The sequence below is a fragment of the Acidobacteriota bacterium genome, from assembly GCA_016196035.1.
Classification (GTDB): Bacteria; Acidobacteriota; Blastocatellia; order RBC074; family RBC074; genus JACPYM01.
On record JACPYM010000091.1, the window covers coordinates 117,843 to 175,002 of the forward strand.

57 protein-coding genes and 1 pseudogene (2 of these 58 only partly in view) are annotated in these 57,160 nt (G+C 58.3%); 32 read left to right on the forward strand and 26 right to left on the reverse strand.

All coding sequences use genetic code 11. The features are described from left to right. The 7 genes from HY011_26815 to HY011_26845 form a co-directional block, all read left to right on the forward strand. Positions 1 to 695, forward strand: partial view of a GMC family oxidoreductase gene (locus tag HY011_26815; protein ID MBI3426556.1) — the 3' end only. 964 nt of this gene lie to the left of the window's left edge; only the last 695 of its 1,659 coding nucleotides appear in the window; its start codon lies beyond the left edge, outside the window; the stop codon is at positions 693 to 695. 8 nt (positions 696 to 703) lie between these two features. Further along, a complete protein-coding gene (locus HY011_26820; GenBank protein MBI3426557.1) occupies positions 704 to 1,459 on the forward strand; it encodes an amino acid ABC transporter ATP-binding protein in 756 nt (251 codons plus the stop codon). A gap of 89 nt (positions 1,460 to 1,548) precedes the next feature. Further along, on the forward strand, positions 1,549 to 3,183 hold the full coding sequence (locus HY011_26825; GenBank protein ID MBI3426558.1) for an ABC transporter substrate-binding protein/permease: 1,635 nt from the start codon (positions 1,549 to 1,551) through the stop codon (positions 3,181 to 3,183). A gap of 95 nt (positions 3,184 to 3,278) precedes the next feature. Continuing rightward, on the forward strand, positions 3,279 to 4,064 hold the full coding sequence (locus HY011_26830; protein ID MBI3426559.1) for an NIPSNAP family protein: 786 nt from the start codon (positions 3,279 to 3,281) through the stop codon (positions 4,062 to 4,064). 72 nt (positions 4,065 to 4,136) lie between these two features. Then, positions 4,137 to 4,397, forward strand: a complete 261-nt coding sequence (locus HY011_26835) for a type II toxin-antitoxin system ParD family antitoxin (protein MBI3426560.1) — start codon at positions 4,137 to 4,139, stop codon at positions 4,395 to 4,397. 30 nt (positions 4,398 to 4,427) lie between these two features. Further along, on the forward strand, positions 4,428 to 4,712 hold the full coding sequence (locus tag HY011_26840) for a type II toxin-antitoxin system RelE/ParE family toxin (protein MBI3426561.1): 285 nt from the start codon (positions 4,428 to 4,430) through the stop codon (positions 4,710 to 4,712). A 32-nt stretch (positions 4,713 to 4,744) separates the two neighbouring features. Continuing rightward, positions 4,745 to 5,899: a hypothetical protein gene (locus tag HY011_26845; GenBank protein MBI3426562.1), complete on the forward strand. Its 1,155-nt coding sequence runs from the start codon at positions 4,745 to 4,747 to the stop codon at positions 5,897 to 5,899. A 17-nt stretch (positions 5,900 to 5,916) separates the two neighbouring features. On the opposite strand, the gene HY011_26850 is transcribed toward HY011_26845, so the two are convergent. Further along, positions 5,917 to 7,800 carry a tetratricopeptide repeat protein gene (locus tag HY011_26850; GenBank protein MBI3426563.1) on the reverse strand — a complete coding sequence of 628 codons (1,884 nt, stop codon included), beginning with the start codon at positions 7,798 to 7,800 and terminating at the stop codon, positions 5,917 to 5,919. Positions 7,801 to 7,980: 180 nt separating this feature from the next. On the opposite strand from HY011_26850, the gene HY011_26855 reads away from it, so the two are divergent. The 12 genes from HY011_26855 to HY011_26910 all read left to right on the forward strand — a co-directional run bounded on the left by HY011_26855 (position 7,981) and on the right by HY011_26910 (position 20,804). After that, a complete protein-coding gene (locus tag HY011_26855) occupies positions 7,981 to 9,363 on the forward strand; it encodes an FHA domain-containing protein (protein MBI3426564.1) in 1,383 nt (460 codons plus the stop codon). Next, the gene (locus HY011_26860) at positions 9,320 to 9,952 is read left to right on the forward strand and encodes an SIS domain-containing protein (GenBank protein MBI3426565.1); all 633 of its coding nucleotides are present in this window, start codon (positions 9,320 to 9,322) and stop codon (positions 9,950 to 9,952) included. Before HY011_26855 ends, HY011_26860 begins: the two co-directional genes overlap by 44 nt. A 23-nt stretch (positions 9,953 to 9,975) precedes the next feature. Continuing rightward, the gene (locus HY011_26865) at positions 9,976 to 11,448 is read left to right on the forward strand and encodes a TonB family protein (GenBank protein MBI3426566.1); all 1,473 of its coding nucleotides are present in this window, start codon (positions 9,976 to 9,978) and stop codon (positions 11,446 to 11,448) included. Beyond that, positions 11,367 to 11,942: a TonB family protein gene (locus tag HY011_26870; GenBank protein MBI3426567.1), complete on the forward strand. Its 576-nt coding sequence runs from the start codon at positions 11,367 to 11,369 to the stop codon at positions 11,940 to 11,942. The genes HY011_26865 and HY011_26870 overlap by 82 nt, the downstream gene beginning before the upstream one ends. 13 nt (positions 11,943 to 11,955) lie before the next feature. Further along, complete coding sequence (locus tag HY011_26875; protein MBI3426568.1) at positions 11,956 to 12,921, forward strand: hypothetical protein; 966 nt, start codon at positions 11,956 to 11,958, stop codon at positions 12,919 to 12,921. Between the two features lie 92 nt (positions 12,922 to 13,013). Beyond that, a complete protein-coding gene (locus tag HY011_26880) occupies positions 13,014 to 13,805 on the forward strand; it encodes an inositol monophosphatase (GenBank protein MBI3426569.1) in 792 nt (263 codons plus the stop codon). An 18-nt stretch (positions 13,806 to 13,823) separates the two neighbouring features. Then, a complete protein-coding gene (locus HY011_26885) occupies positions 13,824 to 15,146 on the forward strand; it encodes an amino acid permease (protein MBI3426570.1) in 1,323 nt (440 codons plus the stop codon). Between the two features lie 79 nt (positions 15,147 to 15,225). Further along, complete coding sequence (locus tag HY011_26890) at positions 15,226 to 16,299, forward strand: aminotransferase class I/II-fold pyridoxal phosphate-dependent enzyme (GenBank protein MBI3426571.1); 1,074 nt, start codon at positions 15,226 to 15,228, stop codon at positions 16,297 to 16,299. Positions 16,300 to 16,422: 123 nt separating this feature from the next. Then, complete coding sequence (locus tag HY011_26895; protein ID MBI3426572.1) at positions 16,423 to 17,319, forward strand: NAD(+)/NADH kinase; 897 nt, start codon at positions 16,423 to 16,425, stop codon at positions 17,317 to 17,319. Positions 17,320 to 17,424: 105 nt separating this feature from the next. Beyond that, positions 17,425 to 18,153 (forward strand): rhomboid family intramembrane serine protease, encoded by a 729-nt coding sequence (locus tag HY011_26900; protein MBI3426573.1) that lies wholly within the window; start codon positions 17,425 to 17,427, stop codon positions 18,151 to 18,153. 136 nt (positions 18,154 to 18,289) lie between these two features. Continuing rightward, complete coding sequence (locus tag HY011_26905; GenBank protein ID MBI3426574.1) at positions 18,290 to 20,047, forward strand: bifunctional 3'-5' exonuclease/DNA polymerase; 1,758 nt, start codon at positions 18,290 to 18,292, stop codon at positions 20,045 to 20,047. Between the two features lie 190 nt (positions 20,048 to 20,237). Continuing rightward, positions 20,238 to 20,804, forward strand: a complete 567-nt coding sequence (locus HY011_26910; protein ID MBI3426575.1) for a sigma-70 family RNA polymerase sigma factor — start codon at positions 20,238 to 20,240, stop codon at positions 20,802 to 20,804. Positions 20,805 to 20,846: 42 nt separating this feature from the next. On the opposite strand, the gene HY011_26915 is transcribed toward HY011_26910, so the two are convergent. The 3 genes from HY011_26915 to HY011_26925 form a co-directional block, all read right to left on the reverse strand. Beyond that, the gene (locus tag HY011_26915; protein MBI3426576.1) at positions 20,847 to 21,266 is read right to left on the reverse strand and encodes a PaaI family thioesterase; all 420 of its coding nucleotides are present in this window, start codon (positions 21,264 to 21,266) and stop codon (positions 20,847 to 20,849) included. Between the two features lie 114 nt (positions 21,267 to 21,380). Next, positions 21,381 to 22,685 (reverse strand): MFS transporter, encoded by a 1,305-nt coding sequence (locus HY011_26920; GenBank protein MBI3426577.1) that lies wholly within the window; start codon positions 22,683 to 22,685, stop codon positions 21,381 to 21,383. Between the two features lie 109 nt (positions 22,686 to 22,794). Next, complete coding sequence (locus tag HY011_26925) at positions 22,795 to 23,184, reverse strand: Dabb family protein (GenBank protein MBI3426578.1); 390 nt, start codon at positions 23,182 to 23,184, stop codon at positions 22,795 to 22,797. 164 nt (positions 23,185 to 23,348) lie between these two features. Here HY011_26925 and HY011_26930 point away from each other — a divergent pair, with 164 nt between their 5' ends. Next, the gene (locus tag HY011_26930; protein ID MBI3426579.1) at positions 23,349 to 24,455 is read left to right on the forward strand and encodes a deoxyhypusine synthase; all 1,107 of its coding nucleotides are present in this window, start codon (positions 23,349 to 23,351) and stop codon (positions 24,453 to 24,455) included. A gap of 390 nt (positions 24,456 to 24,845) precedes the next feature. On the opposite strand, the gene HY011_26935 is transcribed toward HY011_26930, so the two are convergent. Then, positions 24,846 to 25,622, reverse strand: coding sequence for an SDR family oxidoreductase (locus HY011_26935; protein ID MBI3426580.1), 777 nt, complete (start codon positions 25,620 to 25,622; stop codon positions 24,846 to 24,848). A gap of 6 nt (positions 25,623 to 25,628) precedes the next feature. On the opposite strand from HY011_26935, the gene HY011_26940 reads away from it, so the two are divergent. Further along, entirely contained in the window at positions 25,629 to 25,916 is a 288-nt protein-coding gene (locus tag HY011_26940; protein ID MBI3426581.1) for a PD40 domain-containing protein, read from the forward strand. 14 nt (positions 25,917 to 25,930) lie between these two features. Then, on the forward strand, positions 25,931 to 26,476 hold the full coding sequence (locus HY011_26945) for a DinB family protein (GenBank protein ID MBI3426582.1): 546 nt from the start codon (positions 25,931 to 25,933) through the stop codon (positions 26,474 to 26,476). 28 nt (positions 26,477 to 26,504) lie between these two features. On the opposite strand, the gene HY011_26950 is transcribed toward HY011_26945, so the two are convergent. The 5 genes from HY011_26950 to HY011_26970 all read right to left on the reverse strand — a co-directional run bounded on the left by HY011_26950 (position 26,505) and on the right by HY011_26970 (position 32,609). Beyond that, positions 26,505 to 27,764 (reverse strand): PQQ-binding-like beta-propeller repeat protein, encoded by a 1,260-nt coding sequence (locus tag HY011_26950; GenBank protein MBI3426583.1) that lies wholly within the window; start codon positions 27,762 to 27,764, stop codon positions 26,505 to 26,507. Next, positions 27,761 to 28,876, reverse strand: coding sequence for a hypothetical protein (locus HY011_26955; GenBank protein ID MBI3426584.1), 1,116 nt, complete (start codon positions 28,874 to 28,876; stop codon positions 27,761 to 27,763). The genes HY011_26950 and HY011_26955 overlap by 4 nt, the downstream gene beginning before the upstream one ends. Positions 28,877 to 28,941: 65 nt before the next feature. Next, positions 28,942 to 29,562 (reverse strand): cytochrome P460 family protein, encoded by a 621-nt coding sequence (locus tag HY011_26960; GenBank protein ID MBI3426585.1) that lies wholly within the window; start codon positions 29,560 to 29,562, stop codon positions 28,942 to 28,944. 19 nt (positions 29,563 to 29,581) lie between these two features. Continuing rightward, on the reverse strand, positions 29,582 to 32,194 hold the full coding sequence (locus HY011_26965; protein MBI3426586.1) for an ABC transporter permease: 2,613 nt from the start codon (positions 32,192 to 32,194) through the stop codon (positions 29,582 to 29,584). Positions 32,195 to 32,276: 82 nt separating this feature from the next. Continuing rightward, positions 32,277 to 32,609 (reverse strand): PadR family transcriptional regulator, encoded by a 333-nt coding sequence (locus HY011_26970; GenBank protein ID MBI3426587.1) that lies wholly within the window; start codon positions 32,607 to 32,609, stop codon positions 32,277 to 32,279. Between the two features lie 479 nt (positions 32,610 to 33,088). Here HY011_26970 and HY011_26975 point away from each other — a divergent pair, with 479 nt between their 5' ends. The 3 genes from HY011_26975 (at position 33,089) to HY011_26985 (ending at position 36,331) form a co-directional block, all read left to right on the forward strand. After that, complete coding sequence (locus HY011_26975) at positions 33,089 to 34,789, forward strand: HDIG domain-containing protein (protein ID MBI3426588.1); 1,701 nt, start codon at positions 33,089 to 33,091, stop codon at positions 34,787 to 34,789. Continuing rightward, positions 34,786 to 35,652, forward strand: coding sequence for an ROK family protein (locus HY011_26980; protein ID MBI3426589.1), 867 nt, complete (start codon positions 34,786 to 34,788; stop codon positions 35,650 to 35,652). The genes HY011_26975 and HY011_26980 overlap by 4 nt, the downstream gene beginning before the upstream one ends. Positions 35,653 to 35,797: 145 nt before the next feature. After that, entirely contained in the window at positions 35,798 to 36,331 is a 534-nt protein-coding gene (locus tag HY011_26985; GenBank protein MBI3426590.1) for an AAA family ATPase, read from the forward strand. A 371-nt stretch (positions 36,332 to 36,702) separates the two neighbouring features. On the opposite strand, the gene HY011_26990 is transcribed toward HY011_26985, so the two are convergent. From HY011_26990 to larB, 4 genes are all read right to left on the reverse strand, one after another. Further along, positions 36,703 to 37,257, reverse strand: a complete 555-nt coding sequence (locus tag HY011_26990) for a hypothetical protein (GenBank protein ID MBI3426591.1) — start codon at positions 37,255 to 37,257, stop codon at positions 36,703 to 36,705. Positions 37,258 to 37,562: 305 nt separating this feature from the next. After that, complete coding sequence (locus HY011_26995; GenBank protein MBI3426592.1) at positions 37,563 to 38,618, reverse strand: agmatine deiminase family protein; 1,056 nt, start codon at positions 38,616 to 38,618, stop codon at positions 37,563 to 37,565. Between the two features lie 93 nt (positions 38,619 to 38,711). Further along, complete coding sequence (locus HY011_27000) at positions 38,712 to 39,620, reverse strand: carbon-nitrogen hydrolase (protein MBI3426593.1); 909 nt, start codon at positions 39,618 to 39,620, stop codon at positions 38,712 to 38,714. A gap of 145 nt (positions 39,621 to 39,765) precedes the next feature. Then, a complete protein-coding gene (gene larB, locus HY011_27005) occupies positions 39,766 to 40,512 on the reverse strand; it encodes a nickel pincer cofactor biosynthesis protein LarB (protein ID MBI3426594.1) in 747 nt (248 codons plus the stop codon). A gap of 135 nt (positions 40,513 to 40,647) precedes the next feature. On the opposite strand from larB, the gene HY011_27010 reads away from it, so the two are divergent. The 5 genes from HY011_27010 to HY011_27030 all read left to right on the forward strand — a co-directional run bounded on the left by HY011_27010 (position 40,648) and on the right by HY011_27030 (position 44,614). Beyond that, positions 40,648 to 41,304, forward strand: a complete 657-nt coding sequence (locus HY011_27010; GenBank protein ID MBI3426595.1) for a UbiX family flavin prenyltransferase — start codon at positions 40,648 to 40,650, stop codon at positions 41,302 to 41,304. A 2-nt stretch (positions 41,305 to 41,306) separates the two neighbouring features. Then, on the forward strand, positions 41,307 to 42,170 hold the full coding sequence (locus HY011_27015) for a UbiA family prenyltransferase (GenBank protein MBI3426596.1): 864 nt from the start codon (positions 41,307 to 41,309) through the stop codon (positions 42,168 to 42,170). A gap of 169 nt (positions 42,171 to 42,339) precedes the next feature. Beyond that, on the forward strand, positions 42,340 to 42,996 hold the full coding sequence (locus HY011_27020) for a TlpA family protein disulfide reductase (GenBank protein MBI3426597.1): 657 nt from the start codon (positions 42,340 to 42,342) through the stop codon (positions 42,994 to 42,996). A 131-nt stretch (positions 42,997 to 43,127) separates the two neighbouring features. After that, positions 43,128 to 44,243: an aminofutalosine synthase MqnE gene (mqnE, locus tag HY011_27025; protein MBI3426598.1), complete on the forward strand. Its 1,116-nt coding sequence runs from the start codon at positions 43,128 to 43,130 to the stop codon at positions 44,241 to 44,243. A gap of 71 nt (positions 44,244 to 44,314) precedes the next feature. Continuing rightward, entirely contained in the window at positions 44,315 to 44,614 is a 300-nt protein-coding gene (locus tag HY011_27030; protein ID MBI3426599.1) for a hypothetical protein, read from the forward strand. A gap of 93 nt (positions 44,615 to 44,707) precedes the next feature. On the opposite strand, the gene HY011_27035 is transcribed toward HY011_27030, so the two are convergent. Next, the gene (locus tag HY011_27035; GenBank protein MBI3426600.1) at positions 44,708 to 45,103 is read right to left on the reverse strand and encodes a hemerythrin family protein; all 396 of its coding nucleotides are present in this window, start codon (positions 45,101 to 45,103) and stop codon (positions 44,708 to 44,710) included. Between the two features lie 484 nt (positions 45,104 to 45,587). On the opposite strand from HY011_27035, the gene HY011_27040 reads away from it, so the two are divergent. Beyond that, a complete protein-coding gene (locus HY011_27040) occupies positions 45,588 to 46,946 on the forward strand; it encodes a tetratricopeptide repeat protein (protein ID MBI3426601.1) in 1,359 nt (452 codons plus the stop codon). A gap of 27 nt (positions 46,947 to 46,973) precedes the next feature. Then, the gene (gene nrfB, locus HY011_27045; GenBank protein ID MBI3426602.1) at positions 46,974 to 48,791 is read left to right on the forward strand and encodes a phage adsorption protein NrfB; all 1,818 of its coding nucleotides are present in this window, start codon (positions 46,974 to 46,976) and stop codon (positions 48,789 to 48,791) included. Between the two features lie 189 nt (positions 48,792 to 48,980). Here the strand turns inward: nrfB and HY011_27050 are convergent, their stop codons facing one another. The 11 genes and pseudogenes from HY011_27050 to HY011_27100 all read right to left on the reverse strand — a co-directional run. Next, positions 48,981 to 50,006, reverse strand: coding sequence for a hypothetical protein (locus HY011_27050; protein MBI3426603.1), 1,026 nt, complete (start codon positions 50,004 to 50,006; stop codon positions 48,981 to 48,983). Positions 50,007 to 50,222: 216 nt separating this feature from the next. Continuing rightward, positions 50,223 to 50,798 carry a hypothetical protein gene (locus tag HY011_27055; GenBank protein MBI3426604.1) on the reverse strand — a complete coding sequence of 192 codons (576 nt, stop codon included), beginning with the start codon at positions 50,796 to 50,798 and terminating at the stop codon, positions 50,223 to 50,225. Next, positions 50,684 to 51,196, reverse strand: coding sequence for an IPT/TIG domain-containing protein (locus HY011_27060; protein MBI3426605.1), 513 nt, complete (start codon positions 51,194 to 51,196; stop codon positions 50,684 to 50,686). The genes HY011_27055 and HY011_27060 overlap by 115 nt, the downstream gene beginning before the upstream one ends. Next, positions 51,105 to 51,548 (reverse strand): BACON domain-containing protein, encoded by a 444-nt coding sequence (locus tag HY011_27065; protein MBI3426606.1) that lies wholly within the window; start codon positions 51,546 to 51,548, stop codon positions 51,105 to 51,107. Before HY011_27065 ends, HY011_27060 begins: the two co-directional genes overlap by 92 nt. 507 nt (positions 51,549 to 52,055) lie before the next feature. Continuing rightward, positions 52,056 to 52,274: pseudogene (locus tag HY011_27070) on the reverse strand (galactose oxidase). A 123-nt stretch (positions 52,275 to 52,397) separates the two neighbouring features. Continuing rightward, positions 52,398 to 53,300, reverse strand: coding sequence for a hypothetical protein (locus HY011_27075; GenBank protein ID MBI3426607.1), 903 nt, complete (start codon positions 53,298 to 53,300; stop codon positions 52,398 to 52,400). A gap of 38 nt (positions 53,301 to 53,338) precedes the next feature. Continuing rightward, positions 53,339 to 53,758 carry a type II toxin-antitoxin system VapC family toxin gene (locus tag HY011_27080; protein MBI3426608.1) on the reverse strand — a complete coding sequence of 140 codons (420 nt, stop codon included), beginning with the start codon at positions 53,756 to 53,758 and terminating at the stop codon, positions 53,339 to 53,341. Beyond that, positions 53,755 to 54,078: a type II toxin-antitoxin system HicB family antitoxin gene (locus tag HY011_27085; protein ID MBI3426609.1), complete on the reverse strand. Its 324-nt coding sequence runs from the start codon at positions 54,076 to 54,078 to the stop codon at positions 53,755 to 53,757. The genes HY011_27080 and HY011_27085 overlap by 4 nt, the downstream gene beginning before the upstream one ends. Positions 54,079 to 54,198: 120 nt before the next feature. Further along, the gene (locus HY011_27090; protein MBI3426610.1) at positions 54,199 to 55,422 is read right to left on the reverse strand and encodes an efflux RND transporter periplasmic adaptor subunit; all 1,224 of its coding nucleotides are present in this window, start codon (positions 55,420 to 55,422) and stop codon (positions 54,199 to 54,201) included. 191 nt (positions 55,423 to 55,613) lie between these two features. Further along, positions 55,614 to 56,555: a hypothetical protein gene (locus tag HY011_27095; GenBank protein ID MBI3426611.1), complete on the reverse strand. Its 942-nt coding sequence runs from the start codon at positions 56,553 to 56,555 to the stop codon at positions 55,614 to 55,616. A gap of 46 nt (positions 56,556 to 56,601) precedes the next feature. Next, positions 56,602 to 57,160: the 3' portion of a VOC family protein gene (locus tag HY011_27100; GenBank protein MBI3426612.1), read on the reverse strand. It continues 350 nt past the right edge of the window; the window shows 559 of its 909 coding nt (coding positions 351-909); the start codon falls outside the window, past its right edge — the gene reads right to left on this strand; it ends in the stop codon at positions 56,602 to 56,604.

A 57,160-nucleotide genomic window follows, 5' to 3' on the forward strand; every position in this document is an offset into this window, starting at 1 on the left:
GTGTCAAATCGGGCGGGCTGGGCGGCCTCGTGCCCGTGCTGAAAAATCGCGAGCGTGTCAATGAAGACGGCGCGGGCGGCACGCACATCACGATTCCGCGCTTCAATTACAACCGCAAACAGGATTTTCACGGCGGCTACTTCATCTTGACCGGCAGCGGCTTTGACCGGCGTCCGGCGCGCGCGGGCGTGCCAGGCTTCGGGTCAGCGTTGAAAGGGCAAATCCGCGAGGAATACGGCAGCTTGATCACGCTGCGCGGCTATGGCGAACGGCTGCCCGCTTACGACAACTATTTTGAGCTTGATCCCGACAACGTTGACGCTTACGGCATCCCGCAAGTGCGCTTCCACGCGGGCGAAAAGGAAAACGACCGCCGGATGATGGAAGACATGTTCGGCTGGATGGAACAAATCATGCGCGCCGCCGGGGCCGAGGTTTTGCCGTATCGCAAGTACCTGGAACCGCTGGGCGACGCGACGCACGAGTGCGGCACGGCGCGCATGGGTAATGATCCCAAGACCAGCGTGCTGAATCAGTACTGCCAGTCGCACGAAGTCAAAAACCTGTTCGTCACCGATGGCAGTTGTTTCGTCTCGCTGCCCGGCACGCACGGCATCACGACCTGGATTATGGCGCTGGCGTGGCGGGCGTCAGATTATTTGGCGGAACAGATGAAACGCGGCGAACTCGGATAAGGGGGAAAATGAGCGCACTAATTTCCGTAGACAATTTGCGCAAAAGCTTCGGCGACCACGCAGCGCTGGGCGGGGTGAGTTTCTCCGTCGAGACTTCTGAATTGACCGCGATCATCGGCCCGTCGGGTTGCGGCAAATCTACGTTGTTGCGCTGCCTGAACGGGCTGGAACTCTTTGACAGCGGCAGCGTCAGCATCGGCCAGCATCAACTGGCCTGGCAGGCGGGCCAGCCGCCGCGCGATTTGCACGCGCAGTTGCGCCATTTGCGCGAAGAGGTCGGGATGGTTTTTCAAAGCTTCAACCTCTTCCCGCATCTGACCGTCTTGGAAAACGCCACGCTCGCGCCGGTCGTGGTCAAAAAGGTCGCGCGCGACAAAGCCGAAAAGACTGCGCGTGAGTTGCTAGCCAAAGTCGGCCTGAGCGACCGCGTGGATTACTACCCGGCGCAACTTTCCGGCGGCCAGCAGCAACGCGCCGCCATCGCCCGTGCGTTGGCGATGGAACCGAAGGTCATGCTGTATGACGAGCCGACCTCAGCGCTCGATCCCAGCCTGGTGGACGAAGTGTTGAACATTATGCGCAAGCTCGATGACGAGGGGATGACGCAGATTGTAGTGACTCACGAGATGCGTTTTGCGCGCGATGTGGCCGACAAGATTCTCTTTCTGCATGCGGGCGAGTTGGTGGAATCCGGCGCGCCTGAAACGATCTTTACCGCGCCGCGTGATGAACGCACGCGCACCTTCCTGCAACGGTTTTTGTGATGAAAAGTGTGGGGATGATTTTGCGGCTTTGCCGCCTGATGTGCGGAGGGGCTGTGCCCATCCGGCAGGCGTACATTTTCACTGGGGCTATGCCCCAGGCGATTAGGGGCATAGCCCCAGCCTTTTTTTCAAGCCGTTCGCGGAAGGTCCGAGACCTTCCGCACATCGGGCGGCAAAGCCGCGAAACAATCCTGGTTCGGCTGGCGCTAAGTTTGCTCTGTCTTTTGCTCGCACCAATGATTTACGCACAGCAACCGCTGCGCTGGGGCGGCGATGCCGAAGGTGGCGCGCCTTATCTGCTGCCCAATCCGAAAAATCCGCGTGAGATCATTGGCTTTGAGATTGATCTGATGAACGCGCTAGCCGCACAACTCAACCGCCGTTCCGTCTTCGTGCAAAACCAGTGGGATGGGTTGATTCCGGGCTTGCAACGCGGCAACTACGAACTGGTCGTCAATGGACTGGAAATCACCGACGACCGCAAACAGCAAGTCAATTTCTCGCTGCCCTATTACGTCTGCGGCGAACAACTCAGCGTGCGCGTTGAAGAAACCGGCATTCATTCGCTGGTAGATTTGAAAGGCAAAGTCGTCGGCACGCTCAAGGCCTCGCTGGCGCAACGCATTCTCGAACAGGCGGCCGGGATTGAGGTGCGCAGCTACGAAAACCAGAACAACCCTTATGACGATCTGGCGATTGGGCGCTTGCAAGCGGTGCTGATGGATGCGCCGATTGCGGTCTATTACAGCAAGCCGAATCCGAAGCTGAAAATCGTCGGCGAAAGCATTGGCCGGATGGAATACGGCATCGCGCTGCGCAAACACGATGCGGCGCTGTTGCAACAGGTCAACGATGCATTGCTGGCGTTGATTGCAACGGGCGAGTTGCGGCGCATTTATGACAAGTGGGGCATCTGGAACAAAGAGACGGGCGAGCAGTTTGAAAAACTCGTACCCGGCAGCCAAGCCCAAGCCGCGCCGAGCGCGACGCCGGGCGCGGCGATGAAAGACTTCACCGAGAACATCACCAAGCAGGTGACGTGGCGCGAACGGTTGCAACGCTGGCGCATTTATCTGCCGCCGCTGTTGTTGCAGGGCGCGCCGATGACACTGCTAATTTCGTTGCTCTCGATGGCGTTGGCGGTCGCGCTGGGCTTGGCCGTCGCGTTGTTGAATCTTTATGCGCCGCTGCCCTTGCAATGGCTGGCGCGCGCCTACGTCGAAGTGATGCGCGGGACGCCGCTACTGATTCAGTTGTATCTGATCTTTTACGGCCTACCGAATATAGGCATACGCTTTTCGCCGCTGGTCGCGGCAGTGCTGGGCTTGGGCCTGAATTACGCGGCATACGAAGCCGAGAACTATCGCGCGGGGATTCAGGCGATTCCGCGTGGGCAGATGGAAGCGGCGTTGTCGCTGGGCCTAACGCGCTGGCAGGCATTGCGGCATGTGATCGTGCCGCAGGCGCTGCGCTTGGTGATTCCACCTGTGACCAACGATTTCATCGCGCTGTTCAAAGATTCGTCCATCGTCTCGGTCATCACGATGGTCGAGTTGACGAAGGTTTATGGACAATTGGCGGCGACTTACTACGATTATATCGGCGTGGGTTTGCTGACGGCGGCAATTTACTTTTTGATGGGGCTGCCGTTTGTGCGATTGGCGCGTTGGGCTGAAGCGAAGCTGGCGACGGATAAGCGCGCCGGAACAGTACCGCGCGCGTGAGCAAGCGGCTTTGGGCAATTTACTACGAATAGACGCAATGTGACGGCTTCGCTTGCTCACGCGCGCGGTACTGTCTCAATGCAAGGAGTTATCAGATGAATCGGCGAGACATTCTAAAAACAGGCGTGGCTGCGAGCGTTTTGGGCGCGGCCGATTTGAGGGCAACCACGATGGCGGAAAGCAATCACTACTACGAACTGCGCACCTATCAATTGCGCAACGATCAGCAACCGGCACGGCTCAACGAATTTTTCCAGCAGCAGTTCGTGCCGATGGCGAAGCGGCAGGGCATCGGGCCGTATGGTTTTTTCAACGTGATCTCCGGGCAATACTCGCCCAGCCTGATCGTCGTGATTGACTACAAATCGCTGGCCGAAGTGCAGGCGGCGCAGGAGCGCGTCGCTGGCGACAAAGAATTTGTCAAAGCGTGGCAGGCATTCGATGCGGCAGGCGAACCGCCTTACGTGCGCTATGAAAAAGAATTGCTGAAGGCCTTCGACAAGCATCCGCAGATGGAATTGCCGGTAACTGACGAGAAGCGGGCGGCGCGCGTGTTTGAGTTGCGCACTTATGAATCGAAGAACGCCTTCAGCCTGCGCAACAAGGTCGAGATGTTCAATCAGGAAGAGATCAACATCTTTCGCGCGTGCGGTTTTGCGCCGGTGTTTTTTGGCGAGGCGGTGTTTGCCGACCGGATGCCGAAGCTGACGTACATGGTGGGCTTCGACAATATGGCCGCGCGCGAAAAAGCTTGGGATACCTTTCGCGCGAACGCCGATTGGGCGCGCATTCGCACCAAACCGGGTTGGACGGATGCCGAGGCGGTGACCAATAGCCACGCGTCGTTTATTCGCCCGACCAACTATTCGCAGGTTCGCTGAAGCAGGGTTGAGCAAGTTTTGCCGCTGATGTTAAGGTTGTTGGCCAAGGCATGAAAAGGAGCTTGATCGCTTATGACAACACTAAATATCTCGCTACCAGACAACCTGAAAATTTTCATTGACAGCCGTTTGGCCGAAGGCGGTTACGACACCGTCAGCGACTATTTCCATGAGTTGGTAGAGCAAGACCAAGCGCGCAAAGAACAGAAACGGCTCGAAGCCGTCTTGGTGGAGCGGTTGCAAGGCGAGGATTGGGAAGAACTCTCGCCCGCCGACTGGGTCAATCTTCGGCAAGAGTTAAAAGAGCGGCTAGCTGTTGCAGAAAGGGGCTAGCTGCTGACCATCCTGCGCCGCCGCATCTTCGTGAATGAACTGCTCGACATCGCCGAACGGCTTGGCCGCAAAGACCCGCAGGCCGGGCAGGACTTCATTGACGCCTGCGAGGACACCTTTACTCAGCTCGCCGCGATGCCCCGGCTGGGCAGCCCACGCGAGTTTGACCACCCCCATCTGCGCAATGTGCGCATGTGGCGGGTCAAAGGCTACGAAAAATATCTGGTCTTCTATCAAGCCACGCGCACTTCGCTCAAGCTGCTGCACATCGTGCACGGGGCGCGTGATTACAAAACCCTGTTTGAACATGAATGATTCCACGCCGCTCGCTACCCTCAAGCAACGTAATGGAAAACGAAACCGACAACCTGAACCACGCCGCACAACTCCTGGGCGTGGATGCCGGCTGGCTGCAACCCTTCGACGTGACCGACCCGTTCAATGACGATTTGCGGCTGGCGGGCGCGTTGTGCCGCAAGCCGGATCAGCGGTATGGTGCGCTGGTCTTGCTGGAAATTGGCGGCGCTAGCGTGCCGCAAGTGATCCACGCGACGCCGAAGCTGCATTATCCGTTTGATCGCGCGGGCAAGTTCCGCTTTCCGCCGATTCGCCGGATTCACCTTTACGAAAAGCTGGACGGGACGAATGTGCTGGCGTACCGCTATCGGGATGGCGACGGCGCGGCGCGGTTGACCTACAAGCTGCGGCTGTCGCCAGTGTTGCGCAACAGCAAGTGGGGCGATTTTTTGGATTTGTGGCAAGAGCTGTTGCAGCGCCATCCGGCCATCGCGCGGTTGGCCGAAGTGAACGATTGCCAGATGAGCTTTGAGCTATACGGCGCGCGCAATGCGCACTTGATCGCCTACGAAATCGAGTTGGCCGTGGCGGCGCTGTTTGGCGTGCGGCAAATTGGCAATGACGCTGGCAGCGTCGTGCCGCCGCATCAATTGGAATTGCTGGGCGTGCCGGGCGCGGCGTTGCTGGGCGAAATGATCGCGGGCGAAGACCCGGTCGAAAAGTACAACCGCATCCGCGAGGAAATGGAGCGTGGCAACCACGCGACCGATGACGACAAGCTGACCGGCACCGAGGGCCTGGTCTGGTATGTCGAAGAGCCAAGCGGCGCGCTGACCCTGTTCAAATGCAAGCCCGAATCGGTCGAGGCGATTCATTGGGCGCTGGGCATCAACAAACAAGCCGTGCTGGCAACCTGCTGGAATCTGTTGGAGACGCAAGACGAGTTGAGCTACGACGCGCTGTTGCCGCTGTTGCTGGAAGAGTACGGCGCCGAGGAGATCGAAAACTTCCGCCCGCATGTGGAAGATTGCTTGCGGCAGGTGCGCGAGACGCTGGCCTATCGTGAACGCGTGCTGGCGGCCTATCGCGCGTTGGGGCTATCGGTGACGGAACACAAGGCCGAAGTGATGCGCGCGTTGTCGGCGCAATTTCCGCGCGGCGAGATGAAGAAGGTGTACAGCATCGTGGCGCGTTACGGCGCTTGATGGAAAACACAGACCGTTCAATTCCCTTCCTTCACGAACTCCACCGCAATCGGCTCTCCATCAAACCCAAACCGCGCATCGGTTGAAAAGCGATAGGTCACGCTCACGCGTGGCGCGGGTTTGAGCGGCCCGCAGGTCAGCGTCTGGCCGACCTCTTGCGAATAGGTGACGAACTGCACGCGCTCCGGCGTGGTCGTGTGTAATTCAAAGGTGCGCCGCTCGCCTTTGACCGTCAACGTCATGCCTTTGTCCGTGCAATCCACGCGGGTCAGCACGCCATCGGCTTTCTCGCCTTCAAAGCGGCGGCGCGGCGCGGGCTTCACTTCGACGGTCTTGCTGGCAGGCAGCGAAACGCCTTCCTGTTGCGCGGGGTAGCGGGCGCGCATCTCGGCCATGCGATTGACGGCGTCGAGCATGGATTGCGCCTGCGCGCGCAACTGCGGTTCGGCGGCGCTTTTGGCAAGCGGTTCCAGCACGCGGCGCGCCTCGTCGTATTTTTCCTGCCGCAGATAAACCTGCCCTAGCAGCGAGCCGAGTTCATCGCGCCCCGGCGTCAATTGCTGCGCACGTTTGAGCAACGTGACGGCTTCGTTCAGTTCTTCGTTGGTGATCAGATTGACGAAGGCGAGCAGGCGGTAGGCGTCGGCAAACGCTGGCGCGAGCGCGATGGTTTTGCGCAACTGTTCGCGCATCAGCTTGCCGGTGGCTTCGGGCACATCCTGAATCACGCGGGCGCTGCCTGACAGTTCATCCAGCAAGACCTGCGCGTAGTAATACGGCACTAGATAGTTTTGCGTGTTCAATGCGACGGCGCGTTGCAAATGCTGTTTGGCTTCGGCGAACTTTTGCCCGCGCACTTTCGCCAGGCCCAGCGCGGCGTGCGCGACGGCCAGCTTGGGATCGAGTTCGATGGCCTTGGCCAGATAGGTTTCGCACTCGGTGCGATTTGAATGCAGCAGCAAGTCGCCGAGGTAATACTGCACTTCGGCCTCGCTGAGCGGCGCGCTTTGCAGTGCGGCGTCAAATTCGACTTTGGCCTGCGCAGTGTATTGCTGAATCGGGTAACTGTTGCGGCTGATGTATTCGCGCAGTTCTTTTTCCAGCACGGCGTAATCGGTTTGAAAGGCCGTCTGGAAAGACTCGCCAATGGCCTTGCCGTCTGCGAGCATGCCCAGATATTGAATGAATTGCGGCTGGCGTTTGCCGCTATTGCCGAGCAGCAGGTAATGCACCAGCGCCCATGACTCGGCATAAAACACGCCTTTTTTGTCGCGTTCGTTGTATTCGGGCGCACCGTGATCCACGGCGAACAGGCGCGCCAGCGGCAGGAAGCGGTTTTCGCGCAGCAGAAAAACATGCGGCGCCAGCGGTTTGCCCAGCGTGACTTTCTTATCGCCATCGCTGATTTCAAAGGTGCTGTAATACTCGGCCAGCCCTTCGTTAAACCAGGCGGGCGGGCGGAAGGCGTTGTCGTTGAGCAGCGCATGCACATATTCGTGAAAGATGACGCGGTAAGGATCGCCGCTGTTCAGTTCCGTCGTCAGCGTGATGTAGTTGACGTCCTGGCCGGATTGAAAGTAACCCGCAACCTCACTGACGCCGCCCTGATAGACCGGCATAAACGGCTGATAGGCCGCGCGATTCTTGAAAATGACGACGCGCATCGGCACCGGCGAATTGACGTTGGCCTTGGGGAACAGTTTGGAGAAAACCTCGCGGAACTGTTCGAGCCGCGTGCCGACGCGGCGGATGTCTTTTTCGTTGGCGTTGCCGAGCAGCAGGAAGTTTTTGGACTGCACGCTCACCCACGGTTCTTTGGGAGCGGCGCTGGCAGACGGTTTGAACCATAGGAGCAGGCTGAACAAAATAACGGCGATGGCGAGCAGTGCGAAACGTTTCATTGCGAGACCTCCGATGTTGAAGTCAGTGATGCGACTTTGCCGAGCGGGTTGACCGCGAAAATATAGAAGCGCAAACGCAAAGGGTCAATTCGGGTGCGCACGCCGCTGCCTTTGGCCTATAATGCCAGCCGTCGCCCGCCTCATCCCCTATGCACTGCGAGGCTCACCGAGGTTCACCAGATGGCAAGCGAAGCAGCAGTAACCCGCACAATCCGGCTCCGCGATTATCGCTATTCGGGCGAAGTGCTTTCGCTCATGCTGACCTTCGTCGTGCTGCTGGCGCTTTACACCGCGCTGACGTTCTTCTTTCCGACGACATGGTCGGCCACAGTCAAGGCGCTGACAGTCACAGTGGCCGGTCTGGCGGTGTATGTCACGACGGTCAAGCTGCAACAAAAGGCAGCCTTTGGCACGCTGGTGCGCGTCAGTTCGCGGCAATTCTCCGAACTCTATGACATCGCCACCGTCGCGGCAGAGCGGTTGTCCGCGCCCTATGTACCGGTCTATGTCAAGCGTTCGTCCGAGATGAACATTTACACGCTGGGCCTGTGGCAGCAACCGTTGATCGTGCTGACCTCTTCGTTGGTGGATCAAATGCCGCCCGATGCCCTGCAATTTTTTATCGGGCGCGAGATCGGCCACGTGCAGGGCGGCCACACCTGGCTGCGCACATTGCTCAAACCGCTGGGTGCCGACATCCCCGTCATCGGCAAACTTTTCAACAGCGTCATCTTTGGCGATTGGATGAACCGCACCGAATTTACCGCCGACCGCGCGGGCTTTATCGCCTGCCGTTCGTTGACGACTTCGATCACGACGATGCTGAAATTCGGCGTCGGCATTCGCCTCTATGAAAAGCTGGACATCCGCGAATTCCTCGAACAGATCAACGAAGTCCGCAACGTCAGCGGCCATCTGACCGAGATCATGGCCGAACAGCCCTATCTGACCCAACGCATCCGCTCGCTGGTCAAGTTCGCCTTGTCCGAACGCGTGCGCCATCTGGTGCCCGAAAAGCAGGCGCACACCGGCATCCTGAAAGATTTGCCAACCGCCTTTATCAACACGGCCCGGTTGAAAGAAGTCCAGGATGCCGCCGCCGAGAATGCCCAGCAACTGGTTGAGTTTGACACCAAAGACATCCCCTTGTCTGAACGTTCAACCATCACCGATTTCGACACACTCGACACACAAGATAATCCTGACGATAACGGCCTGGATGCGCGCTTGCTGCTAATTCCGCAAGGCAGCGACACGCCGCATCTGTTGCGCCGCCGCCTGACGCGCATCGGGCGCAACAACGACAACGACATCGTGATTCAGAGCGACCGCGTCAGCCGTTACCATACTGAAATCCTGCGGCAAGACCGCGCCTTCGTCATCGTGGACAAAAACAGCCGCAACGGCGTCTGGATCAACGGCAACAAAATCACGGCGAATGTGCCAACGCCAATTCAATCGGGCGACGCCCTCCGCATCGGACGCCACGAATTCACTTTCAAGATCAAAGAACCTGCGCATGAGCATTCCGAACGCACAACCAGCCTCACACAAGCCATCTGAACCCAACGTTGACGAAGCTCGCCTCGCCCGCATCACCGCGCTGGCCGAAGCGAGCCTGACGGCCAACCGCGATTTCTTCGCCCAGCACAGCGCCGCCGTCGCACGCGCCGCCGCAATGATCTGCGCCGCCATGCGCGCAGGCGGCAAACTGCTGATCTTCGGCAACGGCGGTTCGGCAGCCGACGCGCAACACATCGCAGCAGAACTCGCATTCAGAATGGGCCGCGAACGTGCCGCCCTGCCTGCACTAGCACTAACCACCGACAGTTCCTTGCTCACGGCCATCAGCAACGACCGGGCGTTTGATTACGTGTTTGCGCGGCAATTGCAGGCGCTGGGCCGCTCTGGTGATGTAGCCCTGGCGATCACGACCAGCGGCAATTCGCCCAACATCGTCGAAGCTTTGAAAGAAGCCCGCGCACTTGGTATTACCACGATTGGCTTGCTCGGGAACACAGGGGGGCAAGCAGCGTCATTAGTAGACTTGGCGCTGATCGTGCCGCACCACGAGACACCACGCATTCAAGAAGTACACATTACGATCAGCCACATTATTTGTGATTTAATCGAGGATGAATTGTGCCCTTAATAAAACAAACCAAGGAGCCTCAGATGAAGAACCTATGCCTATGCCTGATAGTGACTGGTTTATGTCATTTCAATTCAGTCGCCACCTTTGCCCAACAACCAGCACCGCCGCCACCTAAACCCAATTCAACTTTGAAGCCTGTCTGGCAAGAACTGGTAGTGCCAGCGGGCAACTTCAAAATCGAATTCCCTGACAAACCGGTCGAGCAAACGCAAACCGTCAAGACCGCAACCGGTAATTACCCGCTGCATATTTTCCTATGTGAAAGTGGCGGAACGGCGTACCTGGCAAGTTACGTTGACTTCTCCATCTTGATTGACTCACCCGCTTCCATTAAAACCGCGCTCGACAATGGGCGTGATTCAATGCTGGCACGAAAAGATGCAAGCCTGATCAGCGAAAAAGAAATCACTTATGGCTTATATCCAGGACGTGAGATCAAAGCCAAGCTGGGTAATTTCACTGCGCAAACATACCTCTATCTGGTCAAGCAACGCCTTTACAATCTCTCCGCTTTTACACCAGTCGAATTGGCCGACAGCAAGGAGCTTGGCAACGCGGTGCAACGCTTTCTAGGCTCGTTCAGGTTGCTGGAAGTCCCCAAGCTCCCCGAAAACGTCGCCTCCATTTCTGCCGCGCTGGATAACATACAAGCACCACCGCCAGATTTCTTTGCACGTCCGGCAGTGTGGCAGGAATTAGCCAGTCCGGAATTCGGTTTCAAAATCACCATTCCGAGTGCCCCATTCAGACAAACGGTGGCGCTTGGCCCTAATCCGACAGATATTAAAGTCAACCTCTGGCTCGCTAAAGGCGATGACTTGTTTTGCACAGTGGTTCATCAGGGGCTGGTGAATCCGCCTAAGGATGAGCGCGCGGCTGAATTGATGCTGAATAGCGTTGTCAGCGGGATGATCGAGACTGACCAAATTCAAATTGTCAGCCAAACTCCGCGCTCGCTGGACGGACATCCTGGTCGTGAACTCAAACTGCAAATGGGTAACACCGGGACAGGTAGAGGCAGAGCCTACATTGTCGGGAAAAATGTCTATGCCTTTCTGGCAATTTCGCTTGGTGAAAAGCCCAACGACCAAGCAGTGGCGCGTGTGCTCGACTCTTTCAAGCTCTCACAAAAAAACATGGAGCCAGCGGAACCGCCGCCGCCGCCGCCGATGCCGAAATTGCGTGAGGAACTTATCCCGCAGGATGCCGTCAAAGTCTCCAACGGGATATTGCAAGGCGCACTGGCAACCAAAAAAGTGCAGCCGGAATATCCGCCGATTGCCAAAGCCGCCCGTGCCGATGGGCCTGTCGCCATTCAAGTCGCCTTATCCGAAACCGGCGAATTACTCGACGCGGTTGTGCTGGACGGACACCCCTTGTTGCGCGAAGCGGCGCTGGCGGCGGCGCGGCAATGGCAATTCAACGCGCATCAGGTGAATGGGAAGGCGGTGAAGGCGGTGGGCATTCTGGTGTTCAACTTTACGCTGCAATAGTGATGGCGAAGAAAACCTTACTACGAATCAAACGAATGCTGAGCCTGGCGATGATCGGCTTCGCTATCACTGGTGCGGCTTGTTCTGATTCGCAACCCATCCTCGAACTCTCACCTAATGAAAACCCAGCAGGATTGAAAGATAAAGCAACTCCTCCACCAACCAATATCCCAGAGATTTCTTCCCTTCCACCAAGCGCTCGGCCAATCACAGTTTCAGATGGCGTAATTCTTGGTATGGCAATCCGGAAAGTACAACCTGTTTATCCATTGGAAGCGCAGGCAAAAGGCATCACCGGCGAGATCAAAATCCGTGTGAACATTGATCAGGATGGAAACGTGGGAGAAGCCATTGCCCTCAATGGGCACCCGCTTTTACAAACAGCCGCACTGGCGGCAGTCAACCAATGGCGTTGGCGCCCCACTATGATTGATACCGACAGGCCAATTTACGTTCAAGGAATTTTGACCTTTCACTTTCCACCACACTCATAACTCGCTAACGACAATGTCTATCTACTCAATACAACCTACTGACTTTTCCAGCATCACCAACTACCCACTCGCCTCACGCCCCAGCAAAGTCACTGTGCGCGATTTCGCCCGCCCTTTGAACGACGAAGAAGCAAAGGGCGCAGCGGCTCTGCTCGACTCCCTACCCCACATCCTTGCCGCCGACACGCTGCGCGCCCTCGCCCAACACATCATCCAAGCCAAAGCAAAAAAGCGCGCTTGCATTTGGGGCCTCGGCGGCCACGTCATCAAAACCGGTCTCGCGCCGATCCTGATTGACCTGATGCGGCGCGGGTTTATCACCGGGCTGGCGATGAACGGCTCCGGCGTGATCCACGATTTCGAGATTGCGGTGGCCGGTTGGACTTCCGAGGACGTAGACAGCGCGCTCGGCGACGGCCAGTTCGGCATGGCCGAAGAGACGGGGCGAATGCTGAACGAAGCCGTCAAACGCGGCGTCGCCGATGGCCTCGGCTTTGGCGAGAGCGTGGGGCGGATGTTGAACGAAGTGCAGCCGCCCTACGCCGAATACTCGTTGCTGCACGCGGCCTATCAACTGCGCGTGCCCGTCACAGTGCACGTGACGCTGGGCACGGACATCATCCACTTGCATCCGCACGCTGATGGCGCGGCGCTGGGCGCGGCGTCGTATCAGGACTTCAAACTCTTCGCCGCGCTCGTCAAAGACCTCGATGGCGGCGGCGTTTACCTCAATGTCGGCTCGGCGGTCACGCTGCCCGAAGTCTTTCTGAAAGCTGTCACGATCGTGCGCAACCTGGGCCATTCATTGCAGGATTTCACCACGGCCAATCTGGACTTCATCCAGCATTACCGTCCGCTGACCAACGTCGTGCGAAGGCCCGTGGCGAATGGCGCGGGGCGCGGCTACAGCCTGACCGGCCATCACGAATTGACGATCCCACTGTTGGCGGCGACAATCCTTTCGCAAAGTAGTCAGTAGTCAGTAGTCAGTAGTCAGCAGATTTTGCTGAGAACTGACTACTGACTACCGACTACCGACTACCGACTACTGACTACCGACTACTCTTCCCTATGATCGAACTAGCAATCCAAGCGGCCCGCGAAGCCGGAGCCATTCTGCAAGACTACGCCGAGCGCGGCTTTGAGATTACGCACAAGGGCCGCATCAATCTCGTCACCGAAGCCGACCTCGCTAGCGAGCGGCATATCAAACAGCTCATCGCCGCGCACTTCCCGACGCATCGCATCATCGCGGAGGAAAGTTGGGAGGGCGAACACGACGTAACCGACGACAATTATTCGTGGCTGATTGATCCGCTGGATGGCACGACGAATTTCTCGCACGGCTTTCCTTGCTACGCGGTTTCCATTGGCGTCGAACGCAAAGGCGAATCGGTCGTGGGCGTCATTTACGATCCGTCACGCGATGAGATGTTTGCCGCCGAACGGGGCGCGGGCGCGACGCTGAATGGCAAGCCGATCCGTGTCTCTGACATTACCCAACTTGAAAAGGCGCTGACCGTATCCGGCTTCCCCTACGACGTGCGCGAACGCATGCACGAATACCTGCCTGCCTGGCGCGAATTCCTGAATCATTCGCAAGCCGTGCGCCGTTTGGGCGCGGCAGCAATTGACATGGCTTGCGTCGCTTGCGGGCGCATGGACGGATTCTGGGAGCACGGGCTGCGCGCCTGGGACGTGGCGGCGGGCTGGGTGATTATCGAAGAAGCAGGCGGGTGCGTGACTAAACTGGATGGCTCGCCCTTCGACAACTATTCGTCCAGCCTGCTGTGCACGAACGGTTTGGTTCATGACGAAATGCTGGCCGTGTTGCGCAGCGTGCGCGAAGAAACCAACCCCTAATCCGCAACTCACAATTTTATGAGCTTCGCCCGCAAACTCACCCTCTTCGACGCGACGATGATCGTCATCAGCGGCGTCATCGGCTCCGGCATCTTTATCAACCCGTATCTGGTCGCGGGTGCGGTCAAGACGACGTTTATGATCCTGGCCGTGTGGATTACGGGCGGTTTGGTCGCACTGGCCGGGGCGTTTGTCTTTGCCGAGTTGGGCACGGTGATGCCCAAAGTGGGCGGCCAGTACGCCTTTTTCCGTGAGGCCTTTCATCCGCTGGTCGCGTTTTTGCACGGCTGGTCGTTGTTGCTGATTATCCAATCGGGCGCGACGGCGGCGGTGGCAATGGCGTTTGCGCAATACATGGCGCGGCTGTTCAACCTGAGCAATTCGGTCATCACGCCAATGGCGGTGGCGATCTTGCTGGGGCTGGCGGCCTTTCACGCGCTGGGCATCAAGCCGGGCGCGATTCTGATCAACATCATCACCTTCGGCAAAACGCTGGCGATTGCGGGTCTCATCATCGGCGCGTTCGTGCTGACCAACCAGAGCGGCTTGGATTTTCAAACGCTGACGCCGCCGGGCTTGCAGGGCGGCGGCTTGTTCTCGGCGTTTCTGGCGGGGCTGGTGCCCGCGATGTTTTGTTACGGCGGCGGGCACAACCTGAATTTTATTTCGGAAGAAGTGAAAGACCCGGTGCGCACGATCCCGCGCGCCTTGCTGATCGGCGCGGTCTGCATCATTGCGATTTATGTCAGCGCGAATATCGCCTATGTGCACGTGCTGGGCGCGCCGGGCTTGGCGGCGACGACGACGCCGGCAGCGGATATGGCCAGACGGCTGGCGGGCAAATTTGGCGAACAGTTGATCAGCGCATTGATCGTCGTTTCGACGTTCGGGTTTATCAATCTGGGGCTGATGACCGCGCCGCGCGTCTATTACGCGATGGGCGCGGACGGCGTGTTTTTCAAAACGCTGGGCACGCTCAGCCCTCGATTCCAAGTGCCGACTGCGGCCATCCTGTTGCAAGGCGGACTGGCCGCAGTCTTCGCACTCTCGAACAGTTACGCCAAGCTGGTGAATTACGCGGTCTTTGCCGATTGGATTTTCTTTGCGCTGGCCGGGGCCGCGTTGATGGTGTTTCGGCGCGCGCTGCCGGATGCACCGCGTCCCAATCCCGCGCCGCTCTATCCGCTGACGCCGCTCTTTTTCACCATCGCTGGAATGGGCATTGTGCTCAATACGTTTGTAGCGGATAAACAGAATGCGTTGATCGGCGCGAGCATTATTGCGGGTGGCGTGCCGGTGTATTATTTGTGGCAACGATTCAATGCGGTACCGCGCGCGTGAGCAAGCGGGGCTTCAGACTGCGAGCCATTTAGCGTAGCGCGATGTCTCCGCGCGCGGCACCATAGCGCAAGGATTCCAAATGAAAAACAGTGTTTACATGACTTGGGCCAAATACCACGCCGGAGCGCGGTACAATCTGGCGAACAGCGGCATTCTCGGTTGCAGCGTGAGCGAGCTGTCGCTCAGCTTGGCTGATCTGCAAATCAACGGGCCGAATCACGAAGGCTACGCGCCGTTGAAAGAGGCCATCGCGGCGCAATACGGCGTGACAACGGAAGAGGTCGTCACGTCGCAAGGCACTTCGATGGCGAACTTTCTAGCGCTGGCGACGGTGCTGGAACGCGGCGACGAGGTCTTGCTGGAACATCCCGTTTACGAACCGATCATGGCGGCGGCGCAGTACTTGGGCGCGGAGGTCAAACGCTTCCACCGCACGCCCGCCAACCATTGGCAGGTTGATCTGGACGAGTTGCGTCAATTGATCTCGCCGCGCACGCGCTTGATTGTCCTGACCAGTCCGCACAATCCGAGCGGCGTGCCGGTTGAACGCGCAAGCTTGCAAGCCATCGGGGCAATGGCCGCCGAAGTCGGCGCGCGCGTGCTGGTGGATGAGGTTTACCGCGACATTCTGTTTGAAGACGCCGCGCCGGTCGTGGCGTCGTTGGGGCCGCACTTCATCACGACCAGCAGTTTGACCAAAAGCTATGGCCTGAGCGGGCTGCGTTGCGGCTGGATTTTGTGCGCGCCCGCCTTGGCCGAACGGATGCGGCGGTTGAATGATATTTTCGGCTCAGTCGGTTCGATGCCGAGCGATGCGTTGGCGGTGGCGGCGTTCGGGCAGTTGCCGCAGTTGGCAGCGCGCACGCGGGCATTGATGGAACCGAACCGGCAACTGGTGCGCGAGTTTTTGGCGGCGCACACCGACGAGTTGGAATGCTTCATGCCCGCGCATTCGATGACGATGTTCCCGCGTTTGCGGCGGCACGCCGACAGCCAGCCGCTGCACGACCGGTTGCGCGCGTATGAGACTTCGATTGTACCGGGCAAGTTTTTTGAGTTGCCGCAACACTTCCGGCTGGGCTTCGCGGTGCAGCCGGAGGATGTTGCCGTGGGGTTGCAAAATCTGGCGCGGGCGTTGCGCGAGTTGGCCTGAGTCCGCCGGAAAGCCAACTTGCCGCACAACAGAAGCGGTGTGTACAATCCCGGCTCGCGTGAATCAACTCCCTTCAATTCAACCTTTATTCGCCCAACGGATAGACACCAGAAAGGCTCGGCAATGCCCGCGCGGTCAGTTCATAATCTCGACAGCCAGAGTGGCAGCCAGAATGGCAACCAAATCGGCAACCGGATCGGTGTAATCGTCGGACCGCAAAAGCCCGAAGCCGCGCCGGTGTTGGCGGAACTCTCCGCTTGGTGCGAGGCGCGGGGCATCCGATGTTTTGCCGCCAACGAGACGGGCGAAGAATTGCCTGCGGACACTTCGTTGATCGTCGTGTTGGGCGGCGATGGCACGATGCTGGGGGCCTCCCGCTTAGTCGGACGCCTGGCCGGCGCGCGGCCCATTCCGGTGTTGGGCGTCAATCTGGGCTGGTTGGGCTATTTGACCGAATTCACGCGCGCCGAATTGTTGCCGGTTTTGGAGGAGTTGCTGGAACAGGGCTTCGAGGTGGATCAGCGCATGCTGCTGGACGTGCAAGTCGTGCGCGCCGGGCAAGTCATTGCCGAGCAGCGCGCCCTGAATGACGCGGTGATCAACAAAGCCGTGCCCGCGCGCATGATCGAATTGGAGTGTTACGTCAATGAACTTTTCGTCAACAGCTTTCGCGCCGACGGCATGATCGTGGCGACGCCGACCGGCTCAACGGCGTACTCGCTTTCGGCGGGCGGCCCCATTGTGCATCCGAGTATGACGGCAATGTTGTTGACGCCCATCTGCCCGCATCTGCTGTCAAATCGCCCCGTCGTCTTGCCCGGCGACAGTCTGGTTGAATTGGTGTTTAAGCGCGCCGACGGCGAATTGGTGCTGACCGTGGACGGTCAGGTCGGCGTCGAGTTGCAACTCAACGATCGCGTGCTCTTGCGCCGCAGCGCCACGACCTTCGACCTAGTGCGCCCCAAAAACCGCAACTACTTTGAAGTGCTGCGAACGAAGTTGAAGTGGGGAACAAGATGATTGCGGATTGTAGATTGCGGATTGCAGATTGACCCGAAGCCAACAATCCGCAATCTGCAATCTGCAATCCGCAGTCCGCAATCGTAACAGAGGACAAAAACCATGCTGATGCCCCTGGGTGATGACAATTCTGACCGGCAGCTTATGCCGTATGTGACCTATTTGCTGATTGGCTTGAATGTACTGGTCTTCCTGTTTTTGCAACGCAGCGATGCGTTCACCTATGGCTACAGCTATGTGCCCGCCGAGATCACCGGCGGACAGGATTTGGTCGGAACGTTTCGCATCGGGGGCGGCGCGGTGCAATTGTATGCGGGACCGACGCCGATTTACCTGACGCTGGTCTGGGCGATGTTTATGCACGGCGACATCATGCACATCGGCGGCAACATGCTTTATCTCTGGATATTCGGCGACAACGTCGAAGACCGCCTGGGCCACCTGAAGTTTCTGATCTTTTATCTGCTCTGCGGGTTTATCGCCAGCTTTGCGCAAATCTTCGTCGCGCCGAAATCCATTGTGCCGAACCTGGGCGCCTCGGGCGCGATTGCCGGCGTGCTGGGCGGGTACCTGATTCTCTTTCCGCATAAAGGCGTGCGCGTGCTGCTGGGCTATTCGGTCACGCAAGTGCCCGCCATCGTCGCCATCGGCTTATGGGGTGTGTTGCAATTCATCGGCGGCTTCGGTCAACTGGGGCGCGCGGGCGGCGGCGTGGCCTATATGGCGCACATCGGCGGGTTCATTGCGGGCATGTTGCTGGTGTTTCTGTTCCGCAATGCGGCGCAGCCGATGTTGCAACGGCAGATGAATGATTATTACGATGATGTAAATTGAGTTGGAAAAGACTCTCCCACAAAGTCACACGAAGAAACATCAAGAATAGCCAAGTGTGTGGGGCTTTCTTCGTGCTCTTTCGTGTGGCTTGGTGGGAAAGGTTTTCCTGGTTTGCGAGCAATAGAATTGAGGCAGTGTGATCTCTGGCAGTTACAAACTTATCACCACACCCGATGAATTGGCGCGCGCGGCCTCGCAATTGAGCGCGGAACCGTTCATCGGCTTTGACAGCGAAACCACCGGCCTCGACCCGCATACCGCCAAACCGCGCCTGTGGCAATTGGCGATGCCGCGCAACTGCTTCATCGTTGATCTCAACCATTTCACGCCCGCACAGTTGCAACCTATCCTGGCGCTGCTGGCCGCCGCTCAGCCCATCAAACTCGCACACAACGCCAAATTCGACGCCAAGTTTTTGCTCAAACATTTCAATACCCGGCTGGGCGCGTGTTTCGACACTTATCTCGCCAGCCAACTCATCAGCGCGGGCAACGAAAGCGACCGGCACGGCCTGGGCAGCGTGGTGCGCCACTATCTGGGGATGCAACTCGACAAAGAAGCCCAGTTGAGCGATTGGTCGCGCGCGCTCAGTGAGTATCAGTTGGAATACGCCGCGCGCGATGCCGCCGTCTTGCTGCCCCTGCGCGAACGGTTGCAAGACAAGCTGGAGCAGATGGAATTGACGCGCGTCGCACAACTGGAATTCGATTGCGTGCTCTCGATTGCGGCCATGGAACTGGCGGGTGTTTATCTGGACGCCGAACAGTGGCGCTTGCTGGTCAGGAGCATCCGTTCGCAATACGAAATCGTGGCCGACGAATTGCGCCGCGCATTGGCAGCAGGCTTGCCGCAGATGAGCCTGTTCGATACGCCACCCAACATCAACCTGGATAGCCCGCAACAGGTGTTGGAGGCCCTGCAACGGCTGGGCATCAGCATCGAGAGCACGCGCGAATGGCAGTTGCAGCGCCTGGCGTCAACGCAGCCCGTCATCGGCACCTTGCTGCAATACCGGCATCTCAGCAAATCGCTTTCGTCCTACGGCGACGGCATGCTCAATTTCATCAACCCGGTCACGGGTCGCATCCACGCCGAGTTCCGCCAGATTGGCACGCCCAGCGGACGGCTCGCGTCGTCGTCGCCCAGCCTGCAACAAATTCCGCACGACGTTGAGCATCGCTCCTGCTTCCGCGCGCCGCAGGGTCGCAAGCTGGTGGTCGCCGATTATTCGCAGATCGAAATGCGCATCCTGGCCGATTTTGCGCAAGACAAGGCCCTGTTGCAGGCGTTTGAATCGGGCGCGGATTTGCATCGCACGACCTCGGCACAAATGCTGGGCATTCCGCTCGCTCAGGTTTCGCCGCAACAACGCGAAGCCGCCAAACGGCTGAATTACGGCTTGGTGTACGGCATGGGCGCCGAAGGGCTGGCCGGGCAAATTAACTCATCCGTCAAAGAAGCCGAAGGGCTGATCGAACGGTATTTCCGTGCTTATTCCGGCGTCGCGCAATGGTTGCACCAGGCCGCCGAACAGGCTGTGCGCGAACGCCGCAGCCGCACCGCCTCAGGGCGTTTGTGGATTTACAACTTCGACACCAGCGACCGTTCGCAACTGGCGGCCTTGCGGCGCGTCGGCAAAAACACGCCGATTCAGGGCAGCGCTTCGGACATTTTCAAACGCGCGATGACGCTGATGGATGCAGCCTTGCTCGTCTACGACGCGCAAATCGTCAACAGCATCCACGATGAACTGGTGGTCGAATGCGCTGCCGAAATCGCCGACGAAGTAAAGGTTATCGTTACGCAAACGATGGTCGCGGCGGGCCGTGAATTCTTGCAGCGCGTGCCGGTCGAGGTCGAAGCCGTCATTGCCGCTGCTTGGGTGAAGAAATGAGCCTGGGCAAGCCTGGGTACGCACGCTTCCCCGCGTGCTGCTTGGTTAGAGGCGGAACAAGGTCAAAGGATTTCCCTTTCAGCCTTAGTCCGTCTGACGCCGCTGGCACGCTGGGAAGCGCCCGTGCCCAGGGGGGCGGTGCTAAATTCCCGCTTCGCCAGAACATTCCCCGCTTTCACAGAGGTAAGGCATGTCCCCACCAACTCACGAAGTCACCGCCTTACTGGTCGCCTGGAGCGCTGGCGATCAGGCGGCGCTCGATCAACTCGTGCCGCTGGTGCAGGCGGAATTACAGCGGCTGGCGCGGCGTTATCTGGGGCAAGAACGCCCCGGCCATCTCTTGCAAACCTCCGCGCTGGTCAACGAAGCTTACTTGCGCCTGATTGATTGGAAGAATGTGCAGTGGCAGAACCGCGCGCATTTCTTTGGCGTCTCGGCGCAACTGATGCGGCGCATCCTGGTGGATTTTGCGCGCCGCCGTCCGCGCGTCGCAGGCGCAAGCGTCAACCAGGTTTCACTCGAAGAAGCCTTGGTCGTCGGCAATGAACAGCGCGCCGACCTGGTCGCGTTGGATGAGGCCTTACAGAGTCTGGCTCAATTCGATGAACGCAAGGGCCGCATCGTTGAGTTGCGCTTTTTCGGCGGCCTGAGCATCGAAGAAACCGCCGAAGTCTTACAGGTCGCCCCCATCACCGTGATGCGCGAATGGAATAAAGCCAAAGCCTGGCTGTACCGCGAACTGAGCAAAACCTCTTAATTGCGGATTGCGGCCCAGCCCAAGCCTCTGCAATCTGCAATCCTACCGTTGCGGCGGGATTGAATAGGTCACGGTCGCGTGCGCAACGGGCTCGTCATCTCCCTCAGAAAACATCGTTACGTCTCCGACAGCCAGCCGCGCCCCAAGCTTGAGCAAGTTGGCCTGCGCCACGACATCGCCCGGCTGCGGTTTGCGCAAGAAATTGATATTCAGATTGGTCGTCACCGCCAAGGCCACCGGTCCAATGTGCGCCAACACCAGCAAATACATCGCCGTATCCGCCAGGGTCATTAACGCCGGACCTGAAATCGTCCCGCCGGGCCGCAATTGCTTTTCGTGATAATGCAACCGCACAACCAGCGTGCGGTCTTCGACCCGTTCAATGCGATAGGGCAGTGTTTTCATTTGCGGGAACTGTGCGGCGAGGAAGGCTTCAAGTTCGGCGGCGGTCATTTGCAGCATGGCGATCAATGTACAGCAGGCTGCCAGCTTGCTGCTGGCTTGGCAATTGCACCGATAAATCCGTGTGAACTGACCTTAAGCAACAGCGGGCTGCTAGCCTGCTGTTGCTTAAGGTCAGTGCTCTTTCACCTCAGAGTTGGAAAGCATGAAAGCGGCGGCCAGCAAAAACACCAGAATCCCCTGCACTAGCATAATGCGCGGCAGATAAATGCGTTCGGCCAGATAGCCCGTCACCAGCGCGCCCAGCGGCATGCCACCGCGAAAAGCGACCATGTAAATGCTCATCACACGTCCACGCATCTGATCGCTGACCAGCAATTGCACCAGTGAGGCAATCGAAGCGAAGACGCACATCATAAAAATGCCGCAGACAAAAATCGCCACGTAAGCCAGCCAGACCGAGGGCGCCAGCGAAAAGATAATGATCGTCAGGCCAAAGCCCATTTGCATGATCAGCGCGCGGCGGCCCTTGTTCGGCAAATTGCCGAGCGCCGCCATCACCAGCGCGCCCAGCACCGCGCCCGCGCCCGAAATCGAAATCATGATCGAATTGCCGTTGGCGCCCGTGTGAAAGATATTCTTGGCAAAGGCCGCGAAAAACGCCGTCATCTGCATCCCGAAAAACGTGCAGGAAAACGCCAGCAGCGTCAGCGAACGCAACCCTTCCTGATGCCAGACAAACGCAAGGCCCTCGCCCATCTCGCTCTTCATCCCGCCCGCCGGGGGGCGTGGGATGTGTTTGACGTTCAACGCCAGCAGCGACGCAATCACCGCCAGAAACGACAAGCCATTGATGCCGAAGCTGACCGACCCAGCCAGCAATTGATCGCTGATCCAAACGAAGGGTAACGCGCCCACCATCGGGCCGACGACGCGCGCCAGTTGGAACTGAATCGAATTGAGCGAGATGGCGTTCGGCAGGTCTTCTTTGGCGACCAGCATCGGAATCAGCGACTGATAGGCGGGGCCGCCAAACGCCTGTGCGCAACCGGCCATGAACGAAAGCGACAGCGCACTCCACACCAAAAACATCGTGGGCGCTTTGAAAAAGGCCAGTGCGGCCAGCGAAAACGCGCAGGTCAATTGCACCCATTGCGAAGCCAGCAAGATGCGCCGCCGGTCTACGCGATCGGCAATCACGCCGCCAATCAGCGTAAACAGCAAAATCGGCGCGGTGCTCAAAAATCCATTCAAACCCAAATAGCGTGTTTTGTTGGTGAGCGTCAACAGCACCCAACTCAACGCCGCTTCTTGCAACCAGGTGCCCGCGCTGGACGTGAACGCGCCGAACCACAGCAAGCGAAAATCGCGGTAGGCAAAGGCGCGAAAGACCTTGCCCAGCTTGCCGGGTTGCTGCGCGGGGGGCGCAGTCGCCGCCGGAGCAGTCACTGGTTCAGTAGCGGGAGCGGGTGTTGACATTGGGAAAGGATGAAGGATGAAGGATGAAGGATGAGGGATGAAGGATGAATCGGACACCAGGACGAGTGCGTTCACTTCATCCTTCATCCCTCATCCTTCAGCCTTCCTTTTAGTTGGTCACGTCGTGCGTGCGGCTCTCTTCGCGGACAGGCTCGTAAATCTTCATCCAGTCGTCGTGCGCCGGATGTTTGGCATAAGCGTCGAACGCCGCTTGATCTTTGAATTCCATCGCAAAGACGGTGCCGCCATCGGCATACGGCTGGACTTTGATCTTCTTGACCCAGACGTTGGTAATGCCCGGAATTTTCGCCGCCATCGTTTTGACGCCGTCAAGCGCGGCCTGCTGTTGGGCCGGGGTGGAATCAGCTTTCCACTTGACGGTGACGACGTGCAGGATGGTTTTCGGCTGGCCGAATTTGTTCTGGCCCAGGCTGACGCCGAGCGCGAAAACAGCGAGCAAGGCGCTGGCCAACAAAGTACGACGAATCGTGGTATTCACAGTTGCTGCTTCTCCTTTTGGATATGGTTGATTGGACTGGTTGAAATCGCGGTTGACCCTTTGCACCCGCCAACAGGGCAAACATTTGTCGGGTCAAGCCTGAGCATACTACTATGCCGCTTCCGACCGGCTCAACCCGGATTTACTTTCAGGAGACAACCGCCATGAATAAAAGCAAGTTTTTACAGGGCAAGCGCATCGCGCCCACGCCCATCACCAAAGACACCACCCTCGTTGAATTGCTCGAAAATACTTTCCAGGCTTACAACGCCGCCCGTTTGCGCGAAGGCGCGCAGCTTTTTGCCGAACGCATGCTCGGCGACAACGTCACCATCGGCATGACGCTGACCGGCGCGCTCACACCCGCCGGGTTGGGCATCTCCACCATCATTCCGTTGCTCGAAGCCGGGTTCGTGGATTGGATCATTTCCACCGGCGCGAATCTGTACCACGACACACACTTCGGTTTGGGATTAGCGATGCATCGCGGCAACCACACGATCAGCGACATCGTGTTGCGCGATGAAGGCGTCGTGCGCATCTACGACATCTTTTTCGATTACGAAGTCCTGCTTTCGACCGACGCCTTCTTCCGCGAAATCATCCGCGCCGAAGAGTTCCAGCGCGAGATGTCCACGGCAGAGTTTCATTATCTCTGCGGCAAATACGTCGCCGAACGCGAGCGCGTGCTAGGCCTCACGAATCAATCGGTGCTCTCGGCGGCCTATCATTACGGCGTGCCGGTTTACACCTCTTCGCCCGGCGACAGTTCGATTGGGATGAATGTGGCGGCCATGGAATTGCAAGGCGGCAAGCTGCGGCTGAATCCTTCGGCGGATGTGAACGAGACGGCGGCGCTGGTGCTGGCGGCCAAGCGCGGCTTTGCAGGTGAAGGCGGCCAATCCGGCATTTTCATCTGTGGCGGCGGCAGCCCGAAAAACTTTGCCCTGCAAACCGAACCGCAGATTCAGGAAGTGCTCGGCATCGAAGAGAAAGGCCACGATTACTTTTTGCAGATCACCGACGCCCGCCCCGATACCGGCGGCCTGAGCGGCGCGACACCCAGCGAAGCCGTCAGTTGGGGCAAAATTGATCCCGACCAATTGCCCGGCACCGTGGTGTGTTATGTGGATTCAACCGTCGCGCTGCCATTGATTACGGCGTATGCGCTCGCCAAACGTGAGCCGCGTCCGTTGAAACGACTGTACGACCGCCGCGCAGAGATGATGGGCTTGCTGAAAAGCGAATACGCAAAATCAGAACGTCGTTAAAATAACCCGGCAAAGACAGAGACAGGATTAACAGGATTAGCGGGATTAACAGGAACGAGCCAAAACACGTTCAGTACACGAGAAACTAAGTTATCTCGTGTTTTGAAAATTGTTTTTGCCGCGTTAGCGGCGGTTGAATTTAGCCGTGGGTTTTCAACCCACGGTATCCGCGCCACAAGCCCGCGTCGCGTCAGCGACGCTTGAATGGTCGCGTGTTTCAAGCGTCGCTGACGCGACGCGCAATTGATTGTGCGCTGCCCGTGGGTTGAAAACCCACGGCTAAATTCAACCGCCGCTCTGCGGCGAAGAGGTAAATGCCAGAAAATTTAGTTTTTCTTGTATTCAGCCTGTCCTATCCAGTTAATCCTGACAATCCTGTCAGAACTTCCTTCACCCCTGACCGCGCAAGCTGGGCAAGCCGACACCCGCCGCGTCAAATCCGCCATCCACCGCCAGCGTCTGCCCGTTGATAAAACTGGCCGCCTCGCTGCACAAAAACACCACGGCATCGGCAATCTCATGCACCGTGCCGTAACGCGCCAACGGAATCGCATCGCGGTAACTTGTGCGAATATCCGCCGAGTGTACCTGCTGCGCCATCGCCGTCTCGACCGGCCCAGGCGCGATGCAATTGACGCGAATCCCGGCGTCGCCTAGTTCGACCGCCTGCTGTTTCGTCAGATGAATCAGCGCCGCCTTGCTTGTCCCATACGCCACCCGCAACGTGCTCGCCCGTACACCCGAAATCGAAGCGATATTCACCACCGCCCCACCGCCGTGGCCAAGCATGACCGGCGCGCACGCCTGCGTCATCAAAAACGGCCCCGACAGATTTGTCGCCAGAATGCGCGTCCAATCGTCAAACGTCGTTTCGAGAATCGGTTTGAAAACGGCTACGCCCGCGTTATTCACCAACGCGTCAATCCGCCCAAAGTGCGCCGCGATTTTGGCGACGCTCTCTTGCACCTGCGCCGGATCGGACACATCGCCCACCACCGGCAAGACGCCCGCGTGCCCGCGCCACGCCTCCGCCGTTTGCGCCAGCGTCTCGGCGTCAATGTCGAGCAGGGCGACGCGGTAGTTTTCTGCGAGGAGCTTTTGGGCGATGGCGAGACCGATGCCGCGGGCGGCTCCAGTGACGAGGGCGACTTTGTTGGTGTTGTTCATCTCGGATTGTTTCAGTTCGAACTCTTTTTGCGGCGACTTGCGCCCGGCAGCCGGGAGTTGCAACTCACCAGCGACACTGGTGAAAACCTGCAACCCGCCTGGTCGCCCGCTGGCAAGCAGATCGTCTATCATGCGCGTCAACGCGGCGGGCTTTGGGTAATCTCAACGCCCGCCGCGTTAACGCGGCAACTGACCGAATTCGGCTCGCGTCCGGCGTGGTCGCCGCGCGGCGATCAGATTGTCTATGAATTTGCGGAAATGACCAACAATATCTGGCTGATGGAACTGAAATAGACAGGAGCAACCCAATGCAATTCGATCTCAATGAAGCTATCGCCGTGCTCGAACGCACGCCTGCCCTTTTACAAGTTTGGCTGAATGGCCTGCCCGGCGCTTGGACTGTAACCAATGAAGGCCCAGAAACCTGGAGCCCTTACGTCGTGCTCGGCCATCTGGCCCACGGCGAACGCGCCGATTGGATTCCGCGTGTGCGGTTGATTTTGGAGCACGGCGAAACGCAAACTTTTGAACCCTACGACCGGTTCGCCCAGTTCACTGAAAGCGCCGGAAAAAGCTTGCCTGAATTGCTGGCGGAATTTGCGACGCGGCGGGCGCAAAATGTACAGACGCTGCGGGCGTGGCAACTCAGCGAGGCTGATTTAGACAAAACCGGTACGCACCCCGCCTTCGGTCAAGTCAGCTTGCGCGCCTTGCTGGCAACCTGGGTGGCGCACGACCTCGATCACGTGGCGCAAATCGCGCGCGTGATGGCGAAGCAATACACCACCGCAGTCGGTCCGTGGTCGGCCTATTTGCGGATTTTGCAAGAGCGGCTGCCCACTGGAAACCGCTGAGCGCTTTGGCGCGGCAACAACGAGTGCCTTATTCGCTGCCAGCTTTTAGATCGAGTGCCATGAGCGTTTTGCGATCTCGCACATAAAGCGTCGTCCCCGCCAGCGCGGGCACTGTCCACGAATTGCCTGTCATCAATGCCGTTTTCGCCTGTATTTTCAGGCCCTCTGGCGCAGGCGTTGCCAACGCCAGATTGCCGTCTTCATCCAGCAAAATGAACCGCCCGTCGGCCAAGAGAAACGTCGCGCGCGGCAGGCTGCGGTCGCGCCAGACGATCTGGCCCGTTTTGACGTTGATGGCCGTAAACGGCGCGGGGCCGAAATCACCGCTCGATCCATACACCAAGTCGCCCACCCGGATGCACGTCCCGAAATGCACGCGCATCAGGCGGTGAAACCAGAGTTCCTCGACTTTGGTCTTGCCGCCAGCCTCTTTGGCCCGCGTCAGCTTCAGCACGCGGCTGCCGCCGCTGTACCCCGAAGAAACAAACAGCAGATTGTCTTCGCCCCAGACCGGCGTCATCGTGTTCAAACCGAAATCCGTCTCGTGCGGCTGGCTCCACAACAGCACGCCATCACGCGGGTCAACGCCCACAATGTCGCCGTACAGATAGGCCACGAGTTGTTCCTGCCCATCCACGTTGATCAAGATCGGCGAGGAAGTCGAGTTTTTGAAATCGTGCTTTTGCCAGACGACCGCGCCGTCTTTTTGATTGAAGGCCATCAGCGCGTGCCCCGTACCGCCGACCATCACGATCACCATGTTTTTATAGGCCAGCGGACTGCACGAATAGCCGTTCGGACGCACCGTGCCGTTGTACTCTTTGAACAGCTCGTGCGACCAGACGAGCTTGCCCGTTTGTTTATTCAACGCATGCAGCTTGCCCGTCGTACCGGTGGTGAAAACGTATTCGCCCACAACCAGCGGCGTCGAATGCGGCCCCGGCCCGTTCGACATATCCTGCTCTTTCCAGAACGGCGCGTCGTAGCCGTATTCCCACAACGTTTTGCCCGTGGCCGCGTCGAGCGCAATCGCGACTTCCTGTTCGCCTTTGCGATACATCGTGAAAAGCCGCCCGCCCGCCACGGCAATGGACGAATAGCCATCGCCGAGTGCACGGCTCCACAGTTTGCGCGGGCCAGTCGCAGGCCAATTGGCCGCCAGGCCGGTTGCGGCGGATTTGAAGTTACGCTCAGGCCCGCCCCATTGCGCCCAATCAGCGGACGTTTGCGCCGTCACCTTGAGGCCCAGCCAACCCAGGCAAAGCAGCGTTGTCAGGATGTGCCTCATTGTTTCACCTGCGGCTTTTCAAACAGCTTCGGATCAACCGCTCCGTTGAGGCTGATGGATTCGATGGTTGCTGACTGGTCTTTCCACGGCTGCCCATCGAAGGTGGCGGTAATTTTGAATGGCAACGTCAAACCATCCACCGTGCGGAAGTCTGAAAAAGTTTGAACGAAATCGCCGAAATTCCCCTGTGGCCCGCGCCGTTTGTATGCCAAGCTCAGCAAGCGTCCAGTCGCCGGGTCAAAACCAAGTGTAGCGGGCACGCCCGCAAGTTCGAGGGCGACCTGTTCGACTGGCGATTCACCTGCCTTGCCAGCACCTGTATAGGCAGCCTTGAATTGGGCACGGGCGCGCAAAATCCCGAGCGGCTGGCGTTGGAATTGTTGCTCCTGTTCGAGCCGCAGCGGCGCTTGCAGCGGCAACACCCCGCGCGTGGTGACGACAAAGGGTTCGGTGGGCTGTAACACCAGGATGCGCCGCATCATCACGGACACGTCGTTAAAGTCCGGCATCGCAACTTCAACACGCGCGCGGTCGGGGTAAGCAAGCAGCAAATCGTTTTTGACTTCGACTTCGCCGCGCGCGCCGCGCGTTTGTGTTGAGGTGTTTTTCTCGTGGTAACTGGTCAGCCCGTCCAGCTTGGCTGTGCCGCCCAGCGCGGCGACGGCCTTTTCAAACAACGCTTGTCCTTTCTTCAACATTTCAGGCGTCGCGGTGACCGCCTTGTGCTCAGGCGAAAGATATTTTTCCGGCGCGGCGACAAACAGCTTTTTGCATTGTTCAGAGCCGAAAATATAGATGCGGCCTTGCTGCACCGCGTAAAGATCGGCAATGCCATTCGTCGGCGCGCCCATCCGCGCGCAAGCACCGCCCAGTTGAATCTCGTAGCGCGCCGGGTCTTTCTCAAACGCAGCCTTGTTGGCTTCATTGGCGAACATGTAGCGGAACTGGCCGCGCGTGACGGTAGTTTTCAAATCGCCTTGCACTTCTTTCCCCTGCACCAACAGCACGGGATCAAGGCCTTCGAGCGCATCCGTGGCTGTGGTTTGCGCCACGGCCATGACAGTCAGGCCAGCGGTCAGCACGATGCTCAGCCAAAACTTTTTGTTGATCATAAATGCTCCTCATTGGCGCACTCCTCCCGGAAATAGAGTTTTGCTGGCGCCGTTCGTGGTGTGGATTACTGTGTTTGTTGTGTTCGCTGATAACTCTGATTCAGTGTCCCTTTTTCTTTGGCAATGGCCAGCACGGTCGGATAAAACTGGGCAAAGGTGTTTTCGACAGCGGCGTTCTGGCTGTGGCAGCTAAAACATCCGCCCTCTTTCGGGATGGCTTTGGCGGAGGGAGCGGTCGCGCCCAGTCCGAAATACGCCCACTTTTCCGGGAAGCGGCGCTCGTCCTTCACCGCCGCCTCCAGCGTGATCAGGTCACCCTGGTATTGCCCGCCGTGCGCGAACGTGCCTTTGTCCAGCAAGCGGCGAATCTCTAAAACGAAGATTGTCTTGTCAGGCCATTGGCCGGTCTTGGCAAACTCCTTGTAGGCCGCCGGATTGACATAGACATTCTCAAACGCTGGATTCGCCGGGGCGTTCGGCCCATATTGCAGCCCGACGCTGCTGCTCAAATACACCCAGGCGCGATAATTCGCCGGACGCAGCAATTGATTGTCTGTGGTGTATTGCGGCCCGTCGGCTTCTTTTTGCTCTAACGGCAGCGCTCCTGTGAACAGCGACATGCCGCCCGTGCTGAGCGTCAGGGCCAACACGAACGCCAGCCCGGATAAAAGCATCTTGGTGCGCATTGCGATTCTCCTTGTTTGTTTATTCGCTGCGTAACGCGATCATTGGGTTGATGCCCGTCACACGCCGCGCGGGCAGATAACAGGCCGCCGCCGCTGCCGCCGCCAGCACCAACGCCACCAGCAAATAGGTCAGCGGATCAGCCGGCTCCACCGCAAACAGCAATGTGTTCATCCAGGCCGACAGCACGCGGGTCAGCACCAACGCGCCGCTAGAACCCACCGCCAGGCCGACCAACACCAGCCGCATTCCCTGTTCCAAGACCAGCCATAAAACCGCGCTCTTGCTGGCCCCCAGCGCCAGCCGAATGCCGATTTCGTGCGTGCGTTGCGCCACCGCCAACGCCATCACGCCCGCGATCCCGGCGGCGGTGATGAGCAAGGCCAGCGCGGCGAACAAACTCAACAAGGTTGCCGTGAGGCGGGGTGAGGCCAAGGCTTCGCTGCGCGCGTCTTCCAACGTGCGCACGTGATCAATCGCCGTCTCAGGATCGAAGTCATAAACCGCGCCGCGCAACTGCCGGATCAGACCGGCGGGTTCGACTTTGGTGCGCGCCAGTAAAAAACCGGCCCCGAAAGTTTGCGCGACGGGCCGATACACTTCGTCAACGGCTGCGCTTTGCAAACCGTAACTTTTGACATCGGCGACAACGCCCACAATCGTCGCCCAACTTTCGCCGCGATCCAGGCTAAGGCGATGCCCAACCGGATCATCGTTGCCAAACCGATGGCGTGCCAGCGCCTGATTGATCAGTGCCACCGGCTTTTTGGGGTCGTAATCCAGGTCGTTAAACAAGCGTCCGCTGACCAGCGGCAAGCGCAACGTGTCGAAGTAATCGGGCGTCACGACGCGGAAATCCGCCTGCGGTGGCAATTCGCCCGGCGCCAGTGGACGGCCTTCGATTTGCAACTCGTTGCGATTTGGGCCACGCGTGATGCCCAAGGGATTGAGCGGATAGTTATTCGACAGGGCTGCGATCAACACGCCTGGCTGCGTTTTCAACTTGTCCAGCAAGCGCTGCGAAAACGTGCGGTAATCTTCGTTGCTCTGATACTTCGACCAATTTGGACTGATGCGCATCACCAGCACGCGCTCGACGTCGAAGCCCGGCTTGACCTGCTGCAATTTCAACAGGCTGCGCGTCATCAAACCGGCGACGATCAACAACGCGAACGAGACGGCCACTTGGGCGACAACCAGGCTGTTGCGCAACCGTTGCCGCGCCGGACTGGCGGTGCTTTGACCACTCCCATCTTTCAAGGCCGGTACCAGGTTCTGCCCGATGGATAGCGCTGGCGCTAACCCAAAGACCAAGCCAGTCAACAATGAAATCGCCAATGCAAAGCCCAACACCGTCCCATCAATCACACCAATCTCGTGCGCACGCGGCGTGAAGCGTTCGGCAAACTTCACCAGCAATCCCGTACTGAAGATGGCCAGCACAATGCCCAATGCGCCGCCCAACAAAGCCAGCAGCGTGCTTTCGGTCAGTAACAACCGGATCAACCGCCCACGGCTCGCGCCCAAGGCCGCGCGCACGGCCATTTCGCGTTCGCGGCGCAACACACGCGCCAGCGCCAGATTCGCCACGTTGGCGCACGCGATCAACAACACCAGCCCCGCCGTGCCCAGCAACAGCAAAAACGTCTGGCGCGCCTGCTGGGTCAGTTCATCCTGCAAATCGGTGGCTACTGCGCGAAATCCACGATTGGCGGGATAGACATCCGGATACTGCTGCTGCATGCGGTTGGCGTTGGTGGCCACATCGGTTTGCGCTTGCGCCAAGGGCACACCCGGTTTCCGACGTCCGAAAACGCTCATCATCCGGGCATTGCGATTGGCCATAAAGCGTTCCGACGAGCGCGTCGGGCAAGCCGCGGTCGGCATATAAACGTCATTCTCATTCGGATATTGCGGCACGGGTGGCAGCACGCCGATGACGGTGTGCGGGCGGTCATTCATGCGAAAGCGTTTGCCCACGATGTCGCGGTCGCCGTGCTGGCTGCGCTGCCAGTATTTGTAGCTCAACACCAGCACTGCCTCGGCGCCGTGCGCTTCGTCTTCAGGTAGAAAAGTGCGGCCTAACAGGGGCTTCACACCCATCACGTCGAAGAAATTAGCCGAGACGACGCCCGTTTGAATCAACTCCGGTTCCTGTCCGCCCAACAACGTAAAGGTCATCGAATGGTGTTCGACGATCCCTTCGAGCGCCTGATTCTGCGCGCGGTAATCTTCAATCTCTTTGACTGAGAAGCCTAAGTTGTCGGCGCCTGCCAAAGGTGCTTGTTGCCGCAAGACGACCAACTCGTGCCCATTGCGGTATGGCAAGGGGCGCAACAGCACGCCATAAACCACGCTAAAAATTGACGTGTTGACGCCAATGCCCAGCGCCAGCGTTAGCACCGCAAGCAAGGTGAAGCTCGGATACTTGCGCAGCATGCGCACGCCGTACTGCACATCCTGCCAAAAGGTTTCCAATCGGCGCGGGCGTTGCACGTCGCGGCACTCTTCCTTAAAGCGTTCGACCCCGCCGAAACTGAGCAGCGCCGCGCGCCGCGCCGAGGTCGGCGGCATTCCGCGCCGCATGTTCTCTTCGGTCTCGCGCTCCAGATGAAAGCGCATCTCCCGTTCCATCTCCCGTTCCAGCCGGTGGCGAAATAGGAACGCGCTCAACTTGCGTAGCGGTTTCTTTAGCATGGCGCTCCCCTATTGCTGGTCAGTTGCTCTGCAACACCAGTTCGACCGCCGCCGACATGCGTTCCCAGTTGGCGGTTTCTTCGGTCAGTTGCTTGCGCCCGGCGCGCGTCAATTTGTAATACTTGGCTTGCCGGTTGTTATCTGAAACGTCCCAACTGGAAGCGACCCAGCCCTGTTCTTCCAGGCGGTAAAGCGCCGGATAAAGCGAGCCTTGATTGATATTGAGCACGCCCTGCGAAGTCTGCTGAATGCGCTGCGCAATGCCCCAGCCATGCATCTCGCCCACGGCGAGCGTTTTCAGAATCAACATGTCGAGCGTGCCCTGCAACAGATCGGATTTCGTCTTGGCCATGTCTTCCTCCCTAGATTATCTACAAAAGCAAAGGCAGTCTAGCTTCTCCCTGTAGATTGTCAACAAGAGATGGCCGCAAACGCGCCGGGAATTGCGCCAGAGTGCCCGGCGGCAATGCGGCTATCCAATTCCGTGGCTGCCGTTTCAACCAATCGGATAAAACGGCGGGCCAAGCCGCTGGCGCGCGGCGTTAGATGCGGCAACGTGCGCGGTGAGAAATCGTCAGCCCAAATTCGCGGGTGAGGCATGAGTTGCATTTCGCCGCGCGAGGTCTGCTATAATCCGGCTCCCCAAGCGGCATTCATTGACGTCCCACATTGAGTTGTGATTGCCGTTCTTACAATATGAGCACTCATTCCATAGGTCATTGGTTGGCGCGCCTCCGGGATTGGCCGAGGACGGCGGGAGACCGGTTCGCGGAGCGGTACCAGCGGCTCCCGCAAAGGCAGCGCTTTTTACTGGTCAGCACTTTGCTCATTTTGCCGACGGCCTTCCTTTGCACACACTTCCCATTCACTCTATTGCCGAGTTATGCCGTCAACGATACGGTGCTGGCCGACATCATCGTGCCGGCGGATTTGCAGGCCGATTCGCTGGATGCTTTTAGCAACGATCTGGCGCCGGAGATTGCGGCAGAGTTGCGGCACACGCGTGTGATTTTGCGGGCGGGCGATGCGGTAACCGCGCAAACCTTGCCGCAAATCAAAGCCATTCGCCAATATCAACTGTCGCAACGCCAGCCGCGCCGCTTTTTGGGCTTGATCGTGATCGTGGCGGCGCTTTATTTCGCGCTCTATAAAATCGCCCTCGCCAGCAAAACGTCACGGCTGGGGCCGCGCGCGGCTTTTTGGGTCGCCGCATCCTTGTTACTGCTGCAAACCTTTCTCGTGCGCGCCGGCATGTTCGGCGCGGCGGTGCTGAGCGCGCGGCCTGAAACGATGCGTTTTGGCGATGCCTTGATCTTTCAATTCGCAGTGCCCTTTGCCGTCTGTGCGTTGGTGCTGGCCTTGCTCATCAATAGTCAAATAGCATTGATCGCAGGTTTGATGGCGGCGCTGTTGACGGGCTTCGTCTCGGCGCATGGCATGACGATCGCAGCGTTTGCGATGGCAACTTCGATTACGGCGGTGTTCAGCGTACAGAATTATTGCGACCGGAATTCCATCTCGTATGCTTCGGCCTCGATTGGCGGGGTGAGTTTTGTGATGAGTCTGGCCGTTTTGCTGATGTCGGGGCACGCATTGAATTGGCGGATGCTGGCGGGCAGCGCGGTGGTTTGTGCCTTGAGCGCGTTGCTCACGGCGGGCTTGGCGAGTTTCCTAGTGCCGATTTATGAGTCTGTCTTCGATATTCTGACGGATGTGCGGCTGCTGGAATTGTCGAATGCGGATTTGCCGCTTTTGCGGCGGCTGGCTATCGAAGTGCCCGGCACCAATCATCATTCCTTTATGGTCGGTGTACTGGCCGAAGCCGCCGCCAAGGCCATCGGCGCCAATGCGTTGCTGGCGCGCGTGGGTTGCCTATATCACGACATCGGCAAATTGGCCGCGCCGCGTATGTATATTGAAAACCAGGCCGGGGCCGCCAATCCGCACGACAAAGTGACCCCGAAGGACAGTGCGCGCATCATCACCGGCCACGTGCGGCGCGGTATCGAAATGGGCAACGCAGAAGACTTGCCGCCGCAGATTATTGATTTCATCCCGCAACACCACGGCACACGGGTCATCGCCTACTTCTATCACAAAGCTAAAGCCGAGGCCGACCGGCGCGGTGAAGCCGTCAATGTGGAAGATTTCCGTTACCCTGGCCCGAAGCCGCAAAGCAAAGAGGCCGCGATTCTGATGCTCGCCGATGGCGCGGAAGCCTCAGTGCGCTCGCTGGAAGATCGGTCTGAAGAAAACATCCGCGCGATCATCAAGAAAATCATTGATACCGTCGTCGCGGACGGCCAGTTCGATGAATGCAGCCTGACGATGCGCGAACTGACGCTTGTTCGTGAATCGCTCATCAGCACCTTACAAAACGTCTACCATCAGCGCATCAGCTATCCCGGTTTCAATCCGCCCAGCAAGGCTGAACGCGAGATCACGCAGGCCGATCTCAAAAACCCACCGCCAGCCAATGGGGACGATGACCCGCCTGCCAGCGCGGCGGCCTCTGCCAGCAATCGTTCATGAACCAGGCTCCGTATTACATCGGCATTGATTTAGGCGGCACGCAATTGCGCATGGCTGCTGTCACCGGCAGCGGCCAACTCGCCACTGAACTGCTTTCAGTACCAACCGGTAAAGAATTCGCGCCCACAGACCTGTTGCGCGCCTTGCGTCCGCTGGCCGCGCGTGTGGCGGAACTGATTGGCGATCATCCCATTGCAGGCTGGGGCGTAGGCGCGGCCGGCGTGGTATGGAACGGCCAGCTCTCACAATCGGACAACGTGCCGTTGCTGAGCGACATTGATCTGGCGGATCTGTTGAATGAAGCCACGTGCGGGCTGCCGGTCAAATTGGAAAATGATGCCCGCTGTTTTGTCCTGGCCGAAGCCCGATTTGGCGCCGGACGCGGCGCGCGCAATGTTTGCGGCATTACGCTGGGCACGGGCTGTGGCGGCGGTGTGATCGTGGATGGCAAGCTCGTGCGTGGCACACACGGGGCCGCAGGCGAAGTCTGGGCGATTCCGTTGCGTGAGCAGTTTCTGGAATACTACGTTTCGGGCTACGGGTTGCTGCGCACCTATCAGGAACACGGTGGCGCAATCGGCGACGGTCTGACGGGCGCAGAGCTTGCCGCACGGGCGCGGCATGGCGAGGCGGCGGCGCTGGCAACTTGGCGCGCCTATGGCGACGACGTTTATTTTTTGTGCGAAACGCTGATCGCGTTGCTGGAACCCGAAATCATCGTCATCGGCGGTTCGATGGCCCAGGCGCACGACCTGTTCGGAGAGAAGTTTCAGCACAAACTGGCCAATCGCCCAACGCGCCTGGCCTTGGCTGAATTAGGCGCGGGGGCTGGCGTCATCGGGGCGGCGGCCTTGCACCTTTGAGTTTTAGGAGAGGTCTTGCCGCAGATGAACGCTGAAAAACGCTGCTCAACCCCGTTACTCAAGCGGCTTGATCGGCGTGCCCCGCGTTGATCCGCAGCTTAGCTCTCTCCCCTTTGACCCACTACCTGAGTTTTTACTGCGAGCGATGGCTGTGTTTCAGATTGAGCTTCCCGACTCAGCGCTGCTGTTATTGATTGGCCCGTCGGGCGCGGGCAAATCCACTTTTGCGGCGCGTCATTTCCAACCGACTGAGATTATTTCTTCTGACCATTGCCGCGCGCTGATCTGCGATGACGAGGCGGCGCAACATCTCAATGCCGAAGCCTTCGGGCTGGTGCATCACCTGGCGCGGCTGCGTTTGCAACAAAACAAGTTGACAGTGATTGACGCGACGAACCTCGAATATCGCGCCCGGCGTCCATTCTTGCGGCTTGCGCGCCGCTGCGGCGTGCCCGTAATAGCGTTGGTTTTTGAGGTCGCCCTCGCCACCTGCCAGGCGCGCAATCAAAGCCGTAGCACCCGCGTCGTGCCGTCCGCAGTCGTACAAAAACAGGCTTTGGAACTGACCAAAACTGCGACACGGCTGGAGCGTGAAGGCTATGCCGGAATTTACCGCTTGAACGAAAGCAATTTGGCGGCGGCCACAATTGTGCGGGTGCGGAATTGGGTAGCGTCCTAAAGTTGTGTGGCCGCCGAGTGCAAGCTTTTTCCCACGAAGCCACACGAAGAAAACACGAAGAACGCCAGGCATCTTCGTGTTTTCTTCGTGTGGCTTCGTGGGAAAAACATCTTTGTTTTAGGCAGCGACACAGGAATAGGACACAACTCGGAATTGACGCGGCTGAGCAGAGTTCATCTTTTCCCTGAACTTTTTTCTCTTTTCTTGCAGAAAACGTTGGAAGTTTCCGGCGATTCGCCGTTTATCCCTATTGCCTAGCAAAAAATAGCTAGGGGCCAGGGCGGGTCGTCAAGGAGCTACGGCACCAGGCTCGTAGATGGCCCGCCTATTAACAAGCGGTAAAATTTAGCAGTACGAACCATTCTTATCCCTCACGTCCCCGGATCGGTTTGCGTAAATCTATTGCGGTAGTCCTGTGTGGCCTGACGGACAAGCAGCCAGTGCTCAAACAAGTCTGGATTTTGCAACCAGACCGTGAACCATTGCGCGATTTCTGCTTTTTCGTCACGACGTTCATGGTCGGCTATCCGGGCAAGCCGTCCGGCTTCGTGTTTCCCCATCAATGCGATACGCCGGGCAAAGCGGAGGCCGGTTTTATCTCCGAGACGCTGAAATTTACGGTAAAGAGCGTCAATTTCACGGATGGATGCTGCGGCTTGCGCCATGTCAGCGATGCGCGGGAGGTAGCGAAAGAGGTTCTCATATTTTTCCATTGGCCCAGCCATACGGAAAATCTGTTCATAACGAACCGGTAAATCTTCATCCACCAAGACGCGTGCGATCTCCCCAGGATTCATTGCGCCGCCTGCGCCGAACTCTTCGACCAGGGCTTGGTTGATGATGGCGATTTCACGCGCCGTGACTTCGCCCATGGCTTCCCGGTCGTAAATATCAAGCACCATTTCGCGTTTGCTTTTACGTTTCATAAAGTTCTCTGAGAGCAGACGCTGCCACGAGAAAAATTACTTCAACCACTACCACGCTATCACAAAGCATCTCTATCAAGTGTCGCAATCGGCTGAGTGGTTAGGCGTCAAGCGCCGATCAAAGTGTCGGTGTAGGTTTGCACGGTTTATGCGCGTAAGGATGACTCTACGAATTGGCGCTTGGCGCCTAACCACTTTAGCCCCCGCGAAGACGTAGGAGCGCCGGACGTTCCTACGAAAATGAAAAGGCAAAAGGAGGCAATGCCTGACTTCCTTTTGCCTTTCGTTTTTTGGCTCCAGCAACCTCAAACAGCCGGTTGCTGTTGCGTCACACAATGAATCGAGCCTAGCCCCCAAATCAATTCCGTACAATCAATCCCGATCACCCGACGGTCAGGAAAACACTGCTGCAACACTTCACCAGCAACCGCATCGTTGACGTGACGATAGGTCGGCACCAGCACGCTCTTATTCGCGATATAAAAGTTGGCATAGCTCGCGGGTAACCGCTGCCCATCAAACCAAATCGCCCCCGGCATTGGTAATTTGATGACCCGCAACGGCTGATCGCCCTGATCTTTCATCGCCAACAACCGTCCGTAATTTTCCTTGAGCGGCGCGTAATTCTCATCCTGCGGGTCGTCTTCCACCACTGTAACCACGGTGTCAGCCGCCACGAAGCGCGTCAAGTCATCTATGTGCCCGTCCGTGTCGTCGCCCACAATGCCTTCGCCCAGCCAAAGAATGTTCGACACACCCAGATAATCTTTCAGGTATTGCTCGATCTGTGTGCGATTCAATTGCGGATTGCGATTCGGATTCAGCAAACAAGCCTCGGTCGTCAGCAACGTCCCGCGTCCATTTACATCCAGCGAACCGCCTTCCATGACGATGCCGGGCGTAAACAGCGCCTCGCCCATTTCCGCCGCAATGCGCGTCGGCACGACATCATCGTTGTCGTAGGGCGGATATTTGTCGCCCCAGGCGTTGTAGCCCCAATCGTTGATGGCCCGTTCGCGGTTGCCCTGCACCTCACGCGCGACATAAATCGGCCCGTGATCGCGGCACCACGCATCATCGGTCGGATTGAAGTGGAACCGCACGGCATTCAAATCAACGCCGCCCGCCCGCAATAACTGCCGCACACGTTCGGCAAACTCCTCGTCGGCCACGTTGATGCGCACCAACTCCGAAGCCGTCAAATGCCGCGTCAGTTCGACAAAAATGCCGGGCACGTTTTCAAATGCTCCAGGCCAACTGGCTTCTTTGTGCGGCCACGAAAGCCAGGTCGCTTCGTGCGGCTCCCATTCGGCTGGCATGTGGTAGCCCAGTTCGCGCGGTGTTTGCTGATTCTTTTGCATATCCAAAACAGCTTCCCACGAAGGCACACGAAGCGAACACGAAGGATTTTGCAAACAGCTTCGTGTCTGCTTCGTGTGCCTTCGTGGGAAGGATCAGTCAATAAATCTCTTCGTAATTTCCCCGTAAGCATCAATGCGCCGGTCGCGCAAAAACGGCCAGTGCGTGCGCTGTACATCGGTCTTACCGAAATCCACTTCGGCCAACAGGATTTCTTCCTGCTCGACGCTGCCTTTCACCAACAATTGCCCCGACGGATCGGCGATGAAACTCTGCCCCCAGAATTGAATGCCTTCACCCAAACTCTGTTGATGCTGCCCAGCCGGTGTGGGTTCGTGCCCAACGCGGTTGGCGACTGCGACATACAACCCATTCGCGACTGCATGCGAACGCTGGATGATCTCCCACGACGAATGCTGGCGCTCGCCGTATTCGGCCTTTTCGCTCGGATGCCAACCAATGGCAGTCGGATAGAACAGAATCTGCGCGCCACGCAAGGCCGTCAGCCGCGCGCCTTCGGGATACCACTGATCCCAACAAATCAGCACGCCGACTTTGCCAAAGCGCGTCTCGAACATCTTGAAGCCCAGATCGCCCGGCGTGAAATAGAACTTCTCGTAAAAGAGCGGATCGTCCGGGATGTGCATCTTGCGGTACTTGCCCAGCAACGCGCCGTCGGAATTCAGCACGACGGCGGTGTTGTGATAAAGCCCTTCCGCCCGTTTCTCAAACAACGAAGCGACGATCACGATGCCGCGCGCCTTGGCCAGCTTCGACAGCGCTTGTGTAGACTTACCGGGGATCGGTTCGGCCAACTCGAAAAACTTATGCTCTTCGGTCTGGCAAAAGTAGCGCGACCGAAATAGTTCCTGCGTCGAAACGATGTGCGCGCCTTGCTTGGCGGCCTCTTCGATCCGCGCCAGACATTTGCCCAGGTTCTCTTTGGGATCGGGGCCGCACGACATCTGAATCAATGCGACGTTGGCTTTCTCTGCTTGTTTCATAGCCCCGGCATTATTCAATCTCAAATCTCAAATCTCAAACCCTGGGTACGCACCGCTTCCAGCGTGCAGACTTGGCTGCGGACGCAGTCGAATCAACTACGTCCCTCAATCAGTCCTGCACGCTGGAAGCGGTGCGTACCCAGGCTCACTCCCGGTTGATCAAGCTCGCCACAAAGCCCGCGCCAAAGCCGTTATCAATGTTGACTACCGTGACATTTGACGAGCACGAATTCAGCATCCCCAACAGCGCTGCAATCCCGCCAAAGCTGGCGCCATAGCCAATGCTGGTCGGCACTGCGATGACTGGGACACTGACCAGTCCGCCCACGACCGAAGGCAACGCGCCTTCCATCCCCGCCGCACAGACGACGACGCGGGCGGATTGCAGCAGTTCACGCTTGCTTAAAACACGATGAATCCCCGCGACGCCTACGTCAAAGATGCGTTCGATGCGGTTGCCCATCAATTCGGCGGTGATGGCGGCTTCGTCGGCGACGGGAATGTCTGAGGTTCCGGCGGTGACGACGGCGATTACGCCGCGCCCGTGAACTGTCTGGTCGCGCCGCACAGTGATTGCCCCGCAACTGTCGTGAAAAACGGCATCGGGCGCGCTGGCTAGCATGCGGTTATATGTCTCGCGATTCGTCCGCGTCACCAACAGGTTCGAGGCGCGTTCGAGCAGCCGCGCGGCAATCGTCGCCACCTGTTCCGGCGTCTTACCCAACCCGAAGATCACTTCGGGGAAGCCCTGCCGCAAGGCGCGGTGATGGTCTATGTGGGCGAAGCCCAAGTTCTCGAACGGCAGATGGCGCAATTGCTCGACCGCTTGCGGCACGTCAACAGCGCCCGCTTTGACCTGTTCCAAGAGTTGTTTCAAACGTTCCTGATCCATAGGCCAAACGTTATAACGTGCCGTCAACGTCTTTGACAACGCATTGCGCAAACTGCGCGAAAGCCCGGCTTGACAAGCTTTTTTCACGACACCTATAGTTGCCGCGCGGTTCACACGAAGCCGGCAATGAAGCTCATGACCACTTCCACCAAATCAATCACCGTCGGCATCACCGGAGCGAGCGGTTCAATTTACGCGCAGAGTTTGCTCAAACACCTTTGCGCCAGCGCCGAGGTCGGACACATTGACTTAGTCATTTCGCAAGCAGGCGTGCGCGTCGTCAGTGAAGAGTTGGGCTTGAACGTCGCGGGCACCGAACGCCGCGTGGTGAAAGAGTTAGTCGGTTATGACGCGGACAAATTGATCGTGCATCCGGCGGCGGACATCGGCGCGACAGTGGCGAGCGGTTCGTATCTGGCTGACGCAATGGTCATCGTGCCGTGCAGCATGGGATCGCTGGCCTATATCGCGGCTGGCATCACACGCGATCTGATTCACCGCGCCGCCGATGTGATGTTGAAAGAAAGCCGTCTGTTGATTCTGGTGCCGCGCGAAACGCCGTTGAATGCGATTCATCTCGAAAACATGCTCAAACTCGCGCGGCTGGGCGTGCGCATCGTTCCGGCCATGCCGAGCTTTTATCATCATCCACAGACGATTGATGATCTGATCGAACATTTCACGCATCGGCTGTTGGATCATTTGGGCATAGGGCATGAGCAAACGACGCGCTGGGAGGGCAACCGTCCGACCGCGCGACGGAACGACGCTGCAACTGGACGCACAAATTGATTATGTTGAAAAGTCTGAAAACCACTCTCGAAATGATCAAGATCGAGCACACGCTGTTCGCCCTGCCCTTCGCCTTGCTTGGCGCAGTGCTGGCAGCGCGCGGCTTACCCAATGGGCGCGTGCTCTTTTGGATACTCATCGCAATGGTCGGCGCGCGTTCGGCGGCGATGGCTTTCAACCGGCTAGTTGACCGCGAATTCGACGCGGCCAATCCGCGCACGGCGCTGCGCGCGCTGCCGGCGGGCTTGTTGAGCGTGCAATTCGTGGCGCTGTTTACGCTGGCTGCGGCGGCGCTCTTCTTTTTGGCGGCGGCGATGCTGAATAAGCTGACGCTGCTGTTGTCGCCGATTGCCTTGGGGTCGGTGCTTTTCTATTCGTACACCAAACGCTTTTCGGCGCTCTGTCATTTGGTGTTGGGCTGGTGCCTCGCCATCGCGCCAACGGGCGCGTGGATTGCTGTGCGCGGAACGCTTGATTCGCCGGTGCCGCTCTTGTTGAGTTTGGCAGTGCTGTTATGGACGGCAGGCTTCGATATTATTTATGCCTGCCAGGATCGCGAGTTCGATGTGCAACAGGGTTTGCGCTCGATCCCGCAAACATTGGGCGTCGCGCGGGCGTTGTGGCTGGCGCGGCTCTTTCACGCGGCGATGTTTGCCGCGCTGGTGGCGGTTTACGTTTTGACCGGGCTGCATTGGATTGGGCTGCTGGGCATCGTGGCGACGGCGGCGTTGCTGATTCACCAGCACCGGCTGGTGCGCGCGGATGATTTGTCGAAACTGGATCTGGCATTCTTTACGACCAACGCCTATGTCAGCGTGATCTTGTTTGTCACGGTGGCGGCAGATGTATTTTTGCTGGGGGAATGAGATGCATGAAAGACGGCAAGCAACCAGTACGGGGAGCGTGAACGACCTGCATATTGATAGACACACAAACCGGCAAACAACCGCAATCGCGGGCTGCCCGGCAACGCTCATACGGCAACGGGCAGGTCGCTCACGCTCCCCGTACCGCACGGGCGGCTGCGGCGTGCTTTTGGCTTTGCTGTTTTGCCTGGCGCTGCCCGCCCATGCGCAACTTGTGCCCGTGAACAAGTCCACGCCCACGCCTACACCGACGCCAAAGAACGCGCCTGCGCCAATTGTGCTAGAAGCACACGCGCACGAGTACGGTGAGTTGCGCGAGTTTGTCTTGCCCATCAAGGATTTCACGTTCAACAACCTTGCCGACGCGCCTTTCAACTTGCGTGCGGCAGGCCAAGGCAAGCGGCTGGTGCTGGTGCATTACTTTGCCGCCTGGTGCCACAGCAGCAATTATGACGTAGACACCATCAACGAACTTTATCGCAAATACAAAGATCAGGGCTTCACCGTGATCGCCGTTTGCGAGTACTCCAAACCGGACGAGTTGCGCGAATTCATCAAGCGGCACCAGCCCGAATACCCCATCGTGCTCGAAAGCAAACGCACCAAAGACCGCACCAGCACGGAGCATTACGCCTACCGCCAGGCAATGGAAGATAAGCGTGTATGGGGCACGCCGCTCAACATCTTTTTGCCGGCGGCTGATTTCCGCGCCGACAGCGCCTTCGTCACGTCGCGCACTTACATTGCGCTGGGCGAATTGATGAAGCCGGAAGTAGAGAAATTCATCCGGCAGCAATTGCAGCTTAGTGATGGAACCAAGAATTGAAGATTAGCCACAGAGCCACAGAGGCACAGAGCCACAGAGAAGACTTCGTTTGATCGCTGAGTCTCGCTTTCCCTCTGTGTCTCTGTGCCTCTGTGGCTAACCCTGATTTCGTTTTGATATTCGGAGTCTTTATGTTGGAAACCTATTTTCTGGATCGAGACCTCTTGCCCATTGCTGAAAAAGTTTCAGCGGGCGAACGGCTGAGCTTTGATGATGGCATGACGCTGTTTCGCAGCCATGATCTGCACGGCGTCGGACGCTTGGCGGACATCGTGCGCCGCCGCAAACATGGACTGGCAACCTACTTCAACGTCAATCGCCATTTGAATCCCACGAATTACTGCTACGCCGATTGCAAATTCTGCGGCTTCTTCGTCAAACACAACCAGGAAGGCGGCTACACGCACAGCTTGGAAGAGTCGCTGAACGTCGCGCGCGCGGCCACGGCCCAGGGCGCGACTGAATTGCACATCGTCGGCGGCTTGAATACGCGGCTGCCCTTTTCCTATTACACCGACCTGCTCGCGGCGCTCAAACGCGAATTCCCCAAGCTGCACCTGAAAGCCTTCACGATGGTCGAACTCGATTTCTTCGCCAAGTTCTACAAAATGACGGACGAAGAAGTCATCGCCAAACTCACTGCCGCAGGCATGGATTCCTGCCCCGGCGGCGGCGCGGAAGTCTTTGCCGAAGCCACGCGCGAAAAGATTTGCACACACAAAACCGACGGACAACGCTGGCTCGACATGGCGGGCAAGGTGCATCAGGCCGGGATCAAAACCAACGCGACGATCCTTTACGGCCACGTCGAAACCACTGAAGACCGCGTGGATCACTTCGTCCGCTTGCGCGAGCAGCAGGACAAGAGCGGCGGTTTTCAATGCTTCATCCCGCTGGCCTTTTATCCGCCGGGCACACAACTGGCGCACCTGCCCGGCCCGTCCGGCATTGACAGCCTGAAGGTCATCGCTGTCTCGCGGTTGCTGCTGGACAACTTCGATCACATCAAGGCGTACTGGGTGATGCTGGGCAAACGGCTGGCCCAGACGGCGCTGCATTTCGGCGCCAATGATTTCGACGGCACGATCACCGGCGGCGGCGAATTGATGGAGTCCTATCTGGTCGAAGGCAAGAACGACAACGAAGCCAGCAAAGACGACATCGTGACACTGATCAAAGAGGCCGGGTTTGAGCCGATTGAGCGCGATACGCTGTATCATCCATTGCGCAAATTTGCAGCGGCATAGTCTGCCGCTCGCGAGGCCTTCAATTCCTGGCAATTCACAACTGGTGCGGATTCGCGCGCTGAGGAGAGTTGATGGAACAACCAATCTGGAATTTTGAGCAAGAACCGGCAACTGCGGCATTGAATGAGACGGACGTCAATTTGCGCGCTTATTTCGACCGCATGGACGATGCGCAGATGCAGCAATACCGCAGCGACTGGACGGACGAGCAACTCATCGAATGGGATGGCAACTTCAAAGATGATGGCACGCTTTTCATTCTCTGCTGCGAACGCGATGTGGAAATAGCCGAGTATCGCGCGGTGCTGGAACAAGCCATCGAATATCGCAAGCGCGTCAGGCCACTGGTTTCGCGCCAGGCCGGTGCTTGATCAGGCACTATTTCAACCTCAGCACCCGCCAAGCACCCAAATGCCTACCGCCTCGGCGCGCGCGCCGCAGGGGTGAGGGTTTGCCACTGACCCTTATTTACAGCCGCGCAGTTGCGTATCAATTTTGCAAATATGGTTGGTCAGCCAATTGGAAGCCGTCCCATACATTTCATTGACTAATTCGCGCGTCGCGCCATCTTTGTCATACTGCTGCTGGTAACGACTCACCAGCGCCATGAATTTATCATGCGCTTCCTGATTGACCTTGGCCGTGGGGCATTTGACACGGTGCATGCAAAGCTCTTCGTATACAAAATGCGTTTGGGCATACATCGTCATGTATTGCAGCACCGCGCCTACAATCTCGCCCTCCACCGTGTCTTGATTCAATTGCGTCTCAAGGCGGTTCACATAATCGAAAAGGCGTTGGTGTTGCGCATCTATGGTTTCTTCGCCAGTGGCATATTTGACGCTCCAGTAAACAGGCATGGAAATTGTCTCCTGTAAAAAATGTGCCGGGATGCTGGCGTATGGCGTACCGCTCACTCAGAAGTGCGGAGTTGGGTGGGACGGAACGATGCCGCTTGCAAGTCTCTATTAACAAAATGCCCTTGCCCATTCAACACTTTTTTTCCGTGCTGACGAAATAAACCGGACCAGAGGAAAGAATCCGTTCTGAGCGAAACGCTGGGGTCGTTGTTATGTTTTGAGCGGAACGCCACTCTCCATTGACACAACTGGTTTCCTACCGGCTTGTGACTTCATCCCCGCTATTACCCAATCTTGCTTGCTCTCGCACATCCGGCAAGCACCCCGCATCCTCATCCCGCTAAAAATCACTTTGCTTGTGCTTCTCCCCTTGTTCTCGAAGCCAGGTAATTGTGCATGCAACCGAATTGCAACCACCCTAATTCAGCATTCGTTTGCCCACGTCCCGACAACAATACCGATTTCCACGCTAGGGAACGTTGTCATGAAATTATTGAACCCCTGCTTATGGGCAGGTTTTGTGCTGGTTTGGCTGGCCTCCAACCTACAGGCGCAAACTGCCGAACCGCCGCCGCCCGCAAACCAGACCAGCACGTCTGCCAGCGTGCCGGTTGACGAAGCCTTACAAAACCTGCTCAATCAAGGTTACGCACATCTGGCGCGCAGCGAATGGAACGAAGCCGTCGCCAGTTTCGAGCAAGCCACGCGGCTGCGGCCGCAAGCCACCAAGCCTTGGCTGGAATTGGCCTTTGCCCTGGTCGCCAATCAGCAACATGAAAAAGCAGTCAAGGCGTTGGAAGAAGTCTTGCGGCTTGAACCAACGAATCTCGTGGCCCGTTCCCAACTCGGCTATTTGTTGATCCGGCTGGAGCGGTTGCGCGAAGCCATTGACATCTTTTTGATGGTCGAACAGCGCGACCAGCAAAATTTCCACTACAAACTGCAACTGGGTTATTTGTACGATGGCGTCAACAACAAGCAGAAAGCGCGCGAGTGGTTCCTCGCCGCCAGCCTCGCGCCTGATCCGGCGATTCGGCAAAAGGCGCAGGAAGCCTTGAAAAACCTGGCCCCCGTGCTGTTTGCGCGCCGCTGGATTTGGGCCAATGAAATTTATGCCGCGCCGTTTTACCAAGCCCGTTTCAACAATTTCATCGCCCCGTTCATTTGGCGCAGCGGCCTGGTGCTGTCGGCCAAAGCCGGGCTTGAGGTATATGCCAGTACCCGTTTGACGCGCGACACACGTTCGACGGCGGGCGGCGCGCCGCAAATCTTCTCCGATAACTTCGCGGTGCTCGCGCTGGGTCTGCGCGGACGGCCTTTCAAAAATGCGTTGACGGTTTATGGCGAAGCGGGCTTGGCCATAAACCTGATGCCGAGTACGCACTCAACCGTGCGCGCCCGCAGCGATTACCGATTCGGCACTTACTTTTCTCACCTCTGGGGCAAACGCGCCGCCACGCCCGCCTTGGCCTTCCCGTTCAATCCCGTCGGCGAAGTCTATTTCGACGTGAGTTATTACAGCCGCTTTCGTCACAACATCATTGGCTATGTGCAGGCGCGCCAGGGCGTGCGCGTGCTGCAATACAAAGAAACCGCCCTTGAAATCTATGGCCGCGGCAACTTGGTCAAAGACAGGGGCCGCGACTATTACAACAACCTCGCTGAACTGGGCGCAGGCGCTGCATTCACACCCTGGCGCTGCGCCGGCATAAAACTGACCGCCGAATACCTGCGCGGCCGTTATTTCGGCCTACACCGTCCCAATGAACCCAATCCCTATCGCTCACATTACGGAGATTTCCGCTTCGGCGTAATCTTCGGCAAGTACCTCGTCAAAGAGTAACCACGCAACCGGCTGAGGAAATGCGGAATGAGCCTACCACGTCTGGTGTCGGTGGTAGGAGCGTGCTTCGTCTTCCCAGCATCCCCGCTCGATAGTTCCCCGCTCATTCAGACGAGCTTGCTTTGGGGCCACTACCCCGCCCTGATCCTAGCGCTCGGCGAATGGGCTTCCACGCTCAACTACTGGCTTCTAGCCCCCGCTCAGGCGGCACAACACACGTGTGCTGCTTGCCCAACATACACGCTGTTGTTCGGCGTTGCGCAAACGGCGGGCACGCCGCTCTCTGCCTACCTGCTCGGCCTCGCGCAATCGTTCTTCTTGACGCTGCAACACGCCTGGCATGAACTGAATTGGGCGGAGTGGTGGTTCTTATGCCTGGCCCTGGGAAATTTGCTGAGCGGTCTGGATGACCTCTTTATTGACATCTATTACTGGACGACCCTGGCCGTGCGCCGCTGCAAATATCCGCGCAGCAAACGCCCGCAACTGAGCGAAGACGAGTTGCTCGCCTATCCGCAAAAGCGCGGCGCGATCTTCATCGCCGCCTGGCACGAAGACGACGTGATCGAAGAGATGCTCGTCACCAATAACCAACTCATCAACTACGACAACTTCGATTTTGTCGTCGCCTGTTATCCCAACGACGAACCGACGCTGGCCAGAGTCCGCGCTGCCCAGCAACGCCTGCCCAACATCGTGCTGGCCGTTAATCCCAAACCTGGCCCGTCGAATAAAGCCGATAATCTCAACGCCGCCTTCCTGGCGTTGTGCCGCCACGAAGAAGAGACCGGCCAGCAATATGAATTCATCGTGATGCACGACCCCGAAGACATTCTGCATCCGCTGGAATTGCGCGTGTACAACTACCTGCTGACGTTGCGCGCACCCGACATGATTCAAAGCCCGATTTTTCCACTCGAAGAGCCCTGGCGGCATTTCACCGCGTCCAGTTACATGGACGAATTCGCCGAGACGCACACCAAAGACATTTTTGTGCGCGGCTGGATGGGCGGCTTTGTGCCGAGCGCGGGTGTGGGCACTTGCATCGCCCGCAACGTGCTCGACAAATTACAGGAAGAGCACGGCGCGAAAATCTTCAACACCGAATCGCTGACCGAAGATTACGATTTCGGCTTGCGCTTAAAGATGGCTGGCGGCAAACAGATGTTCGTGCGCCCCATCGTCTTGCGCACGCGCGATGCCCAAGGCAACCGGCTGGCCGAACCATACAAAGAAATGATCACGACGCGGGCGCATTTCCCTTCGACGTTTTATACGGCGTTGCGGCAACGCACGCGCTGGATGGTCGGCATCATCTTTCAGAACTGGAAGCAATTCGGCTGGATCGGTGATTTTCGCACGCGCTGGCTGCTCTTTCACGACCGCAAAGGCGTTTGGGCCAATCCGCTGGTGCTGGTCAATTACATATTCCTGCTGGTTTGCCTGACGCACGCTTCGTTGCATTGGCTGGTCTGGCCCGGCCTGTCGCCCCTGTTGAGTGAAGCTTGGTGGATACGCGGCGCGTTCGTCGCCTGTTTATTGATGATGCTCAATCGGGTCGTGCAACGCATGATCGCAACGACGCGCATTTACGGCTGGCGGCAGGGATTGCTCTCTGTCCCGCGACTGCCCTGGGACAATCTGATCAACATCAGCGTGGCCTTCCGTGCAACCAATCAATTTGTAACCTCAGAGCTAAAAGGCGCCAAGATCGCCTGGGACAAGACGCAGCACTTCTTTCCGACCGAAGGCGCGGCGGGCGGTAAAACGCCGAATTATCTGGATTCGCCCCAACAGGCTGCGGCTGAAATTCCCGTGCGACAGGCGGTTGGTGGTAACGGGTAAGGTTGGCCGGGGCTGTTAGCTCGGTAGCGTCCTAAAGTTGTGTTGCCAGCGAGTGCAAGCTGTTTCCCCACGAAGCCACTCGAAGAAAACACGAAGCTGCTTGGCGTTCTTCGTGTTTTCTTCGGGTGGCTTCGTGGGGAAACAGCTTTGTTTTAGGCAGCAACACAGGAATAGGACACAACTGTTGGCTCAGTATTCGCACAACGCACTTTTGACGTCGTACTTCTTGACCTGTTTGAACTGCCCTTCTTCCTGGCTATGGCAATCAAAACAAATGGGCGCGCGCGGCAAGCGGCGATGCTTTTGCGTGGCCGTGGCCGGATCGGCGGCGTGCACCTGATGGCAATTCAGGCAGGTCTGGCTTTCATCATTCACCGCCACATCACGCACATTGCGCCAGACGTGACGATCACCGGGATTTAGTTGCGCAGCATCGGCGCGCTTCCAATCTACCGCGTAATCCTGAAACAGATTGTCACCCGCGATGAACGTATTCGGATAGGGCAAGCCGGTGGATTTTGATTTGGCCGCGCCCCCGTCGCCGCGCAGATGGCATTGCGCGCATAACGACGTGACAACCTCTTTGCCGGTGCGATTCTTTTTTGAGAGCAAGACCAGCGAGGTGTCGTTGCTATGATCCATTGAGACATTGCCGTGGCAGGCGTAGCAATCCAGCCCAAAGGCCGCAAACGTGCGCGTTTTGGCATCCACAGCCGTTGCGTGACAACCGGCGCAACTATTCGCGAACCCCTCTTTGTCCCAAGCCGGTTTCTCAGCATTGCGCCATTCGACTACTTTCTTATCCGCCCCCAACACCGCCTGCGCATTCAGCAAATCAAATTTCCCGTAGCCGTCTTTTTTGAGCAAGCGCACGTAATGCCGACTGCCCAGGAAGTATTCGATCTCGCCCTCGACTTTGGCGACCGCTGGATTGGCTTTGAGCAGCGGCGCCAACTCCACCGCATCTTCGCGCTGCCGCAGCGTCACACCGTGCGCGTTCTTTTGCCACGTCGCGCCAATGGTGTTGCGATGACAGAACAAACACTCATCGCCGTGCGCAAATTCGGGCACCGCGCCCCCCGCGTGGTTCTTGCCCCATGCGGCGGGATCGAGCGGCTTTTTGTCTTGCGCCTTGTCTTGGCTCTGCACGCCGCGTTGCGCTAAAAACGCCAGCGCCAACAACACGAAGAGAAATTTGTGATTTCTGCCAATCATTCTTGTCCCCCCACTTGTTTAGATTGGTTTGCGGTTGAGTGTACAGCAAGACGCGCTCCTCTGGGTACGCAGCGCTTCCAGCGTGCGGGCGTGGCAAGAGACGCGATGATGCCGAAGAGTTTCCTTTCAGCATTACTCCGTCTGCTGCCGAGACTGCACGCTGGAAGCGCTGCGTACCCAGGTGAGCGCGCCTTTTGATGTATGCACGTGCTTTGATTACTTGAGATTGACCCGCACAGTATTGGCCGTTTTCCCATCCACCAGCAACACCAAATCCACTTCCCCGCGCCCGGCCAACGCGCGCGGCAACGGCCCCACGTTGATTTGATCGAGTCCGACCAAATCGCCCTGCGCCCCGGCGAACGAGACGGGCACGCTCACGCCGCCCATTGTGCACGTCACTGCCGCCAACGCGCTGCGTCCGCGCAGGCCCGTGCCAAACAGCAGCAGGATGACTTGATCGCCTTCCGGCCCCAAATCAATCGGCGCAGTCACAAAACGCCCCGCTACTGAATCAAACCGCGCGACTGGCTCGAAGGTTTGCACTTCGCCCCGCACGCGCAAGGCCACCGCCGCCGGGACGCCTTGCCCATTGGCGTTGGCGGCGAAGAGGCCCGGCGCGACCGCCGCAATCCGCACCGCGCCGAGCGCGAGTTTGCCGCTGCCGCTGGTAATCGTCACCGTCGCCGCGCCCGCCGCCGTCCCCGCCGGCAGCAGGTAGTTGACTTGCCCCGCCGCGACAAAGAACAGCGGGGCGGGCCGTTCGACGCCGGCGCTGTCGCGTACCCGCACGGTCGCCGGGTGAGCGTCGTCGGCAAGGGCGTGACCGGCGCGGCCAGCGTTTGCGTAGCCAATTCGCTGCCGAACGCGGCGACAATCGAATCCGCCGCGAGTTCCGCCCCGCTGAAGCTGGCCGCCGAGAGGCTGGCGACGTTCGCCATCACATTGAAGCTCTGCGCATTGGACGTCCCACCGCCGCCCCCTCCGGCGCTTGAAGACGGGTTGAAGACCGTGACCGTCGCCGGGCCGAGCGTCAGCAAATCGCTCGCGGGAATCTGCGCGGTCAGTTGGGTCGCGCCGACAAAGGCCGTCGTCCGGTTATTGCCGTTCCACCGCACCGTCGCGCCGTTCACGAAGCCCGTGCCGTTGACGGTGAGCGTGAAGGCCGCCGGCCCCCGCGTTGGCGGCATTGGGCGTCAGCCCGGCGAGCGCGGGCACGGGATTTTCGCCCGACTGCGTGACGGTGAAGCTCTGGCCGCCGACGCTGAGCGTGCCTGTCCGCGCGTTCTGGCTGGTGTTGGGCGCGACGCTGAAGCTGACCGTGCCGTTGCCCGCGCCACTGCTGCCGGCGGTGATGGTGAGGAAGCCCGCGTTGCTCGTCGCCGTCCAGGTGCAGCCGCCTTGCGCGGTGACGGCGACGCTGCCGGAGCCGCCGGTGGCGGTGAAGGATTGGGTGGTGGGGGAGATGGTGAGCAGGTTGAGTGAGTAGCGTGCGCCTGTGCTGACCGAAGTGTTGTTGCCCTCGCCGCCCCAGATGATCATTTCACTTCCAGTCCACACAGCAGTGTGAAAATCCCGTGCAGTTGGAGCGTCGATTAAGGTCGTGGCCGTCCAAGCATCGTTTGCTGGATTGTATCGTCCGCCTGTATTGAGCCAGCCGCCAAAAAAGCCACCCCAGACGATCATTTCACTACCAGTCCACACTGCTGAGAGATTATTGCTAGGGCTGGGAGCATTCATCAGGCTTACGGATATCCATGTGTTGGTTGTTGGGTTGTAGCGACCAGAGTTGTAAGGGGCAATAAACGATCCACCCCAAATGATCATCTCATTGCCAGTCCACACCGCAGTATGAAGGTATCGTTCCCTGGGAGCTCCGGATGTGCTTGTAGCTGCCCAACTATCGTTGGTTGGATTGTACCTACCTCCGGTGTTGAGACGGATGACTGCTGTAGCACTGAATTGATCACCACCCCAAACGATCATTTCACTGCCTGTCCAAACCGCACTGTGGAAAACTCGCGTGGCAGGAGAGTTATTGGTACTCGTTGCTGACCAAGTATTAGTTGTCGGGTTGTATCGCCCGCCCGTGTTGGTCGCTTGGCTAGAGTTGAATCTCCCGCCCCAAACGATCATCTCATTACCTGTCCATACAGCCGTGGGAGAAGATCGCGGGCTTGGCGCGCCGGTTGTATTTGTTGCTGTCCAGGAGTTCGTTGTTGGGTTGTATCGTCCGCCATCGCTGGTGAGTTCACCCCAAATCAACATTTCGCTACCTGTCCATACGGCAGCATGACCAGATCGAGGCCTAGTACTCCATCAAGCTGAAAATGAGGGATGTAGGGCGGGATTTAATCCCGCCCTACATCCCGGATGCGCTCTCAGCATCCATCACTTACAGCTTGATGGAGTACTAGGAGCAGCAACAGTATTCGTGGGCATCCACGCATCGGTTGCGGGGAAATATCTTCCGCCAGTGTTGAGAACTCCGCTGGAGGTTCCGCCACCCCAAATAATCATTTCACTGCCAGTCCATACAGCAGTGTGACCAGTTCGCACACTAGGAGCGCCAGTTGTGCTCGTCGCCGTCCACCCATCACTCCCGCACGGCACAGCCACCGCCGCAATCTCCGGCAACCGATACGCCCACCCCGGCGCGTCCACCGCCACGTCCAGCGCGCCCCGCACCCCGCGCCACCATTCCTCAAATTGCGGATGGTGGATTGCGGATGGCGGATTTGCAGCAGCCGTCAAGCCGAACGCCTCACATCCCCCAATCCGCCTTCCACATTCCGCCAGCCGCAAGCGAAGCTCCCGCTCCGCCAGCACCGGGCGCGCCAGGCATTCGGCCAGCAGCAGCGGCTCGTGCTCGAGCGCCGCCCACAACGCGCCGAGCACGGCCGGCTGCCGGGTCTGCCGCGCCATCCGTTCCAACTCCGCTTGCAACTGCTCCGGCGTGAGCGCCGCGCCCGTGAAGACTTCGAGCGCGCGCGACATCCGCAGGTACTCTTCCACCTGCGCGCGCAACGCCGCCGCGGGCAGCACCTCGTCGAGCGCCGGTTTCGGTTGCGGATTGTCTGTGGGCCATAAGCGCTGCCGATGGTAGACCGCTTCGATGGCGCGCTGGGCGGCGACGCGGTCTTCAAAGGTCAGGCTCTGGCGCTTGCCGCCGGCGTGGCCGCGTGGCGCGCCGGTGTTGAAGACGGCCAGCACGGTGATGAGCAACACGGCGCACAGGGCGATGAAACGGGCAATGATGAAATGACGCTGGTGAAATGGACGGCGAGTGAACATAGCTGACCTCCTTGTCAGGGTGCGAAATGCGTAGCTGGTTACTTCGTCCAATCTTGCAGTGTCAGTCCGGCAATCTGTCCGAAATGAATGGCATTGCGGGTGACCAGAATGCACTGCTGGGCGAGGGTGATGGCGGCGATGCGGCGGTCTTGCGTGTCCAGGCGCGGCCATTGTTTGCGCAACGACTGGTCAAGCGTCTCCGCCACCGGGTCGAAATCGAGAATCGGGAGTGTGTTCAGGTCGGCAATCGTTTCGTGCAACTGGCGGTAAGCCGCAACGCAAGCCAGACCATTGGGAAATTTACGAATTTGCAGGAAGCGTCCGCGCAGTTGTTCTTCCGCCGTGATGATGGTGATGGCTACGGCGCCGGGCTGCGTCGCGGTAAGCCGGGCGGTCACAAGCTGGTGGCCGCGTTGTGCAAGGCTGAGATGATCGGTGTCGAGCACGTAGCGAATCATGACATTGCGGCGGCCTCCCGCGCGGCCTCTTCTTCGTTCAGTTGACGGCGATACGCGGCGATATTGGCCTGAAAGTCGTCCCAGGTCGGATCGTCTTTGTACTTTCCACAAATTTTCTGCCAGGGATTGGCGGCTTGTGTGTCGGGATCGAACTCGAAGGTGACGAGTTTACCGCGCGCCAGCCATTGGCTCAACGCTTCTTTTGCCTTGGCGACAGCTTCTTCCTCGGTCACGCCTTCCGCCACACAATCGGGCAGCCCGATCACCATTGCCTGATAGCCGTTGTGAAGCTGATTTTGCACGAAGATTTGATAAGACATTGCCGTTCCTCCGGCAGGCATTCTAAGACCGCTGCAAGCCGCTGGCAATCTTTACAACCGTTACAACACAGCGCGCCCCGAGATAGGCAATAACACCACCTTCGCCGTGCCATTAACGTTCTACTGCACGACCTCAACCTCCATGCCATCCTTCAGCACCTGCCCACCCTCGCCTACCGCAACCTTATCGTTCAACTGCAAGCCTTCCAGAATCTCGACGCGCTCGCCGAAATGATCGCCCAGCTTGACCTCGCGTTCCTTCAGCGTCTTGCCTTGAATGACAAACACTTTGTAGGTGCCGAACAAATACGCCGCCGCCGTTTGCGGAATGGTGAGGATCGCATCCACCTTGTCCGATTGCAGCGTCGCTTTGACGAACGAGCCGGGTTTGAGTTCGCCGCCGCGATTGACGACGAGGGCTTCGACTTCGAAAGTGCGCGTCTTTTCGTCCACGGAGGGATTGATGCGGGCGATGCGGCCGGTGAAGGTGCGGTTGGGGAAGGCTTCGAGTGTGAGGTTGACCGAACGGCCCACGCGCACCCAAGGCGACATCTTTTCGGGCACGTTCAGGCGCACGCGCAGCGGGTCTACGTTGACCAGGGTCATGACGGGCGTTTGTATTTTCAGGTATTGGCCGGCGGTGACTGAGCGCACTTTGACTGCGCCGGCAAAGGGCGCGCGGATTTGCGTGTCTTTGAGCCGCTTGCTGGCGAGGTTGAGGGTGGCCTGGGTTTGCTGCATGGAGGCGCGCAGGTTTTCGACTTGCTGCACGGCTAGGTCGTAGGTGGCTTTGGCGGCTTTGAATTTGGAATCGGCTTCATCAAAAACCTGGCGCGCGATGACGCCGGATTCGAGCAGGGCTTCAGCGCGTTTGAAACGCTGTTCGGCATCGGCGAGATCGGCGGCGGCTTTTTTGACTTCGGCGGCCTGGCGCACGTCTTTCAGTTCGCCGTCTTCTTCGCGCAAACCGAGCCGGGCGCGCGACTGAGCCAGCGCGGCGCGTTGCTGTTCCATCGTCAATTCAAACTCGACGGGCGAAATGCGCGCGAGCAGTTGGCCTTTGCTGACGCGGTCGCCGACGTCTACCAATACCTGTTCGACACGGCCTTCGGCTTCGGCGCTGACGGTGACTTCGTCAAAGGCGAAGAGCGACCCGACGGCTTCGACCGCGCGTTGTTGTTGCTGCTGTGTGACTGCGATGAGCTTGACTTTGGTTTTGGCGGGCAGGGTTTTGGGCTTTTCGGCCTCGGCCTTGGTGGCGTCTTTGCGCGAGCAGGCAGTAAGCAAACACAGCGCGCACACGGCGAGCATAAGTTTGAGGGCAGGACGATTGGAATGGTTCATGGGGTTATTGCTACACGAAAGATGAATTGACGGTTCGTCAGGATTTGGTGCTTAACTTGGTCTGGCGGAGCCTTTGGAGTGCGTGCGGCACAGGCCGCCGCTTTGGTAGTCCTTTGATTTTTAGACAACGAAGGGATTACCAAAGCGGCGGCCTGTGCCGCACGCACTCCAAAGGCTCCGCCAGACTGCGGCTAATTCGCGCCGACCTTGCTATACACCGCATTGCCCAAACGCACAAACGGGCCGCCGTCTTCGGCCAATTCATCCGTGATGGTGAACGAATGCGCGGCGACGATAGACAGCGTGCGGCGCAATTGGAGTTTCTGCCCTTTGACAGTGATCGCATCATAACTGAAGCGGATCGAAATCGGGCTGCGCCAATCGCCTTTGCTGTTGAGCTTGACGCCCGCTGAGGTTGTTTCCGTGACGGTCAGCAGCTTCGTCGCTTCGTCAAACACAAGGTTCATGCTCTCTTTGTAAACACCCGCGTCGTGTTTGCCGGTGCCAACGCCGGTGGCCGATTTGCCATCGGCATTTTTGGTGAAAGTCATCGTGCCTTCGCGCGGCGCAGGGGCAAGGGCGCTCTCACGTCCCACGTATTTGTAAGTCCAGGCGCCGACAAAATAATCCAGCGACTGTTTCTGCTGGGGCTGTTCAACGATTTGGCGTTGCTGGGGGCGCGCCTGTTGTTGTCCCGGTTGCGGCGTTTGCTGTTGCTGGGCGGCGGAAAAGAGCGCGCCTTCGGTGTCAGTGCTGACGCGTTTGAGACTGACCTCAATTTTGATGGCGTTGCCGCCGAAATCGAGCGCGCCCTCACCGGTCAGCGCGTCGCCCGCCAAGGTGAACGTGTAATCAATCGTCACCGTGGCCTGGGGTGTTTCAAAATCGGCTTTGGCCGTGACTTTCGCGCCCTCAACTTTGATGGCGTAAAGCTTGGCCTCGGTGTTGGGGCGCAACCCGGCAGTGCGGCCCGTGTATCCTGCGCCTTCTTTTTTGAAGATGACGGTGGTCGGGCGTTTGCCTTGCATCGAATTGGTTTCGCCTTCCCAGCGGCCTGTGAGCTGGTCGGTTTGGGCGAAGGCGGTGACGGTTAAGAAAGTTAGTAGTGCGATAAGAATGATTGGACGTTTCATTGTTGTTTGCTCCTAAACGCGCCAGCAAAGACCTTGCCGCGCGGTGTTATTGCTTTTGTGCGTGTCCTTCCACCAATTGAATCAAGATGCGATCCGGCCCTTCGATCAGCGCTTGTTTCAGCCCCGCTTGGGTCTTGCTGCCCTCGACCACCGTCACACCGTCCTGACGTAGCTTTTCCAGGTACTCGGTCAGATTGTCTACGCTGATGCCGACGTGGTCTACGACACGGCCTTTGGTCGAATCAAACGTGGTCTTGCCCTTCCATTGCGCGGCGTATTCCTGCTTCGGGTATTCGATGGGAAAAATGATGATGTTGACGTTGTCGAGATTCACCGAAGCCGACGGGCCGATTTGAATGCCGCGATACATGCGCGGTTCGCGCGATGCCGACACGCGCCCTTTCGTGCCAAAATGTTTCATGTACCACTGCCCCGCCGCAATCGGATCGGCGCTGAACAGGTGCAGGTGACCGAAGCGATGATGCCCGGCGGTGTTCAACTCGATCAACCCCTTGTCAGGGCTTTCGACGTAGGCGTAATAGAAACTGCCGGGCTTGGCGTTCGGATTGCCGCCGATGTCGCTGATGTCGGTGAGTGGCGTGAAA

Bases quoted from the DNA above. Each gene is read 5' to 3' on its own strand.
- HY011_26890 (MBI3426571.1), top strand. From the start codon at position 15,226: ATGAAAAACAGTGTTTACATGACTTGGGCCAAATACCACGCCGGAGCG.
- HY011_26950 (MBI3426583.1), bottom strand. From the start codon at position 27,764: ATGAGGCACATCCTGACAACGCTGCTTTGCCTGGGTTGGCTGGGCCTC.
- HY011_27040 (MBI3426601.1), top strand. From the start codon at position 45,588: ATGAAATTATTGAACCCCTGCTTATGGGCAGGTTTTGTGCTGGTTTGG.
- HY011_26945 (MBI3426582.1), top strand. From the start codon at position 25,931: ATGCAATTCGATCTCAATGAAGCTATCGCCGTGCTCGAACGCACGCCT.
- HY011_26915 (MBI3426576.1), bottom strand. From the start codon at position 21,266: ATGCTGCAAATGACCGCCGCCGAACTTGAAGCCTTCCTCGCCGCACAG.
- HY011_26935 (MBI3426580.1), bottom strand. From the start codon at position 25,622: ATGAACAACACCAACAAAGTCGCCCTCGTCACTGGAGCCGCCCGCGGC.
- HY011_26830 (MBI3426559.1), top strand. From the start codon at position 3,279: ATGAATCGGCGAGACATTCTAAAAACAGGCGTGGCTGCGAGCGTTTTG.
- HY011_27080 (MBI3426608.1), bottom strand. From the start codon at position 53,758: ATGATTCGCTACGTGCTCGACACCGATCATCTCAGCCTTGCACAACGC.
- HY011_26860 (MBI3426565.1), top strand. From the start codon at position 9,320: ATGAGCATTCCGAACGCACAACCAGCCTCACACAAGCCATCTGAACCC.
- HY011_26835 (MBI3426560.1), top strand. From the start codon at position 4,137: ATGACAACACTAAATATCTCGCTACCAGACAACCTGAAAATTTTCATT.
- larB (MBI3426594.1), bottom strand. From the start codon at position 40,512: ATGGATCAGGAACGTTTGAAACAACTCTTGGAACAGGTCAAAGCGGGC.
- HY011_26955 (MBI3426584.1), bottom strand. From the start codon at position 28,876: ATGATCAACAAAAAGTTTTGGCTGAGCATCGTGCTGACCGCTGGCCTG.
- HY011_26985 (MBI3426590.1), top strand. From the start codon at position 35,798: ATGGCTGTGTTTCAGATTGAGCTTCCCGACTCAGCGCTGCTGTTATTG.
- HY011_26820 (MBI3426557.1), top strand. From the start codon at position 704: ATGAGCGCACTAATTTCCGTAGACAATTTGCGCAAAAGCTTCGGCGAC.
- HY011_26885 (MBI3426570.1), top strand. From the start codon at position 13,824: ATGAGCTTCGCCCGCAAACTCACCCTCTTCGACGCGACGATGATCGTC.
- HY011_27050 (MBI3426603.1), bottom strand. From the start codon at position 50,006: ATGATTGGCAGAAATCACAAATTTCTCTTCGTGTTGTTGGCGCTGGCG.
- HY011_26870 (MBI3426567.1), top strand. From the start codon at position 11,367: ATGGCAATTCAACGCGCATCAGGTGAATGGGAAGGCGGTGAAGGCGGT.
- HY011_27090 (MBI3426610.1), bottom strand. From the start codon at position 55,422: ATGAACCATTCCAATCGTCCTGCCCTCAAACTTATGCTCGCCGTGTGC.
- HY011_26965 (MBI3426586.1), bottom strand. From the start codon at position 32,194: ATGGAACGGGAGATGCGCTTTCATCTGGAGCGCGAGACCGAAGAGAAC.
- HY011_27010 (MBI3426595.1), top strand. From the start codon at position 40,648: ATGACCACTTCCACCAAATCAATCACCGTCGGCATCACCGGAGCGAGC.
- HY011_26990 (MBI3426591.1), bottom strand. From the start codon at position 37,257: ATGAAACGTAAAAGCAAACGCGAAATGGTGCTTGATATTTACGACCGG.
- HY011_26895 (MBI3426572.1), top strand. From the start codon at position 16,423: ATGCCCGCGCGGTCAGTTCATAATCTCGACAGCCAGAGTGGCAGCCAG.
- HY011_26930 (MBI3426579.1), top strand. From the start codon at position 23,349: ATGAATAAAAGCAAGTTTTTACAGGGCAAGCGCATCGCGCCCACGCCC.
- HY011_27085 (MBI3426609.1), bottom strand. From the start codon at position 54,078: ATGTCTTATCAAATCTTCGTGCAAAATCAGCTTCACAACGGCTATCAG.
- HY011_26865 (MBI3426566.1), top strand. From the start codon at position 9,976: ATGAAGAACCTATGCCTATGCCTGATAGTGACTGGTTTATGTCATTTC.
- HY011_26850 (MBI3426563.1), bottom strand. From the start codon at position 7,800: ATGAAACGTTTCGCACTGCTCGCCATCGCCGTTATTTTGTTCAGCCTG.
- HY011_26995 (MBI3426592.1), bottom strand. From the start codon at position 38,618: ATGCAAAAGAATCAGCAAACACCGCGCGAACTGGGCTACCACATGCCA.
- HY011_26880 (MBI3426569.1), top strand. From the start codon at position 13,014: ATGATCGAACTAGCAATCCAAGCGGCCCGCGAAGCCGGAGCCATTCTG.
- HY011_27000 (MBI3426593.1), bottom strand. From the start codon at position 39,620: ATGAAACAAGCAGAGAAAGCCAACGTCGCATTGATTCAGATGTCGTGC.
- HY011_27075 (MBI3426607.1), bottom strand. From the start codon at position 53,300: ATGTTCACTCGCCGTCCATTTCACCAGCGTCATTTCATCATTGCCCGT.
- mqnE (MBI3426598.1), top strand. From the start codon at position 43,128: ATGTTGGAAACCTATTTTCTGGATCGAGACCTCTTGCCCATTGCTGAA.
- HY011_27015 (MBI3426596.1), top strand. From the start codon at position 41,307: ATGTTGAAAAGTCTGAAAACCACTCTCGAAATGATCAAGATCGAGCAC.
- HY011_27035 (MBI3426600.1), bottom strand. From the start codon at position 45,103: ATGCCTGTTTACTGGAGCGTCAAATATGCCACTGGCGAAGAAACCATA.
- HY011_27095 (MBI3426611.1), bottom strand. From the start codon at position 56,555: ATGAAACGTCCAATCATTCTTATCGCACTACTAACTTTCTTAACCGTC.
- nrfB (MBI3426602.1), top strand. From the start codon at position 46,974: ATGAGCCTACCACGTCTGGTGTCGGTGGTAGGAGCGTGCTTCGTCTTC.
- HY011_26875 (MBI3426568.1), top strand. From the start codon at position 11,956: ATGTCTATCTACTCAATACAACCTACTGACTTTTCCAGCATCACCAAC.
- HY011_26825 (MBI3426558.1), top strand. From the start codon at position 1,549: ATGCCCCAGGCGATTAGGGGCATAGCCCCAGCCTTTTTTTCAAGCCGT.
- HY011_27065 (MBI3426606.1), bottom strand. From the start codon at position 51,548: ATGATCATCTGGGGCGGCGAGGGCAACAACACTTCGGTCAGCACAGGC.
- HY011_26920 (MBI3426577.1), bottom strand. From the start codon at position 22,685: ATGTCAACACCCGCTCCCGCTACTGAACCAGTGACTGCTCCGGCGGCG.
- HY011_27030 (MBI3426599.1), top strand. From the start codon at position 44,315: ATGGAACAACCAATCTGGAATTTTGAGCAAGAACCGGCAACTGCGGCA.
- HY011_27060 (MBI3426605.1), bottom strand. From the start codon at position 51,196: ATGCCGCCAACGCGGGGGCCGGCGGCCTTCACGCTCACCGTCAACGGC.
- HY011_26980 (MBI3426589.1), top strand. From the start codon at position 34,786: ATGAACCAGGCTCCGTATTACATCGGCATTGATTTAGGCGGCACGCAA.
- HY011_26960 (MBI3426585.1), bottom strand. From the start codon at position 29,562: ATGCGCACCAAGATGCTTTTATCCGGGCTGGCGTTCGTGTTGGCCCTG.
- HY011_26855 (MBI3426564.1), top strand. From the start codon at position 7,981: ATGGCAAGCGAAGCAGCAGTAACCCGCACAATCCGGCTCCGCGATTAT.
- HY011_26845 (MBI3426562.1), top strand. From the start codon at position 4,745: ATGGAAAACGAAACCGACAACCTGAACCACGCCGCACAACTCCTGGGC.
- HY011_26970 (MBI3426587.1), bottom strand. From the start codon at position 32,609: ATGGCCAAGACGAAATCCGATCTGTTGCAGGGCACGCTCGACATGTTG.
- HY011_26910 (MBI3426575.1), top strand. From the start codon at position 20,238: ATGTCCCCACCAACTCACGAAGTCACCGCCTTACTGGTCGCCTGGAGC.